Genomic DNA, 57,671 nt, shown 5'->3' with positions numbered 1-57,671 from the left:
TGCTTTAGGTATTCTGCTCCCGACAAGGCATCTTCAAAAACCTGTACCAACTGCAGGCCCGGAAACCTCGATACATAGGTTTTAATCAGTTCAAGCGCTAATGGCTCATCATCAATAGCTACACATTTTAAGGCCATACTTAGCAATTTACACAAAGATTAACAGTAAACATTTCGCCGGTATTTTTCATTGTTAAATTATGCTGATGCGGATAGAGGTGCGTTAACCTTTGGCGGGTATTGGCAATTCCTATCCCCGAGCGTTCTAAATTAGATTTATGTGCATAAATTTTATTCTGACAAGAAAAATCGATTTTTTCGGCATTGATGCTCAAATTAATATTAATTACGGTTTTTTCTTTCTTCGTTACCCCATATTTAAACGCATTTTCGATAAATGTCATAAAAATTAAGGGTGCAATTTTTCTTCCCTCGGGTTTGCCCTGCACGTTAAAGTTGATTTCAGCATCGGCCCCCAGCCTTAACCGCTGCAGTTCGATATAATCGCGTACGCAATCTATCTCATCTTTCAGCATCACAAAATCCTGCGTTACATCGTCGGTTACGTAACGCATAATGTTGGATAATTTCATGATACTCTCTGAGGTATGCTCGCTGTTAATTACCGATTGGGTATAAATGTTATTAAGGGTATTGAATAAAAAATGAGGGTTAATCTGCGCCTTAAGGAACGAAAGTTCGGCAGTAGCTTTTTCGGCTTCGGCCTTTACCACCTTCGATTCGGCCGTTTGCCAGCGCTGAACGGTACTGGTGGCAATGCTCAGCCCCATAATCATAAAGAAAATAAACAGACTGATTACATCAATGTTCATCGGCTGGTGCAGATCTAAAAGGCCATTGGGTTTCTTTAAATTTGGGTCCTGCATCCGTAAATCTTCGTTGGGCAGCGGGCCAAATGGCATTTCAACTTTTGGTCCCATTGCACTGTCTCTACCTGGCTGCAGCGATTGGTTTAACCCTTTGGGCTGCGAATCTGCCGGTGCTTTTAAGTCGGCCAGCACGCTTTTATTGTGCCCCAATAAATTATCATAAGGTTGAGCATAATAAACAAAGCTGAACAGCCCCAAAACAACGGCCACATACAGCAGATACCGTTTTTTGAACATCAGTTTGGGTACCAGAACCAGAGCATTGAAATAAAACATCAACATATAGGTAAGGCAGAACAGCCAATAATAGGGCGATGCCAGCAACAAAAAACTACTTTGCCCCGACTGTTCGTTATTGATGAACAATAGCGGAAAGGTTAGAAATAAAAGCCAACCTGCTATGTGGATAATAAAAGTTGGCGCTTTAAATTGTTGCATATTACAAATTATGATATTTTTTTCGGGCTACGGAGAAAGAAATGCAGGATAAAGTTTAGCTGTAAACCAAACTACCGTGCTGTTCATAATTTACCTCCAAGCTATCGGTAATTTTAACCATGAGGGTTTCGCCATTACTGAGACGCCCTTCGTAACTTAAAATCAGCAGATCGCCAATAATTTCGTGCAGTACCAATTTTGGGCTGGTATAGGTAAGCGAAACCACGTGTGCTGCTTTGTTTAAAAGATCGGAAGAATGGATGCGGAGTTCTGCCCAATCGAATGCAAGGGCTTTGCCATCCAGATCAGCTAAAACAGGCATTTGGTGCGATAAGCTTTCAATGCTGTTCATTACCGCGTACTGAAGCTTTTGGTGTAAGGACCCAGCTTTTTCATTGGCCTGTTGCATTTGCGAAAAGGTATGAAACTGCTGATCTAAACTATATATTTTTGATTTTTTTTGAAACTCCCTGTAGCTGTCATGAAATATCCGTCGTTCAAAATCGGTTCTGCACATGAAATTAAAATACTGTTTTACACTGAGGTTGATGTGAGCTAAAGCCATAATATTCGGTTTTTGTTGCTTATTCAAATATGGAACAATAAAAAAAATTAATTTAAAGTGTATCGGTAAACACTGATTATCAATCGGTAAACAGCGAAGCTAAATCTTGATTATGAAAAACGGATGAATATTGCTTTGCGTATAAAAAACAGCACGGACGAATAGAGATTTAAGGTATTTTAACAATTCGACTTTGTTGGTTATTCATGTAAACAATACCGCTGGACAGCGTCAAAGAGCAATCTGACTAGGTGACAAATTGGGGAAAGAATAGCTAAAAGATAGCTTAATGGTCTGTGAGGACACAGACCATGGGTTCTGGGATTGTACTCGGTTGACAATATGAAGGAAAAGGTGATCTGTGTTCATCCGTGTATTCCATGGCAAAGATAATTTAATGGTCTGTGAGGACACAGACCATGGGTTCTGGGGTTGTACTAGGTTGAAAATATTAAGGAAAAGTGGTCTGTGTCCATCCGTGTATTCCGTGGCAAAGATAATTTAATGGTCTGTGAGGACACAGACCATGGGTTCTGGGGTTGTACTAGGTTGAAAATATTAAGGAAAAGTGGTCTGTGTCCATCCGTGTATTCCGTGGCAAGGATAATTTAATGGTCTGTGAGGACACAGACCATGGGTTCTGGGGTTGTACTAGGTTGAAAATATTAAGGAAAAGTGGTCTGTGTCCATCCGTGTATTCCGTGGCAAAGATAATTTAATGGTCTGTGAGGACACAGACCATGGATTAGGGACACAGACCATGTATTCCGTGGCAAACAATCCCTCATTTCATTTTTTAAAAACAGTTTAATTTCCCGTAGGTTATTAATATACAGAACATTTATAACCAAATTATTTTACCCTATGGAAACCCGAAATAACCACGCCTTAATTCAGGCATTATTAGATTGTGCTTTGGCCTGCGAGCATTGCGCATCCTCGTGTTTAAAGGAGGAAGATATTAACATGATGATTGATTGCATTAAACTCGACAGGGATTGTGCCGATATCTGTACCCAAGCAGCCCGCCTGCTTCAAAGAGAATCAATTATAGCGCACCAGTATTTATTGTTATGCGAAGAAATCTGCAGGCTTTGTGCAGCAGAATGCGGTAAACATGACCATGAGCACTGCAGACAATGTGCTGTAGCGTGCGAGGAATGTGCAGATGCCTGCCACGCCAATCACGAACCTATTCAACAGGATTAAAAAAAAGCGTCCCGATTTAAAAACCGGGACGCTTTCCTAAACTATTTTTTACTTAAATTAATTATTGTGCAGGGAAACTATAATTATAAGATCCTTGCTCGCCAACACCAGAGATGCTTACCATGTTATTTCTTCCTAAAGGCAATGCTTTTTGAACATCGGCAACAGAATTTACCGGTTGTCCATTTACTTTAGTGATAATTAAGCCTTTTTCTACACCAATGTTATCAAAAGCTTTTCCGGTAGTAACGGATGTTACAACCACGCCGCCATTAATGCCATATTTAGCTTTCTGTGCCTGACTTGCCGGTGCAAATGTTGCACCCAATTTGGCCACTTCAGCACCTTTGCTTGCTGTATTATTTGCAGTTAAACCTACACTGGCTTCGCCTTTAAGCGTTACAGTATAATCTTTTAAAGCCCCGTCGCGAAATACCGTTAATTTAACTTTATCGCCTGGGTTTAAGCGGCCAACTCTTTCCTGTAGATCGGGTGAATCGTTAATTACTACACCATCAACTTTTTTGATTACATCACCAGATTTAATACCAGCTGCTGCAGCACCGCCACCCGCAACTACATCATTCACATATAAACCACTGATTTCGTTGGTTTTGATACCTTCTGGTTTCTCTTCGCCACTTAGTGGAACAAAGTTAACACCGATATATCCACGTTTAACCGAACCATATTTCATAAAATCATCCACAATTTTACGGGCAAGGTTAACCGGAATTGCAAAACCATAACCTTGGTTATATCCACTTTGTGAAGCAATTGCTGAGTTGATACCAACAAGTTCGCCATTTGCATTTACCAATGCACCACCGCTGTTACCAGGGTTAATGGCCGCATCTGTCTGGATAAAAGATTCGATGCTGGTATTTGCCGGACGGTCTGGTCTTTTACCTGTACGTTGATATTCGCGGTATTCTTCTTCAGTAATTTCGTTGCCCTGCTGCTCACGGCCAATAATACCGATACTGCGGTTTTTAGCACTTACAATACCGGCGGTTACTGTTGTGTTTAAATCTAACGGGAAACCAACTGCCAAAACCCACTCGCCAACCTGAACATTGTCTGAGTTACCCATTTTTACCACTGGTAAACCTGTAGCGTTTACTTTAATTAGCGCTAAATCGGTATTTGGATCACGGCCAATTACCTTTGCTTCAACTTTACGTCTGTCGGTTAACACCACCTCAACCTTTTCCGCATTTTCTACCACGTGGTTATTGGTAACAATATAACCATCCTGACTGATGATTACCCCAGAACCCGACGCTGCCCTTGGCTGACGTTGTGCCTGACGGCCACCACCACCAAAGAAATCTTCCATCATATCGAATGGCGATGAACTTCTACCGCCTCCGCTCTGCGCAGCATAGGTAGTTTTAATGTGAACCACACCCGGCGCTACAGCGGCTGCAGCCTGCGTAAAATCGGTAGTTCCTGCAGATGATACCTTGAGTGGATTATTTGCGAAATATAAATTCTGTTTTTCAGAAATTGTACTGCCTGTTTGGTTACGCTCAAATAGCTTGTAACCTCCTATTGCTGCCGCCCCACCTATAAAAGCAGCCAACACGGTAATTCCTAAGATTTTTTTCATGTGTCTGTATATTGTTTTTTAAAGCCCCGATCTAAGATAAGCTTATTTGCTAGCTAATTGTTTTAGCTCATCATATTTCGGTTAAAATTATAGTTTGCGAGAGCATTTTTCACTTTGATTTAAGCAGAATGCTCCGGCAGTTTTTATCTGCTCAAATTTTCTTTCGTAAGTTTATTCAAATTTAATACCATATAAACGATATTTGCATCATTCAAGCACCCGGTTTTGTGTTAAAAAATGTTAAATCAAAAAAACACCAGGCGCTTATTACTTTTTGCAACTCAAATATTGCATTAAAAAATGAAGATTAAATGAAAATTAATTTCTTTAAATATCAAGGCGCAGGCAACGATTTTATTTTAATAGACCACACCCAAAGTCCTTTAAAAGACATTGACAATCAATTGGTTGAACAATTATGCCACAGAAGATTTGGCATAGGGGCCGATGGATTAATGTTCCTTACCAAGCACGAAAACTACGATTTCGAAATGCACTATTTTAATGCTGATGGCAATTTGGGCAGTATGTGTGGCAATGGCGGCCGTTGTATAGTTGCTTTTGCCAAACAGCTTGGTATTATAGATAAAGAAACAAACTTTTTGGCAGTAGATGGACCTCATTATGCCAGAATTTCAGAAAATGGCGAGTGGGTTGATTTACAGATGATTGATGTAGATACCATAAGCAAAGATGGCGAAGCTTATGTTTTAAATACAGGTTCGCCGCATTATGTTGCCCTTCAGGATAACCTGAAAGACCTTGATGTTTTCCATGCCGGAAAAAGCATCCGCTATAACCATACTTATAAAGCCAAAGGTATAAATGTAAATTTTGTAGAAGATAAAGGTGATCATTTATTTGTGCGTACCTACGAGAGAGGGGTTGAAGATGAAACTTATGCCTGTGGTACGGGTGTAACAGCGGTAGCGATGGCCATGGCCAAACATAAAAATCAAACAGGCCATATTGAAACAGCTATCAAAGTTTTGGGCGGCGATATTAAAATTGAATTTGATTATGATGGCACTGCCTTTACCAATGTGTTTTTGTGCGGACCAGCCAAACTGGTTTTTGAGGGAGAAGTAGATTAATCAAACTCATTTTACTACCTTATAATAAAGGGTATCAACATCAGCCAGGTTTTGATGGTACCTTTTCACAACAACTGATTTTACTTTTCCCATTTTTTTTAAATTCCACCGCTCACTTTTATAAAAAGAGTAATAAGCTTTCGGATAGAAGCTGGCATTCTCCTTCAACGTCATCTTTTGATAAACCAGGTGTATTGGATCTAAAACCAAAACGCTGTCCCATTTATTCTTTATAAAGCGGTATTGGTAATCGAGCCGCGAGGGATAAGAAATTACCACAATCGAATCGGCATCTGCGTGGCTTGATTGGTAATTATAATAATGTGGGGCGCCAAGCATTAAGCAGCCCGAGCCTAATATCATAACCATGAACAGCAAAAGATATTTCATATACCTAAAGCTAAGAAAAAATCCGGGTGCCAGCCCTTGCCGCTACTGTAAAGTGCCTACCTTTTGTACACACATCTGCTTAAAATAACCAACAATATAGTGCGGTAAATCCAACACGGAATCATCGATTTTAACAGCTTTTAACATCTGTCGCAAGATATTTACAAGCCTTTTTCCGAACAATACTAGCCAAACAACGTACTAATAAACAAGAATTTAACTATATTTAAATAGGTTTTCGATCCCAAAATAAATCAATCGATTGATTAAATGACAGAATTCGGACAGATTTATTTTTTTTTAGGCTCTATTTTTGGGCAATTATCGGCAGGTATAAATTCCTTTATTTAACAGCGCCCTTAACCCCGGAAATTTAAATTTAAACACACAGAATAGTCCATGAGAAAAGTAACAACTCTCTTTTTTAGCATGAGCATTGGTATGCTTTTAGCATCCTGCGGAAATGACGATGCCGCTAAAAAAGCCGCAGCTGCAGCAGCTGCTGGCCCACAAGCCTACCCAGTTTTTACAGTTAGCACACAAAACACCACTTTAGATTCTGATTATCCAGCCACTATTGAAGGTATCCAAAATATCGATATCCGCCCTAAAGTTGATGGCTTTATCGAAAAAATATTTGTTGATGAAGGTGCAGTGGTAAAAAAAGGCCAGTTACTTTTCACCATTAACGCCCCTCAATACGAACAGCAGGTAAGAACCGCAAGGGCTGCCATTAGCAGTGCAGAGGCTGATGTAAATGCAGCACAGTTAACCGTTAACAAAACGAAACCACTGGTAGAAAAAGATATTATCAGCAAGTACGATCTGGATGCGGCGCAGCTTACCCTTCAGAGCAGAAAGGCCTCACTGGCCCAGGCCAAAGCAGAACTGGCCAATGCACTGGTAAACTTAGGTTATACTTCGGTTAAAAGCCCCGTTGATGGTGTGGTGGGCAGCATTCCTTTCAGAAATGGAAGTTTGGTAAGCAGCTCGAGTGAACAGCCATTAACAACAGTTTCCAATACTTCGAAGGTTTATGCCTATTTCTCTTTGAATGAGAAACAGCTTTTAGATTTTTCTAAAACCTATAAAGGCAACACGCTTGCACAGCAGATGAAAAATATACCTGCGGTTAGCCTGGTTTTGGCCGATGGAAGCACTTATGCACAAAATGGTAAAATAGAGTCGATTAACGGTCAGATCAACACCAGTACAGGTTCGGCAAGCTTAAGGGCTACTTTTCCCAATCCAATTTTCCTGTTAAAAAACGGAGCAAGTGCATCGGTAAGGATTCCCCAACATGTTGAAAATGCAATCTTAATCCCTCAAAAATCAACAATCGATTTACAGGGCAAGAAATTCGTGTACATTTTGGGCGATTCGGCCAAGGTGATCAATACCCAGATTGAGATTATGGAATTACCAAAGGATAACTTTTATGTAGTTACCAAAGGACTTAAAGCAGGCGATAAAGTTATTTTAGAAGGTTTCCAATCTCTAAAAGACGGTACCAAAATCAAACCTGAAGAAAAGAATGCCGATTCAGTATATGCTGAGATAAAAAAATAACAATATAATCAGTGCCATCCCACTGTAATCAATATTATTTATGTTTAAGAAATTTATAGACAGGCCCGTTTTATCAACAGTTATATCCATTATAATTGTAATATTAGGCGTACTTGGCCTCGTAACGTTACCCATCTCCCAATATCCCGAAATTGCGCCGCCAACCGTTCAGGTATCGGCCTCTTACCAAGGAGCCAATGCCGATGTGGTAATGAGTAGCGTTGTTGTTCCGCTGGAAGAACAGATAAACGGTGTGGAAGACATGACCTACATGACTTCTACCGCAAGTAACGATGGAACAGCCTCCATTACCGTAAATTTTAAATTGGGTACAAATGCCGATTTAGCTGCGGTAAACGTTCAAAACAGGGTTGCACGCGCCACTAGCTTATTACCTGCAGAGGTAACCAGATCCGGTGTAATTACAGCAAAAAGACAGGCGAGTAACCTGCTTATCTTTGCCATTTACAGTGATGACCCTTCTTACGATCAGAAGTTTTTACAGAATTATGCCAACATTAACATCATTCCTGAAATTAAAAGGATTAGTGGTGTGGGCGATGCCAGTGCATTTGGTACATTAGATTATACCATGCGGATATGGCTTAAGCCAGAAGTAATGGCGGTTTACGGTTTGGTTCCAAATGATGTAAACGTTGCCCTTGCCGAGCAGAATATTGAAGCTGCCCCCGGCCAGTTTGGCGAGCAGGGAAACCAGGCTTTCCAATATACCTTAAAATATAGCGGACGTTTAAAAACCGAAACAGAGTTTAGCAACATCATTATCAAAGCTAATGCAAACGGAGAGATTCTGCGCCTAAAAGATGTGGCCAGGATAGAACTTGGTGCACAGAGTTATGCCAGTTATGTGAAATTTAACGGTAAACCGGCTTTAGGTATTGCCATTAGCCAAACCGCAGGTTCGAACGCTAAAGAGGTAATTGAAAATTCGATTAAAACTTTAGATAAGGCCGCACTTTCTTTCCCTAAGGGTGTGCATTACGAAACCGTTGTAAACGTAAATAATTTCCTTGATGCCTCTATCGAAAAGGTAATCCACACCTTGATCGAAGCCTTTATATTGGTGTTCTTGGTTGTGTTTATTTTCCTACAGGATTTCCGTTCAACCTTGATTCCGGCAATCAGTGTTCCGGTGGCTATTATTGGTACATTCTTCTTTCTAAGTTTATTTGGCTTTACCATTAACTTGTTAACCTTGTTTGCACTTGTGCTCGCCATTGGTATTGTGGTAGATGATGCCATTGTAGTGGTAGAGGCGGTACACGCCAAGCTCGATGCGGGTTATACCGATCCAAAAAAAGCAACTAAAGATGCCATGGACGATATCAGCGGTGCGATTATTTCGATCACACTTGTAATGGCAGCCGTATTTATCCCGGTAAGTTTTATCCAGGGTTCTTCTGGTGTATTCTATAAGCAGTTTGGTTTAACACTCGCGATATCCATTATACTATCGGCCATTAATGCCTTAACCTTAAGTCCGGCATTGTGTGCCATGTTTTTAAAACCGCACCCAGCCGACCACGAAAAAAGCAAAAACTTTTTGCAGCGTTTTTATACTGCCTTTAATACTTCTTTTGATGCCGTAACCCAGAAATACAAACGTTCTGTAGGCTTTTTGGGCAGAAAAAGATGGCTGGCCGGTTTAGGTATTGCGGTATTTGCAGTGGTATTGGTTTGGATCATGAACACTACGCCTAAAGGTTTCGTACCGAACGAAGATTTAGGAACGGTATTCTCGGATATCTCTTTACCCCCTTCTACTTCGCAAGAGGAAACCGATAAAATTATTGTGAAGATAAATGATATCGTAAGTAAAGTACCTGAGGTAGAAGCAACTTTCAGGGTGGTTGGCCGAAGCTTAATCAGCGGTTCGGGCAGTTCGTACGGTATGGTTATCGCCAGGTTAAAACCTTGGGATCAGCGTAAAAGAGATGTTAAAGCCATTATCGGCGAACTTTTTGCAAAAGCATCAGGCATTAAAGGTGCAAAAGTGATCTTCTTTGCCCCTCCTACCATTCAGGGTTTTGGTACCGGTGGTGGTTTCGAGTTCCAATTACAGGATAAAACCGGTGGCGACATTAAAAAGTTCAACGAAATTGGTAATGGATTTTTAGCAGCGTTAAGTAAACGTCCTGAAATTCAATATGCTTCAACTTCGTTCAACCCTAATTTCCCACAATACCAGATAGATGTAAATGTGGCAAAAGTTAAACAGGCAGGCTTAACCGTGAGTGATGTATTGGGTGTTTTACAGGGTTATTATGGTGGTGTTTATGCTTCAAACTTTAATAAATTTGGTAAGCAGTACCGCGTAATGTTCCAGGCTGATGCCAAGTACCGCGCCAATCAGCAAAGTTTAACCAGTATTTATGTGCGTAACTCAAGCGGAACCATGGCCCCTATTTCTGAGTTTATCACGTTAGAAAAGGTTTATGGTCCGCAGGCTATTTCCCGTTTCAACCTGTATACTTCTATCGCTGTAACGGGTAACCCCAATGCAGGCTTTAGTTCGGGTGATGCCATTAAAGCCATTCAGGAAGAAGCCGCTATCCATCTTCCGGCAGGTTATGGCTACGAATTCTCGGGGCTATCGCGTGAGGAAGTGAGCAGTGGCAGTCAAACTATTTTTATCTTCCTGCTTTGCGTAATCTTTGTATACTTCCTGCTTTCGGCACAGTATGAAAGTTACATATTGCCATTGGCGGTTTTATTTTCACTGCCGATAGGTTTAGCCGGTGTATTCATTTTTGATAAGATTTTCGGTATAGACAACAATATTTATACGCAGATTACGCTGATTATGCTCGTGGGTTTACTGGCGAAAAATGCCATTCTGATTGTGGAGTACGCGGTAGACAGGAGGCGGAAAGGCATGAGTATTGTTAATTCGGCCATTGATGGTGCAACCGCCCGTTTACGCCCGATTTTAATGACCTCTTTTGCCTTTATACTCGGCTTATTGCCATTAATGTTATCATCGGGTGTAGGTGCGGCCGGTAATACTTCAATTGGTACCGGTGCTGTAGGTGGGATGTTAATTGGTACCATATTCGGTGTGTTTGTAATCCCTGCATTGTTTATTGTTTTCCAAACATTGCAAGAAAAAATAAGCAACAAATCTCCTTTCGAAGAAGGAATTGATCGCGAACAGACTGAAGAAGAATATGAGATGGCCGTTAGCCGCCCACATTAATTTTTAAAAACATGAAATTTAGATATAAGCATTCCATTTTAATCGGTTTAGCCACGCTAACGCTCAGTGCCTGTGTAACTCAAAAATACGAGCGCCCACAGCTTAAAAGCGAAGGTTTATACCGGGATAACAATACCACAGATACCACTTCCATTGCAGACCTGCAGTGGAAGACCCTGTTTTCTGATACCACTTTACAATCGCTGATCCAACAGGGCATAAATGAAAATTTAGACCTGAAACAAGCCATTGAGCGCATCAAAATTGCTGAAGCTACACTAATTCAAAGCCGTGGCGCACTGTTGCCAAGCTTACAGGCCGATGTAAACGTTACGGATAACAAAGCTTCTGCAGCGGCGCAGAACTTTCCGGCAGGGATTAACATTAACCTCGAAACCCAAACTTATAAAGCACAGCTGAGTACTGCTTGGGAAGCCGATATCTGGGGGAAATTAAGCAGTGCAAAACGTGCGGCTTACGCTACTTTACTGCAGAGCGATGCCGCTAAAAGGGCTGTTCAAACCCAGTTAATTGCTACCATTGCCAATAATTATTACACCTTACTGGCACTTGATAAGCAATTGGCCATTACCGAGCAGACCATCCAGATCAGAACTAAAGATGTAGAAACCATAAAAGCCCTTAAAGAGGGTGCGGTGGTAAATGGTGCAGCTGTGGTACAGAGCGAGGCCAACTTATATGCTGCACAAGTAACACTTCCTGATTTAAAAAGAAGCATAAAGGAAGCCGAAAACGCGCTTAGTGTTTTACTGGCCAAAGCCCCAAATGCAATTAATCGCGGCACTTTAGAACAGCAAACCCCTTATGCCAATTTACAGACCGGTGTTTCGGCCCAGTTGCTGCGTAACCGTCCGGATGTTATTGCAGCCGAGTTCGGTTTCAGGTCGGCTTTTGAAAATACCAATGTGGCCAAGGCTTATTTTTATCCCGCTTTAACCATTACAGCTGCCGGCGGTTTATCTAGCCTTCAACTTCAGGATTTCTTTAGCAAATCTATCTTCTACAACCTGGTAGGTGGATTAACGCAGCCTATCTTTGCCAAAGGTGCAAATAAGGCCCGCTTAAAAACAGCGCAGGCCAACCAGCAGATTGCATTTTATGCTTTCCAACAAACGCTTTTAACTGGTGGCCAAGAGGTCTCAAATGCTTTATTTGCTTACCAAACCGCAGCTGAGAAAGAAGCTACCCGTGCTAAACAGATTGCTTCGCTTACCAAAGCAGTAGATTTTACGAAAGAATTATTGCGTTACAGTTCAGCAACCAATTACACAGATGTGTTAACATCAGAACAAAGTTTACTAAGTGCCCAATTAAGTGGCATTAACGATAAATTACAGAAACTGCAATCTGTTGTAAACCTATACCGCGCTTTAGGCGGTGGATGGAAATAGGTTACATCTGACAGGCATATTTAAGGCATTCTGGTTTTCAGGATGCCTTTTTTGTTCTGGCGCACGCGTGCCGCGTATGCCAAAACTCTTAGTTTGCCGTGTGTACCAAAATATCTTGCCACGGAAACACGGATTAACACGGAATTTTAAGGATGGAAAATGGAAGTTGGAAGATGGAACTTAGACTACGACCAATAATAAAACCCTAAATTTTGAAGAGAATAACCATTTGATTGGGCAGCGTGGATCTGCGTTTTTTATCCTTTCTAAACTGCGGGAAATCTAAATGCGCAGCTTCTTCCTGTAAATAATTCAGATTTACTTTGAAAGCTTCCCACCGTGGGTGGCACCAAATCAAAGTAACTTAGAAACCTTCCTCCCATGGGGGGCATCAAATCAAAGTAACTTAGAAACCTTCCTCCCATAGGGGGCATCAAATCAAAGCAACTTTGAAACCTTCCCACCGTGGGTGGCACCAAATCAAAGTTCTCCAAACAACAATACTGTTTGCGCTACTGCCACATGTGTGCAAAAAATACACAACCTGCCACGGCAGCCCAGATTGGCGATATCCCAGCACAATTATTTTCAGAAAAATAATGTAGGTTTGTTAACTAAAACACTAGCCACTAAACAGTTTATTTGTATTTTGGCAGTATCAAACAAACTTATGCGTCTCTCAAAACTATTGGCACTTTTTGTTGGCCTATTTTTCTTCAATAATATTTACGCTCAAACATTTGTGGTAACCAGTAATGCCGATAGTGGCCCTGGTACGCTTAGAGAAGCTTTAACACAGGCCGCTGTAGCCAACAGGATTACCACTTTTACCATCAATTTCAATTTACCGGGCAACCCCAGCGATAATGCCAACCGCACCATCAGACTGCGTACGGCGCTTCCTGTTGTATCATCCAATGTGGTAATAGATGGTACTTCGCAAACAGCTTGGCCTGCACTTGGGGTTTCGGGGGCAAAAGTAATTTTGGAACCCGAATATACGAATACCACTTTCTCGGGTTTGGTTATCGGACAATCATCCGGCACGCAACAGGTCCAAACCACTGGGGTTGAAATATATGGTTTATATATCCGCAACTTTGCCAACATTAGCAACCTGCAAAATGTAAATATGGGTCAGGGATCGGGTATTGTGCTCGATTACCGTGCAAACAACATTACCATTGGGGCACCGGGAAAAGGAAACGTAATTGGCGGCAATATTTACGGGGTTGTGGTTTATAATAACTATATCTACAGCAATATAGCCGCCACTAAGATTAAAATCCAATCGAATTTAATTGGGGTAATTTATGATGGGATAACCCCAAATACAAACGTTTTTGGTATTTCTGCCAATTTATACGATACTGCATTGGATATAGGGGGCGACAACGCAGGCGAGGGAAACGTAATTGCGGCAAACCGTGTTAATGTTGATATTGTGCGCTCATCTTATTCTACCAATGCCCGCTTCGATATCAATATCATCAACAATAAAATCGGTGTCGATTATACAGGCAAGAAAGATTTCAGTCAGTTACCTATATTTCTTTCTTCATCCTCCTTAGAAATTGCCGGCTTAAAGGTGAATGCAATCAACACCGCGCTTTATGTCCGCAACAATGTTATCGGTGGAAACAGAACCACAGGCGTTTCAATTACCAATTCGGATTTTATCTTAACAGGCAATGCCATCGGCACCGATGCTGCCGGAACGATGGTAATGGGCAACGGAATAGGTGTAAAAGTAGAATCGGGTGCAGGTGGAACCATAGGCGGTGCAACCCCTGCCGAAGCTAACTTAATTGCCAACAACAATTTCGGGGTAGAAACCGTATCATCAAAACCGGTAAAAATTACGAGAAACAGCTTCTTTTGCAATAAAACATTCGGCATCGGAAAAACGCTGTCTATTCTTCAGCCTTATATTCAAATACTCAAAAAACGAAACGACTATGTTTCGGGCAGGGCTACGCCAAATTCGGAAGTAGAATTATTTTACACCGTAAACTGCCAGGGCATTTGCGAAGGTAAAAGCTACATTGCCACTGTACAGGCCGGTAGCGATGGCCGTTGGGAATACAACGGTAACTTAACCGGCATGGTTACGGCCACTGCCAGTTTATTGAATGCTACCACCTCTCCTTTTTCTACTGCAGAATTGTTGCCAAACGAGGCCATTGTTGAGCCTGTAACCTGCAACGCCAATGGATCGATCACTATCCCCGAAGTACGCGAAGGATTTACCTTTAGCTGGGTAAAAATAGAAACCGACGGTTCTCAGGTACCCAGAGGCAATACACAAAGTATCTCCAATTTAGAAGTGGGCACTTATCAGGTAACGGTTGATGACGGCTGCAAGGCATTTCCAACTGTTTTTATCATCAAAGATCAAAAGTTAACAACACCTACCATTCAACCGGTATTTCCTATATGCGGGCAAACTTCTTTTACCTTTACTGCTGAGGTTTTAAGGGGAAAAGGCGTATTGAAATACGAGTGGATCAATACGGCAACAAATGCTGTGGTTAGCCGGAGCAATCCAGCTCTTTTACCCGAAGGTACTTATAAGGTAAAGGTATCAGACGAAGCCAGCTGTACATTGGATTCTGATCCGATTACCGTAAAAAGAAAACCTAAAATTATCATCACAAGCACCTTAGCACCAAAACACGCTACCTGTGGCAGTCAAAACGGGGCAATTAAAGGCTTAAAAATTACCGATTTTACCGGCACCTTAACCTATAAATGGTACAAACCCGATCCGATTACCAACGCCCTGGGCGATGTTATTGCCCAAACACTCGATTTAGAAAATGTAGAAGGTGGCAATTATACCATTGTGGTATCCGATGAGGGCGAATGTCCAGCTACTACAGCGTCCTTTTTTATCATAACCGATAACACCATCCAGATCAGCGATGCCTCAATCAAAAGAAATGTAACCTGTAACAGCGATAACGGCGCACTGGATGGAATTAACCTAACAGATGCAGATGGTTACGAGTGGATAGGTCCGGATGGAGTTACGATTAAGAAAGGCACCTACTCTGCCGGAACATCTTTGTTGATTCAAAACCTAAAGCCCGGCTCTTATAGGCTATGGGCCAGCAATAGCAGATCTAGCTGTCCGCGGGTGTCACGGGATTTCGTTGTAACGGCTATTGCACCGCCGGTGTATAACTTTTCGCACCGCGAATCGGCAACCACCTGCGGCCTGATTAATGGAACCATCGACCTGGCCTTTAGCTCCGCGCTTCCATTTAGATACGAATGGAAAGACGAATCGGGGAACATTATTCCAAGTACAAAAACAGCGAATTCCATTTCCCTCAAAAATTTACCAGGCGGAACATACACCATGTATGCCTACGATATTAATAATTGTGCTCCCTTTGTTATCGGCCCGTATACAATAGAGGTAACACCCCTGCTTACCATTGTGCCTAAAACCGGAACATCAGTTAAAGATGGCTGTACCTTACAAAGAGGCTCCGTTACTGGCGTTCAGGTAATTGGCGGCGTACCGGGTTACGATTTTAAATGGATTAATGAAGCTGGTGAAGCTGTTCAGTTTACACAAGATTTAACTAAAATCGGCGCTGGAACGTACCGCCTGGAAGTTAAGGATAAAACAGCTTGCGGTTACGCCATTAGTGAACCTTTTACCATTGTAGACGAACCTTTTAAAATCCTGGCCCCAATTATAAACGACCTTCGGGTTTGTTACGTATCGGATATTACTTTGCCTGTAATCGCCCCTGAAGAAGGAACTTATCAGCTGTTTGAAAAAATTGATGATACCAAGCCGTTTTTAGAAAGCACCAAAGGAATTTTCAATTTTAAGGTAGCCAAAACAGCTGATTATTTTGTAAGGAGAAAACTGGGTTCTTGTACCAGCGAGTTTACCAAGGTGCACGTAGAGGTAACGCACGATAACTTGGAAATAACCAACACCATGACGCCTAATGGCGATGGCATGAACGATGTTTGGCAGGTACGTGGCCTACCCGATTTTAAAGGCACTAACATTAAGGTGTATACCCGCGGAGGCCAATTGGTTTACGAATCGATAGGCAATTATACCAAACCCTTTGATGGGCGTTTTAGAGATAAGGAGTTGCCCGCAGGTGTATATTATTATGTTATCGATTTAAGGGCCGAATGTAAACCATTAGGGGGTAGTATAACACTTTTACGTTAAAACTGCCTGCTTGGGCATGCTACCTGGTAACGGTTATTTAACAAAATACCCAGTACAATTTCGTGCGTACCGTTATTTACCGAGCGCAAGCCCGAAGTATTTACATCGTAAGAATAACTTAGGTTAACCAGCGAAGCAATGTTAAGCCCAGCCAAAAGAGAAAAAGAATCGTTATTTCTAAAACTGGTTCCAACCCAAAATTTATCCTGGTAAGCAAACTTGAGATTGGCATCAAACGTAGCGGGCGAGTTTGCCCAATAACTGATCAGGGCCGAAGGGATCATGGCAATATCTTCATCCAAAAAGATTTTATAACCTGCCGTACCGTAAAAGGTGGCTGCTTGGTAAGGACTCGTTTTAACCTGGTTATTTTCGATACTGCTTTTATTTCCGATGAGCTGCTTGGCCGAAACACCTGCAAAAAACCTCGGACTGTACAGCCAGATACCAGCTCCAATATCAGGTCTGATTTTATTGTTGTAATCTGCAGAAAACAAAGGATCGCCAGATTCATCAGCAATAATTCCCCTAACATCCACGCTGATGGATTTAAACCCGCCAGATAAACCAAGCGATAAATTTACCTCGTTGGTAATACCCAGGTGATAGGCATAAGTTACGTTTACATTGGTTTGCCTCACTAAGCCCGCTTTATCAGTCATGGCAACCAGGCCAATACCATGATGGGGCTCGGCTGCTGTGTAGTTATTTACAAAACTCCTGCTCAATGGGTTTTCGCCATTGCCCGCAAACGAGTTTACGTTGCTGCGTACAAAGTCTTCGCCAATTGCGGTACTTAAAGAAAGATATTGCGTGCTTGGCGAACCTTCTAAACCACTCCACTGCTTCCTTAAACCGATTTTTAAATCCGTGTAATTATCAATGCCCGCCAAAGCCGGATTAAGTAAGATATTATTAAAAATATATTGTGTACTTCTTGGAATTTCCTGTGCATAGCCGAAAAAGCATAAGCAGGCAAATAGAGAGAGTGCGTAAAAAAATTTCATTTAAATAGCGATGATGCGTTAACCGTACCGGCCTTCAACAACAGACCTATACGAGTGCTAAGATAATAAGTTGTAGTCAATTATAAAGTATTTTAATATAATCTGTACCCGCCAAGTGTGAACGGTGTAATGGTCAACCGCTACGATTAAATTGCTGCATTTCAGTCTGTCGGTAAAAAAACGTTATTTTTTTATCCCAAAAAGGGCTGGTTCTTTTGATGTAACCCCAAAATATTGTAAGTTTAAAGTTTTTTAAGCGGCTAGCTTACCAAAAATTTTATACCCATCAATGTTACGTGTCGATAGTTCTAAACCCTGTAAAATTGTGTACTCCTTGTGCAAACATGAGTACCTGGGCTATTTAATTGAACCTCACGTAGTTCAGCTTAATCCACAGGGCGATTTCTCTTTTACCTATCAGCGTATTTTTACCCATACGGCAGAAGAATTTCATGCCTGTTTAGGAGATATTGATTACAAGCTGATTAAGATTTTAGACGATATTGAGCAGGATTCGCTGATCAAAAAATATTATAAAAAACTAATCCGCCCAACTGAGTTTTTTACCAAAATTTTCGACGATAAATTTTACGAAAATGTACGTCCTAAAATTGAGAAGAAACTTGCCGAAGCCTTAGAGCTTTTAAAGATCAAGAACGAACTTTATGTTATGGATAAAGATGGCTGGCCGGTAGAGCGCAAAATCGAACTCGCCGCCGAACCCGCATCCATCCTGTTCCACTTTCGCCGCAACGAAACCGAAACACGTTACTTTCCAACCATTAAGTACCAGAACCTGCGCATCGAATTTATGTTTAAGGAAGCGCAGATTATCAGCAACAAACCTGCCTGGTTATTGCTGAATGATATTTTATACTTTTTTGATCAGGATATTGAAGGCAAAAAATTACAGCCCTTTTTAAACAAGCGCTTTATTGCCATACCCAAAACTACCGAAGCTACCTATTTTGAAAAATTTGTGGCTCCTTTAATAGAGAAGCACCATGTTTATGCAGAAGGTTTCGAAATCAGGACCGAGCAATTTGAAGCCGCACCCATAATTAAGGTGCTGTATGTAGATGGCGGCCTTTCTCAGATTCAACTGTATTTTAAATATGGCGAATATACGTTCCCTGTTGAAAATGCGCATAAAGTAACGGTACGTCTGGAAAAAACAGCTGATAATTATATCTTCCACCGGATAAAACGTTCGGCCGAATGGGAGAAAAAACAGTTTAACCTGCTTTTATCTTTGGGACTAAAAAAAACCAGTTCGTTGTTCAGCAACCTCGAAGTAGCATCAGCAGATGAAAATCCGAGTTACGCGGCCATCAACTGGGTTAACGAACACATCGAAATTCTGCAGGCATCTGGCTTCGAAATTGAACAGGCCACCGGGCAGAAAAAGTTTGTATTCGGGGCCAGTAAAATCGATCTTGAAGTTAAAGAAGGGAACGATTGGTTCGATATCAATGCCGTTGTTTGGTTTGGAAAGTATCAAATCCCTTTCCTTTCGTTAAAGCAGCATATTTTACATAAAAAACGCGAATTTTTATTGCCCGATGGCGAAGTGGCCATTATACCCGATAAATGGTTTACGCAGTATGGCAGTTTATTTAGCCTGGCAGAAGCCGGAAAAACCTTAAAATTAAAGAAACACCACATCGGCCTGATCAATGATCTGGCAGAGGATAGTTTAGCCAACATTACGCTCGAGCGCAAGCTTCAACGTTTATCAGATTTTGAGGATATAGCTGATACGCAAATGCCTGTTCATTTTAAGGGCAGCTTGCGCGATTACCAAAAAGCAGGCTACAATTGGTTCAGCTTTTTACGCGAATATAATTTTGGTGGCTGCTTGGCAGATGATATGGGTTTGGGTAAAACCATCCAAACATTGGCTATGCTGCAAAAAGTGAAAGAAGACGATCAGTTATTGGGTGTACCCAGTACCTCGCTGATTATTATGCCCACTTCACTAATTTATAACTGGTTAACAGAGGCTAAAAAATTTACCCCAAAACTTAAAATACTGGCCCACACAGGTACGAACAGGAATAAAGATGTAGCCAATTTTGCCAACTTTGATATCGTGATTACCACTTATGGTGTAACCAGGGTAGATGTTGATGAACTGAAAAACTTCTATTTCAACTACGTTATATTGGATGAGAGCCAGAACATCAAAAACCCGGCATCAAAATCATTCAAGGCCGTTAGAAGCCTAAAATCAAAGCACAGATTGATTTTGAGCGGTACACCTGTAGAAAACTCGGTGAGTGATCTTTGGTCGCAGTTAACCTTTTTAAACCCTGGATTATTAGGCACACAGGCCTTTTTCTTCGAAGAGTACGTGCAGGCCATCGAGAAGAAAAAAGACGAAGAAAAAGCGCGGAAACTACAATCGATCATTAAGCCTTTCGTACTCCGCAGAACCAAAGAACAGGTAGCTGCCGAATTGCCGCCGAAAACAGAGCAGGTTATTTACTGCGATATGAGCGAAGATCAGGCTGCGTATTACGAAAAAACAAAATCTGCCTACCGCAACGATCTGCTGCAAAGTATGGATGATGGCACTTTTGCGCAAAAACAGGTTCAGCTTTTACAGGGCTTAACCGCACTGCGCCAATTGGCCAACCATCCGGTAATGATTGATGGAACTTACATATCAGACTCTGGAAAATTCGAAAATGTGATCCATACCCTCGATAACGTGCTTAAAGGCGGACATAAGGTTTTGGTCTTTTCGCAGTTTGTAAAACATCTCGATATTTTTAAAAAGCATTTCGAAGCCGAAAACATACCTTTCGCCTATTTAGATGGGGCAACGCGCAACCGCGGCGAAATTGTTTCCGAATTTCAACAAAATACCGATTTAAAGGTATTCTTAATCTCGATAAAAGCTGGAGGTGTAGGTTTAAACTTAACGCAGGCCGATTATGTGTTTATCCTTGATCCCTGGTGGAACCCAGCCGTAGAGCAACAGGCCATTGACAGGACGCACCGCATTGGTCAGGATAAAAAGGTTTTTATCTATAAATTTATTGCAAAAGATACCGTAGAAGAAAAAATATTGGCCTTACAAAACCGCAAAAAATCTTTGGCCAACTCGCTAATTACCACAGAAGAGAGTTTCTTTAAATCGCTTAGCAAAGAAGATATTAGGGATATATTGAATTAGAGGATAAAATCGTTATACCGAGGACCTGTTCCGGTTCATCGGAAAGGCTTTTTCAGCCGACCAAGCACTCTCATCAGGAAGATCGTTAGCGTAAAAGATTTCTTCCCCAAAAATCGGGTCGGGCTGTCGTTCCTCCTCGCATCAATGACGAGCATTCTATTTGGATTCTGCATATGGTATCGTAGTAGAAGTCTCTTATTCACTTAATGATATAAATACTCCGTGTAAATCTGCGAATCTGTGTCCAAAACTTTCGACAACATGTACGTCCTTGGCCTATTCCGAACACAATTAATGTTCTTTTCAAAACTCATTCCCACATAACTTGTTATATAGTAGAACATAATTGCTAACCATCATGACAAATCAAGATTTTAATACCGCAGTAAATAACGTAAAAGAAGCCTGGAAATATCCAGAACTATTCGAAAATGTTTCCAAATCAGAGCGCTGGCTATCTGGTGCAGCCGGAACCTACTTGCTCTTTAAAGGCATTACCAGCATTTTTTCGCATCCGGTTATCGGTTTAACGGGAGCAGCAATTGGTGCCGGCCTGTTGTACCGTGGCATTACAGGTTATTGCCCAATGCGCGATTTAGCCGAGCAGCGAAAAGAAGATCTGGCCCCCGATGAACTAATTATCAGAGAAACCTATATTGTTGATGATTTGGGGTAAAATTTTAAATACTAAACTTCCATTTGTTAATAAACTGGTTAACTTTAAAAAGTTAAACCACAATTATGAACAAGTACACACTATTATTTATTCCTGTTTTTTTTGCAGGGCAAGCTATGGCACAAGATAAAAAACCAGATCCTGCCAAAGACCCTAAAACCACTGAAGTTTGGGAACCCGTTCCTAAGGTGGTAAGCCCGGGCAAGCTCCCTCAAGATGCGCCTTCTGATGCAATAATTTTATTCAATGGCCGCAATTTAGACGCTTGGCATTCTGTTAAAGATCCATCAAAACCTGCTGCTTGGACCATTGATGATGGCTTTTTTACCGTAAAAAAAGGAACCGGAAATATAGAAACCAATAAAAAATTTACCGATTACCAATTGCATATGGAATGGAAAATTCCGGCAAATATTTCTGGCGAAGGCCAGGCACGTGGAAACAGTGGCGTATTTTTAGCTTCAACAGGTGGTGGGGATGATGGTTATGAAATCCAGATTATGGATGCTTACAACAACAAAACCTATGTTAACGGACAAACAGGAAGCGTTTATAAACAAGCTGTTCCGTTGGCCAATGCCAACAAAAAACCTGGCGAATGGCAATACTACGATATCATCTGGAATGCACCACGCTTTAATGAAGATGGAACTGTGCAAAAACCGGCCAGCGTAACTGTATTTTTAAATGGAGTACTGCTTCAAAACGGATTTATTTTAAAAGGCGAAACCCGTTACATCGGCGCTCCCGAATATAAAAAACACGGCCCAGCTTCAATAAAACTACAAGATCACGGTGATCCAAGCCCAGCTATAAGCTTTAGAAATATCTGGGTAAGAGAATTATAATTTCAACAAAACAACAATGGCAAGCCTGCAAATCAACATTTGCGGGCTTTGTTATTTAATGGTTCACCATAATCCTCGTTTGTAATGAGGATTAATGGGAACAGCGATTTTATCGCTGCCAACAGCAGCAGCTTTTGTTTTTGTGATTAATTTGATTGATACTTGTATCACGGTTAAAGGTACATTTGTTATGAACAAAGGCAGATTAGAAGCATTTAGCGATGGTGTAATTGCCATCATCATTACCATAATGGTTTTAGAGATGAAGGTGCCCGAGCATGGCGAAACTTTGGCCAGTTTAAAACCACTGCTCCCTAAATTTATCAGCTACATTTTGAGTTTTATCTATGTAGGTATTTACTGGAACAACCACCACCATTTAATGCATGCCGTAAAAAAAGTTAGCGGGCCAATGTTATGGGCAAATCTTAACTTTCTTTTTTGGCTATCATTATTTCCGGTAGCTGCCGGTTGGATGGGCGAACATCATTTCGCCCTCTGGCCTGTAATTATTTACGGCGCTGTGCTTTTCCTGGCTGCTGTGGCCTACACACTATTGGTAATTGTAATCAAAAAAACAGAAGGGCAACATTCTTTGGTGGTACATGCCATAGGCAACGATGCCAAAGGCAAATATTCGTTACTTTTCTATCTGGCCGGGGTTGGATTAAGTTTTATAAACCCTTGGTTTGGCGTTGCGCTTTATTTCGCTGTGGCCTGCATCTGGTTTATCCCCGATAAAAGAATAGAAAATGCCATACGCGATCAGGATTTACTTGATACCGGTAAGCATTAAGGTTCGTTAGGCTGAAGCATTTCCATATACAGATCGCGGTTAATCATTTCGGCGCCCAAGCTAATTAAATGATCATTTGGCAACTGGCAATCTATCAAATCGATGTTCATTTTACTCAAAAAAATCAGTGCCGCTTTAGAAGCATTGCTTACATGGCTAAACATGCTTTCGCCGCAAAAAACGCGGTTAACTTTTATCCCGTACAAACCACCAACCAGTTTATTTTCCTGCCAAACCTCTACACTGTGTGCGTAGCCATGTTCATGCAGGTTGATATAGGCGCTTTGCATTTCGTTGGTAATCCAAGTACCGTCTTGTCCTGCCCTTTCGGTGTTCGCACAGTTAAAAATCACCTCCTTAAAAGCCTGGTTAAAAGTTACGTTAAAAATCTCCTGTCGTAGAATTTTCCGCATGCTTTTACTGATTTTAATCTTATCAGGATAAATTACACAGCGTTGGTGCGGCGAATACCACAATATAGGTTCACCCTCACTAAACCACGGAAATATGCCGTTTGCGTAGGCGATTAACAATCTTTCCATACCCAGATCGCCGCCAATGGCCAATAAACCGTCATCTTCTGCCAAAGCTGGATCAGGGAAACCGGGATCATCTTGTAGTAACTGAAAAAACATAGGCGAAAATAAGAAAGAAAACAAAGATTAAACCCTTGCGTTTTAAATAAGTCATACTGTTAAATTGTCCATTATGAGCGCAAAAGATAATTTCTTAAAAGTAAAACATCTTTACAACCGGGCGGGCTTCGGTATTTCTTACGCAGACCTGCAAAAACTCAGCAAAAAAAATCTTGATAAAGTGGTTGATAACCTGATCAAAGATTCGCGGAAAGAAGATCCCATAAATTTAGTGAACGATTTTGAATCGAAACGGCAGCTTTTGATACAGGCCGGCTTATACGCTAAAAAAGACCTGAACGATGAAGAAAAGAAAATGCGCCAACAGATTGTACGCGAGCAAAACGAAGTAAGCCGCGACCTCAACATTGCCTTCATTAATAAAATGATCAATACCGATGCCTCGTTAAGGGAAAAGATGACCCTCTTTTGGCACGGCCATTTTGCCTGCCGCAGCAACAATCCGTTTTTTGCCCAACAGCTTAATAATATTCAACGGAAAAATGCGCTGGGCAGCTTTAAAACCTTACTGGTTGAAGTTTCGAAATCGCCTGCAATGCTGCAGTACTTAAACAACCAGCAAAACAGAAAAGGAAAGCCGAACGAAAATTTTGCCCGGGAACTGATGGAGCTTTTTACCCTGGGCAGAGGGAATTACAGCGAACAGGACATTAAAGAATCTGCCCGATCATTTACCGGATGGATGTACGATAAAGACGGTACTTTTATTTTCAGGGAAAACCTTCACGATAACGGTACCAAAACATTTTTCGGGAAAATAGGGAACTTTGAAGGCGAAAACATTATCGATATTATTCTCGAAAAACCGGAAACGGCACAGTTTATCGCCCGTAAGGTATATAAGTTCTTTGTTAACGATAGCCCGAACGAAGGCCATGTTAAAGAACTGGCCGATCATTTTTATAATTCGAAGTACAATATCGCTTCGCTGATGAAAAAAATGTTCACTTCTGATTGGTTTTACAGCCCCGAAAATGTAGGCACAAAAATTAAATCGCCAGCTGAATTTTTAGTAGGCCTAAGCCGCGAATTTTATGTTACCTACAATAAGCCACAGGTTTTAATTCAGTTGCAGAGCAGCTTAGGGCAATATTTGTTCAACCCACCAAACGTGGCAGGCTGGCCAGGTGGGCAAAGCTGGATTGACAGCTCATCACTGATGTTAAGAATGCGGATTCCATCACTCGTTTTAAACGATGGGGAAATAGATTTTAGCGGAAAAGCCGATCCGGAAGATGAGGCTGTAATTGCCCTGAGCAGAACGGCTACCAGCAACGCAAATGCGAATGCTAAGCCTAAATCGTACGTAAATGCAAATGCCGATTGGCCTAAGTTTTTAGATACCTTACCTAAAGGTTTAACACCGCTTGAACTGACCGAATTTTTATTACAACCGAAACTGAACTCAAAAATTACCACAATGGTAAGCGATAATAAAGGCTTGCGGAGTACCGCAGTCGAAATTACCAGCATGCCAGAGTACCAACTGTGCTAAACTGAGGGTCAATAGTCCATGGTCGATAGCCAATTCGCTAAGCGCCCAAACCATTGACCATAAAACCATTAACGATGAACCACCAGTTCAAAAACTAACAAGATGAACAGAAGAAATTTTTTAAGAAACACCGGATTTGTTGCTGCAGGCTCGCTATTTGTGCCTGCCTTTATGAAACCGCTTGAGGCCATGGCGCTTGATGAGCTGAGCCTGTATAAAAATCTGGTTGTGGTACAGCTTTCGGGCGGAAATGATGGGCTAAACACGGTTATTCCCTACGGAAACGACATATATTATCAAAAAAGAAAAAGCATAGCCATTAAACCCCAAGAGGTAATTAAGCTAACCGACATGCAGGGATTAAACCCGAACATGGCGGCTCTGCAGGAAATACACGATCAGGGCTGGATGACCGTTATCAACGACGTGGGCTACCCCAACCCCGACCGCTCACATTTCCGTTCGATGGATATATGGCAAACAGGGAGCGATAGCAACCAATTCCTTTCAACAGGATGGATTGGCCGCTATTTAGACAGCAATTGCCAAACCTGTAAATTCCCTTATACGGCTATAGAAGTAGACGACTCGCTTTCGCTGGCCATGAAAGGCCAAACCAAAAAAGGTATTGCTTTAAAAGATCCTGCTGCACTGTTCCGCAACACCAACGATCCGTTTTTTAAATCCATGCTACAGAATGATAAAGAACATTTAGACGAAGACAATTTGGGTTATTTGTACAAAACCATGATCGAAACATCATCATCTGCAAGTTATATCCAAAACACCTCAAAAATTTATCAATCTAAATCTACTTATCCGAATTCGGGTTTTGCCAACCAGTTAAAAACAGTTTCTAAATTTATTTCTTCAGGTTTAAAAACAAGGGTTTACTATGTTTCGTTAAGTGGTTTCGATACGCATGTAAATCAAATCGGCCAACAGGGAAATCTGCTTAAACAGTACAGCGAAGGTATGGCTGCTTTTTTGAAAGATTTAAAATCGAACAATAAGCTGGACGATACGCTGGTAATTACTTTCTCAGAATTTGGACGCAGGGTAGAACAGAATGCAAGTAACGGCACCGATCATGGTACGGCCAATAATATGTTTGTTTTTGGGGGAAAACTTAAAAAACAGGGCATTTTTAATGCTGCTCCAAACCTCAGCGACCTGGATACAGGCGATTTAAAATATCAATTGGATTTTAGGCAAGTTTACGGCACTATTTTAGATAAATGGCTGGATGTAAACAATGTTGATATTTTGAACAAGAAATTTAATACACTGGATTTTATATAGAATTTAACAAAGAAGTCAAGTTTTTATATCGACAAAATTTTGCCATTCAAACTTGACTTCTTTTACAGCTTACCTTATCTACCCGTTAACACAAGTTCATCCAATGTCCCCTTGGTATCTTGAACTTCCTTTAATTCCGCTTTCTTCTTTTGAATTTCGGCATCAATATCTTCAACACTAAAGTTAGGTAGGGCTGTGGTTTTACCGTTTATGGTAATGCTTGATGCAAACAATTTCAGTTCCAGATCATAATCGGCGAGTTTAGGTTTGGCAACGGGATATTTCACCGCATTCCATTTGGTAGGATTATTTTCTTTTGCCTGCCTTAAAATCACATTTCCATTCATGCTGTCGCCAGGGTTTAAGCTGTTGGTCCCATCACCATCGCTCCAAATCTGGGAGGCAATAACCTTTTTGGTCGATATTTCCCTGATTTCCAAAGTAACCTCTACATTGCCCATTAAGGCCTGCTTACCCACGTAGGTATATTCTATCTCGAGCTTAGGTACTTTTACATCAAAAAAATCATCTTCCGATAAATAAAGGCTTGTTATTTTAAAAATGTTCAGTTTGCTTTTATCCTTAAGGAGCGCTTTTTTTTGGATTTCCAGCGTATCTATCGCGGCTGAGGCCTTTTCTATTTCTTTTTTATGCTGTTGCTGTAAAAGATTTTCGGCCAGGCTAATTACCGAAGCGTAACTTAACCCATCAATCATTTCTAACGAAATTTTATCAAAAGATTTTCCTTTATATTTATCCGGCTCGTTCCATTTTAAACGCATCGAAGTTAGGGCAATAACCCTTAGCGCCTTTTCTAGGTTTGTGCGCTCATCCTGGTCGAGTGTTTTTACGATTTTTGCTTTAGAAACCTCAAATTCCTTTTCGGATTTGGCCTGAAACTTTTCTCTGCAACCGGTTAGGCCCATTACCGTACAGAGTAAAATGGCAATGTATATTTTGTTCATAGGTTAAATTAGATGAAAGCTGTAACAGCAGTATAAATGTTTTGTTTTTTGGTTTTATTTCCGTTTGAGCACATAAACCGGGCGGTTCGAATCTTTATTAAGCTGCTCGGTATAAACACTAAACAGTTCGTAGCCATAACCCTTCAGCTTATTTAAGCAATCTACCGCCGAATTAAATTCCATTTTCTTACCGTTTTCATCCCTAATGTACAATTCGCTATATTCGCTTGTTTTTTGTCCATACTCCAACGCAATCCATTGTTTATCTTCAAAAAAGCTTTCTATTGCACGTATCTGGATATAATCGGAGTGGATATCGGTAAGTTTTGTACCGTTTACATTTTGAGCCCTGGCATTGGGCAGCCAAAAGCATGCGGCTAGTGCCGCTGCGAGGATTAATTTTTTCATGTTGTGTTTCTTTTGTGTGTAATCCTAAATTACAAAGAATAGCTTAACTATACATCACCCTAACTGTAACAAAATATCGATTACTAAATCTTAACCTAAAAAAACACAATGAACTTTTTAGGCAATATCATCTGGATTATTTTTGGCGGCATCTTTATTTTCTTCGAATACATTATCGGGGGATTAATTCTCTGCCTTACCATAGTGGGCATCCCTTTTGGTATCCAGTGTTTTAAGTTTGCTATAGTTGGCTTGGCTCCTTTTGGCGTTAAAATAACCGATACTTCATCAAACACGGGCTGCCTTTCTACCATTATGAACCTGATATGGATTTTCTGCGGTGGTTTTTGGATCGCTTTAACCCATTTATGCTTTGGTATCCTGCTTTGTATTACCATTATCGGCATTCCGTTCGGCCGCCAGCATTTTAAATTAATGAACCTAGCCTTCACCCCTTTTGGTAAATCAATTTCTTAAATGCAAGCGTTTAAAAAGGCAGAAAACTAAGTTAAATAGCCGCAGATTTTATCGTGGCAGGAAGGAAAGCGGGATTATTGTAACCGGTCAGTACCCTAAAAATTCACCGGATCAAACCTATCAATCTGGAATGTTCAATGGCCTGCATACTGTTGTTAAATAAACAGATTTTTACATTTTTAGCTTCAACCCTTTTAAGCAGTTGTAAAGTAGCGAGTTCCTTTTCAGGGCGGATGTTCCGGATATAAACTGCTTCAATATTTTGTGGGTATTTATCTACTATTGCAGTATAAATTTCAGGGTCCTGCTGCGAGTTATCTCCAAAAAAGATAAATTTCTGATTGGGAAAGGCATCCAAAATGCGCATTACCCTCAATAATTTCCCCTCATGCCCTGTTTTGCCCGTTCTGATTAAATCTTTCCAACGTTTTAAAGTATTCAACAGAAAAGCACCATCAGGTAATTTGTTAAACTTAAAAGTCTCAATCAAATAATCGTACAGGTTCCATTCACTGCTGCTCACATAAAAAAAAGGATTGGGCTGGTTCTTTTCCGTGTAGGATAGGGCAAGTTGCTGATAGTGGCTGGCCGCATCGGGAAAGGTTTTACGGGTATGCGGATTTTTGATAAAAAGTTCCCGCAATCTCCGGCCTATGGTAGCCGAATGCGAAATCATTACCGTATCATCTACATCCGAAATAAATGCATATTGCGTAATATGGGGCACATACACATTTCCTTCGCCTATATTTAACACTTTTCCGTTTTTATCAACTGCGGCTACAATTACCTGGTGCCAGCCTGCAGGAATATCATGCTCAGCCTTCCATTCGAACTTAAAAAAACCATCGCCTTCGGTTTTGTTGTAAATGGTCTGTTCAAAAAACTGTAACCTTACTTCAACAAAAGCATATGGTTTTAAAATAAAAAGCTTTAAAAGATGGGCAATATTAACAAATATATTGTTGCTGTAAATCTGCTGTGTTTTTGCTTTGCGTTTAAAAACATGGCCATATACAACCAAATTATGGGCATGCCCGTAACCATGATATACTTTTACACTAACAGATTTATTCATTGATATTAAAACAGAGTTTGTTAAAAGTTGTTTGTGATGTAAACATAAGCAACCGCATGAAATTACTGTTCATCATCAATCCAGGCTCAGGCAGCCACGATATTAATTTAAAAGAAGTAATTAATGCACATTTTAAGGCAAAAGATACAACAATTGATCTTTTCGAACTGCCAGAAGATTGCTCTCTGGATAAGATAAAAGAGAAAATTGCAAAAGCAAAGGCCGACCGTGTGGTAGCCGTTGGTGGCGATGGAACCCTTAAGCTGGTAGCCGAATGCCTGTTAAACACCAAAACACCCATCGGTATTGTGCCTGCCGGTTCTGCCAACGGGATGGCAAAAGAACTGGGCATACCAACAGCTATTGAAGAGGCTTTGGCCATTTTGGAAGAAGGAAGCCTACAGAAAATACATGTGGTTAAGTTAAACAACGAAATCTGCATCCATTTATCCGACCTCGGTTTTAACGCCTATCTGGTAAAAAAATTCGATACGCTACCGCAGCGCGGGATGTGGGGATATGCAAAAGCCACCTGGCATGCGTTATGGAACCACAAAAGAATGGAGGTACAGCTGAAGTTGCAGAATGAAACCGTTACTTCGAAAGCGGCCATGGTAGCCATTGCCAATGCAACCATGTACGGTTCTGGGTTAAAGATAAATCCGAATGGAAAATTAGACGATGAGCTTTTTGAAGTGGTTTTGGTAAAAGATTATTCTTACCTGGAAATTTTGAAGATATGGATAACCAAACTTCCATTTAACCCCAAAAAAATTGAGGTATTCCAAACCGCTGAGGTAAAAGTTTCATCAAAGCACAAGGCACACTTCCAGGTAGATGGAGAATATATTGGCAGGGTAAATACCGTAACAGCCAGCATTATACCTGCCGCAATTACTGTGGTTCTGCCGAAAGCTTAATTTAAGTTTTGCCTCTGTATTTTGATGGTAAAATACAGCCTAAAGAATTCGGCGATAAAACAGATACGGAACAAGATATCAAACCACCTTTCGCCCAGATGTAAAAGTTCGGGCAGATAGGTGATAAAACCGATAGAAAACACCCATACCACCAAACGGAAAGGAAACTGGATATAATAAGTGATAAAGCCAAATTTTTTAAATAAGATTAAACCTGCCGCCGAAATAAATAACGATACAAATAAAGGCAGCAGCAGTATCACTTTGGCCTGAGACAGTACCTGATCGGGTATTTCATTTAAGTGTGTTAAAATCTGCCAGAACTGTTTGGCCAGTAAAACGATACTGATGATATCCAATAAGGCGAAAAATTTTGCGGTGTTCTTCATTAATAATTACTTACAGTATTTGGCCAAATATTCATCAGCCTTTTTACTCCCCATATATTTAACAAAGTTAAAATCTTCGCAGGCACCTTGCTTATCACCTTGCTTTATTTTTTTCAGTCCCATTTTAATCCTATCGTCCAGGTAATCATCGTCTATGCCCAGCTGGTTTTTAATGGCCATGATCTGAACTTCCTGTCCAGGTTTTGCCTGGTCTATATTTTTATAAAAATTGATGACAGAATTGGTTAAGCCTTCTTCTGCCAGGTAAGTACGGATTGCTTCCTGAATATCATTGTTCGATTTACCTTCGCAGTTATAACCATCAAGCTTAAAGTTAACCGGTGCAACGATAGAAACCGTGGTATCGTAACCCGCCGGAACCTGCCATTTACCGCTACTTAAACGAACCAAGCGCAGTGCTTCTTCATCTAAATCGGTTAAAATACCTTTGCTCACTTTCGAAAAATATACCCTGCCCTGTTCATCGAGCTTAAAACTTACATTTACCGTTCCCTGAATGCAGTTATCTTTCGAAAACTGTGGATAGATGGTATTCTCCCTTAAAAAATTGGTAAAACCACTCTTACCTGATTTAAACTGTACCTGGGCCAAAGCCAACGAACAGCAAAAAAGTAAACAGATGGTTAATAGCTTTTTCATTATACTAATTTACTAAAAAAAGCTGAAAGGCCTATCTATTTTGCCGCATGCGTAATCGTCATGCTGAATTTATTTCAGCATCTCTCCTATTATAAAAATCTCTTGTGCTCAGCTCCTTTCTTTGTGGTCTCTGTGGTTAAAAATGTATGTTTGAACATTTTTTTGCCACGGAGATACAGAAAACACAGAAGTATAAGCACCCATGAAAATAAGAGCAGCCTGCTTGCAAGACGTAAGATCAATAATCCGTGCCTTCAGTGAATCCGTGGCCAAACATATGGATTTCTCGGCTACGCTCGAAATGACGATCCCGGAAAAGGAGATCTGTGTACTCAGTGCCTTTCTCCTTGCTTCTGTGGTTAAAAATTTTTGCCCTAAGAAAAAGTAGATCTCAAAACAAGCTCCGGATCGGGGCAATTGGCCAGATATTTTTCTCTTTCGTATAAGCACCCATGAAAATAAGAGCAGCCTGCCGGCAAGACGTAAGATCAATAATCCGTGCCTTCAGTGAATCCGTGGCCAAACATATAGATTTCTCGGCTACGCTCGAAATGACGATCTCGGAAAAGGCGATCTGTGTGCTCAGTGCCTTTCTCCTTGCTTCTGTGGTTAAAGATTTTTGCCCTAAGAAAAAGTAGATCTCAAAACAAGCTCCGGATCGGGGCAATTGGCCAGATATTTTTCTCTTTCGCTAAATCTACAAACGCCTGGATAATCGCTTTTTAATCCCTGCATATCTTCAATTAGTTGAAAATGCAGATGTGGCGGCCAACAGCCATTCTCGTCTTTTGTACCCAGTTCGGCAAATGGAGTTCCTGCCGGGATAAATTTACCTTCTGCCAAGCCATTTAACGATGCTAAACTTAAGTGCCCGTAAAGCGCATTAAATTCAAATCCAGCTATATTGTAAGCTAAAATAATGGTGGCCCCGTAATCGCCATGGTTATTGTTATCAGCAAAGCTGTGCACGGTTGCATCATAAAAATTGTAAATCGGCGTTCCTGCCGGTCCCCAAATATCTACGCCCAAATGTAACCTGCGTGGCTCTTCTCCAGTATCAAAATGTGCACTCCGCGAATAGATTGTCCGATGCTCATTATAACCGCCAATTCCGTATCGGGCATTGTTTTTGGCCAGCTTTTCGTTAACCCAATCCGAAAACAGATCGATATCAGTTAAAATTCCATCTGTTAATTCGGTGTTTGCTGCCGTAAAATCCAAAGGCAATAACTGATCCTTTTCCACATCGAAATCGACAACCTTCCCCATCAACGAAATAGCAGACTGAATAACCTGACTGAAATGCTGCATTTATAAAGCTATTTAAAAATATAAACGAAGTTATAAATATAGTGAGATAAGGCACCACCGATTACGAATAGGTGCCAAAGTTCGTGGCTGTGCATCCACCTATAGAGCTGTTTGTCCTTTGCATAGTAATAAGTGCCGCCGATGTAGAAAACACCACCAAAAAGCAACCAAAAAATAGCGCCCAAGGGTAAAGTACCGAGCATTTTCTGCAACAAAGGCACAATTAAACAGCCCATTAAAATGTAGATGGTTAAAGATATTGCAGTACTTTTTAAGCGGTTAAAGATTTTGAGCAGGCAACCTACCAGTGCAATAATCCATACAATGGCAAACAAGCTCCAACGCAGCCAACCATCAAAAACCAATAGAGCTGTTGGCGTGTAAGAGCCCGCAATCATCAAATAAATACAACAATGATCAAATTTTTGCCAAAAACGCACGCCGTATTCAGTAGCCGGATAGCCGTGGTACATGGCGCTTACACCAAAGAGAATAAAGGTACCGATACTGTAAATCCAAGCGGCCGTATATTCAATGGGTATATTGCATTTTTGGAGCAAAACATATCCTGCCGGTATAGCGATTAATGCCGGTATAAAGTGTGTGAAGAAATTTACGGGTTCCCTAAGCTTCCTCACCTATATTATTCGCTGTCTTCGTCCTTTTGCCTAGGCTCTTTTGCAATCTTATCAAAAAGATGGTCCATGCGCTCTACATACTCGTTGGTATCATCTACAAAGAATGTAAGTTCGGGCACTACCCTTACCTGATGGCGGATCCTGCTGCCGAGTTTATATCTGATTTCGCCTGCATGCGCATTTACCGTATTGATAGAAAGCGTTGTGTTGTTGGTGTTAAAAAAACTCAGGTAAACCTTCGCCACTGCCAAATCTGGCGATACCCGGACGCGGGTAATGGTTACCAATGTATTGGGCAGAAATGCAGCACCTTCTCGCTGAAAAACCTGTGCTAACTCCTCTTGTAATACTCCTGCAAATTTCTGCTGACGTTTACTTTCCATAATGTTATAATTATCAATTACCAATAATCAATTATCAGACCATACACGATCCATAAAATTAAATTGATAAGGTTTAAAATTACCAATATTCAATTATCAAACCGCCACTAATCTGGTAATATTCTATCGCTATTTGTTTGAAAATTGATTATTGCAATTTGGTTATTAATATAAAAGGTTACTATCATACGGGTACCGCGCTACGTGAGCAGCTTTAACCTTCTCGTATAGTAGTGTTTTAAACTCCTCGAGGTTTTCTTTCTGTGTGGCCGAAATAAATAGTACAGGCACCTTATCATGGCTCATCCAGCTCTTTTTAAACTCTTCGAGGGTTAATTTACCATCATCTTCTTCATCATCAACCTCTGGCGAAACATAGGCATCGATCTTATTAAAAACCAGGATCATGTCTTTATCAATTGCACCTATATCCTTCAACGTTTCGTTAACGGTATTAATCTGATCTTCAAAATTAGGATGTGAAACATCAACCACGTGGATCAGCAGATCAGCTTCACGCACTTCATCCAAAGTAGATTTAAAGCATTCTACCAAATGATGGGGCAGCTTGCGGATAAATCCAACCGTATCTGATAACAAGAAAGGCAAATTTTCAATCACCACCTTACGTACAGTAGTATCTAATGTGGCAAATAACTTGTTCTCTGCAAACACTTCCGATTTAGAAAGCATGTTCATAATGGTAGATTTACCTACGTTGGTGTAACCCACCAAAGCTACCCTAATTAATTGACCACGGTTTTTACGCTGCGTTTCGTTCTGCCTGTCTATATTTCTTAAACGCTCTTTTAACAAAGAGATCTTGTTCAAGATTATACGTCTATCACTTTCAATCTGGGTTTCACCCGGACCACGCATCCCGATACCGCCCTTTTGGCGTTCCAAGTGGGTCCACATACCGGTTAGGCGGGGCAAAACATATTGTAACTGTGCTAATTCTACCTGTGTTTTTGCCTGTGCAGTTTGGGCCCTGCCGGCAAAAATATCTAGGATCAAATTACTTCTATCCAAAACCTTAACACCAAGTTCACGGTCGATGTTGCGCAGTTGCGATGGCGATAATTCGTCATCAAAAACCACTACATCAATTTCTTCCGATTTTACATAGGCCTTAATTTCTTCCAGTTTACCTGTACCAACGAAAGTAGCACGCTCTGGCTTGAGCATTTTCTGTGTAAAAACCTTTTCCACCTTCCCACCAGCTGTATCTACCAAAAAGGCCAGCTCATCTAAATATTCTTTTGTTTGGGCTTCTTTTTCGCCTGGGGTAACTACCCCCACTAAAATTACCCGTTCCTGCACTATGGCAGTATCATAAAATTTCTGTTTTCCCATGTAATTGAAGCAAAGATACAAAATTTGCGAACGTAAATTTTAGCCGTAAAGACTTCCGAAGTTTAGAAGGCCAAGGTGCCTGCAAACTTCGGAAGTTAATGGTACTAACATACGTATAGGTTTTTTATATAATCCCCGTTTGTAACGGGGATTGCCGAGAGGTGCATTTATAATGCACATAAAGAGAAATACAAACAGCGATAAAATCGCCTTACACATACGTCATCGTTACAAACAAGGACGACGATCCAGGTTTTTATAAAAGCTAAATCTGCGCTACAAATTCTTTTATGGAAGCTCCCGGATTATCGGTTTTCATAAAGTTTTCGCCGATCAAAAATCCGTTAAAGCCGGCGGCTTTTAATTCCTTTATGGTTTGCGGATTGCTGATGGCGCTTTCCGAAATTTTCAGAAACTCGTCGGGAATTCTGTTTACCAGATCAAATGAGGTTTGAATATCCACGGTAAAATCAGCAAGGTTTCTGTTATTTACGCCAATTGCATCGAGGTTCGGACTAATGCTCCGCTCCAGCTCTTCCAGGTTGTGAACCTCTAAAAGTACATTCAAGCCTAAATCCTGCGCAAATTTTCCAAAATCGTTAATCTGTTTCGGGCTTAAGATAGATGCGATCAACAAAATGATATCAGCTCCCCAGGCTTTTGCCTCCAGAATCTGGTATTCATCGATCATAAAGTCTTTTCTTAAAACCGGAATATCATTTGCAGCCCTGGCCGCAAGTATATCGTCGGTTTTACCACCAAAGAAATCAACATCAGTTAAAACGGAAAGTGCAGATGCTCCGGCCGCGTTGTAAGCCTGCGTTACTTCTGCAACATCGGCAATACCATTAATTAATCCCTTTGAAGGCGAACGGCGTTTAAACTCCGCAATAATTCCGGTACGGTCTGTCGCCAATAAAAACTCTTTAAAAGAATGCGGTGTTCTTTTAAAATGCACCGCATTTTCCAAATCCTGTATCGAAACAAGTGCTTTGGCCGCAGCAACTTCTTCTTTTTTACGTAGTACGATTTTATCTAGTATGTTCATCTATCAATCTGTTAAGAAGGCATCATAAATATATAATTGTCATCCTGAGCTTGTCGAAGGACCTTTATTAACTTCTTGCGAGGCGTTTCGACAGGCTCAACGTGACAAAATTTAAGAAAAAAGCTTATAATATAGCCTCATCTAAAATTTAACTAATTCAGTAAACTGAGATCCTGAAACAAGTTCAGGATGACGACCGGCAGGACAATTCTTAATTTGTTAACCAGTTCTCCATCATTTGTTTTCCATACTCTGTGAGCACACTTTCGGGGTGGAACTGTACACCACGCACATCAAGCGTTTCGTGCCTTAAAGCCATAATTTCGTTCTTGTGGTCGCGGGCTGTAATTTTTAAGCACGACGGGAAATTATCTTTGCTTACCACCCAGCTGTGATAACGCCCAACATTTATCGTTTGCGGGCATTCCCAGAATAAGGGTTCATCGCCATCTACTACCGTTACAGGGGTTGCAATTCCATGCATTGGCCTACCGAGGTTAAGTAAGGTACCGCCAAAAACTTCGGCAATTGCCTGCTGCCCTAAACATACCCCAAAAATACTTTTGGTTTGCGCGTAGGTTTTAATTACATCCAGCAATAAACCTGCTTCCTCCGGAATACCCGGACCAGGAGAAAGTAAGATTTTACTGTATTTATCTACATCTGCCAATTCGAATTTATCATTTCTCCAAACTTCGGCTTCATAACCAACTTCGTTAATTAAGTGAACCAAATTATAGGTAAAACTGTCGTAATTATCGATTACCAGAACTTTATTATTTGTTTCCATTTTCAATATTCCAATTTTTTATTTCCTCACTGATAAAATAGTTTACCAGATCACTGTATACTTTTTCAATAATGTCAGGGTTCAAACCTGCTACTTCCGCCCAATCCCGCCTTTGTAAAAGCATATTTTTAAATCTTTCGGGAGCTTTAACCGCCTCTTCGTTTACCTTAAATCTGGAGGCTGCCTTTACATATTTAAATCTTTCCCCAATCAATTGAATAACCTGTTGGTCGATAGTATCAATAGCTAAGCGGATCTCATTTATATTCTTACAGCTTTCTGGTGAACCTATCATTTTTACCCTGGTTAAATGTTTTCTGCCATTTGCACTGCTTTACGCAAAGCAGCAATTTTATTGTTTACTTCCTGCATTTCGGTTTCAGGAACAGAATCGGCTACAATGCCTGCTCCCGCACGGTAATGCAGCTCGTTGTTTTTGCTCATAAACGTCCTGATCATAATTGCGTGGTTAAAATCTTCGTTAAAGCCCATAAAACCGATGGCTCCTGCATAGAAATTCCTTCCCAGCTTTTCGTTTTCATCAATCAGCTGCATGGCTTTGTATTTTGGCGCACCGCTTAAAGTACCTGCAGGGTAAGTATCGGCAACTACCTTGAAGGCACTCACGTTTTCCTGCAAATGACCGCTTACTTTACTTACCAAGTGTATCAAGTGCGAATAGTATTGCACTTCTTTAAATGATTTTACTTCTACCCGGTTACAATGCCTGCTCAAATCGTTTCGGGCCAAATCTACCAGCATTACGTGTTCGGCACTTTCTTTAGGATCCTGCTCTAATTTTCTGGCCTGTTCGGCGTCTTCCACATCGTTTCCACTGCGTTTAAAGGTACCAGCGATAGGAAAAATATTGGCCGAATTATTTTTAATGGTAATCTGCGCTTCTGGCGAGGAGCCGAAAAGTTTGAAATTGCCGTAATCAAAGTAAAACAGGTATGGAGAGGGGTTAATGGAGCGCAAGCAGCGGTAAACATTAAATTCATCACCCGAAAAAGCCTGCTTAAATGCGCGCGAAGGTACAATCTGAAAAACATCACCCCGGTAAATGTGCTTTTGCAGTTTTTCTACCAGCTGCATAAAGCCTTCATCGGTTAAGTTGGATGATTCTTCACCTCTGATCTGAAACTTATACTCGGGATAGTTTTTGTTCTGGATCAGGTATTCCATTTTCTCCAGTCCACCTTCTTCCTCACCCTCGAAAGTATTTTTGAAAAGCGTGATTTCATTTTTAAAATGATCAATAGCTATGATGTAACGGTAAAGGTGGTATTGCATTTCCGGGATTTCCTCTCCTTCGGGGGTTTCGGAGGTAAATTTGATGTCTTCGAAGTGCTGAACCGCATTCCAGGTAAAATAACCGAATAAACCGCTCGAAATAAATTTGATTTCAGGCAGTTCGGTTTCTTTAAACTTATCCTTAAAATCGGCAATTTCATCAATCAGGTTTTTACTTTCCTTAATTTCTACTGTTCCATCCGGGAAATAGGTTTCCAGGCGCTGGCCTTTTAAAATAATACCGGCCACGGGATCAGCACACACAAAACTCATGGAGTTTTCCCTGCTGTGGTAGTCGGAACTTTCGAGCAGGATACTGTTCGGATATACATCGCGCAGGCGCAGGTAAATGCTTACTGGCGTGGTGGTATCGGCAAGTAGTTTTTTGTAAGTGGTATTAATCTTATGCATCATTTTAATGTGTTTCCGCGATTGTTTTAATGGTTTTCAATCGCGAGTTAAATTATTTTTTAAACAATAAAAAACCCGGCGTGTGGTTCTACGCCGGGCTTTAATGGTTCTTTTATAAGGTTTAGGTTGATAAACTATATTTTTTTCATACGCAGCCAGCGCAATCCGTTTTCGAATTACTTTGCCAAAGCCATGTATGTATATTGTTGATCATGAGCCACAAAAATATAAAGAATTTTGAAAAACGGAAATATTTATGAAAATAATTGAGTGAACGGTAAGTTTTCTTGATAAAATGATAGTATTAGGTGTTGGTTTGGTTAGCCGCTAAGGGAGAAACTGACCAGGCAAAGGTTTTTTACAAATTGTCGTCCTTTCAAGCGGACCCGATAGCTATCGGGTGCAACGAAATCGAGAAATCTATGCTGCAGATCTCTCCATTCCACTGCGTTTCATCCGATAGCTATCGGATCGAGATGACGGTAAAAGGGAGCTATATCTCTTACACGTTTTATCTTCCCACTAAGACTTTTTTTGTTGCATTCTGTTGCCACAGAGGTAATGAAACCCTCTGCGTAAATCAGCGCAATCTGCGGGAACACTTAATAATAAAGCCCGCTGATTAAAGAAGATCTCCGCAGAAAATACTAGTTAGCACATCCTACTCAGCGGCATCTGCGCCTGCCCTCTGCGTTGTTTGCGGTTAAATTCCAAAAAAAAATCCCGCCCTTTAACCGGGCAGGATGTATAAATAAAGAACCACAAATGGTAATCAGCCTAATTTAAGAAACCCCAAAAAACGATCTTCCTGGTACTTCCTTAACCATTAATAAAATGGTTACGATAATTAAAATCAATGCCAAACCAAAGAAAACCGAAATGGTACGGTGCTTCGCCACCGCTTCAGTAACTTTTTTCGACTTTGCATTGCCCACAGTAATTAAAATAATGGCCACAATCATCATGCTGATGTGCTCCATTTTAAAATAACGCACCGCTGGCGCGCCTGCACTGCTCAGTTTGTACCAGCCCTCGCTAAAATATAGCACTAAACCAATCAACAATTGGATGTGTGCGCTGATTAAAGCGAAAACATTTAGCTTCCTATCCCCTTCTGTATAAGCTTTATTGCCGAACCAGCCAGATAAAGCTTTAACAACAGCGATAATTAACAAAAGAAAAACTACATAGCGCCACCCGGAGTGGGCACTTTTTAAAATATCGTTCATATCAATAAATTTCTATGAGTCAAAAATAGACATTAATTGTAAAAAATAGGATATTCGGCAATATGAACACTAATTTATATTAGTTTTAAACAAATTAAACCCTAAACTTATTATGAAGAAAATTTTACTCGCCATTGGGCTGGTATTTTCTACTACATTTCTGTTCGCCCAGCAAACCTCCTTCCCTGTTAACGGCTCTTTTGATACCAGGCCTGGAATGTTTGCCTTTACCAATGCAACAATTGTAGTTAATGCCAACCAAACCCTAACAAATGCTACACTTTTAATCAAAGGACAAACCATTCAGGCTGTTGGAGCAGGTTTAGCTGTACCCAAAGGTTATGTGGTGGTAGATTTGAAAGGCAAATTTATCTACCCTTCTTTGGTTGATGCTTTTACCAGCTATGGCCTTGCCGAAGCAGCTGCACAACAACGCGGCTTTGGTGGTCAGCGTCAATCTATTTTTGTATCGACCAAGAAAGGTGCTTACGGATGGAACGAAGCCATCAGACCTGAGACTTATGTAAAAAGCATCTTTTCTACCGATAGTAAAAAAGCAGACGAACTGCGCAAGGTAGGTTTTGGAAGTGTTAACGTAATCAGCCGTGATGGCATTGCCCGTGGCGTTTCTGCGGCAGTAACCTTAAATGAAGATGCGGATAACAATGTGATTTTAAAAGATCAGACCGCAGCAAACTATTCGTTTAACAAAGGTACTTCATCTAACGATTATCCAACCTCATTAATGGGTTCAATAGCCTTGTTGCGCCAAACCTATTACGATGCACAATGGTATGGTAAACAGAAAGACGAATACAACATCTCGCTTGATGAATTTGGCAAGCAGCAAACCATTCCACAGATTTTTGAAGTAGATGGCTGGCAGAATATTCTCCGTGCCGATAAAATCGGGAAAGAATTTGGCAAGAAATACATCATCAAATCTACAGGAGATGAATATCAGCGCATAAACGAAGTTAAAGCTACGGGCGCGAGTTTAATTATCCCTTTAACTTTCCCTAAAGCTTACGATGTTGAAGACCCGGCAGAAGCCAGAAACGTAAGTTTATCGCAGATGAAAGGCTGGGAACTGGCACCAACCAATCCGGCTGCATTAGAAAAAGCAGGGATCAGGTTTGCCTTAACCGCTTTTGGTTTAGAAAACAGCCGCGATTTTTGGACCAACATCCGCACTGCAATAGAAAACGGCTTAACCGAAAAGCAGGCTTTACAATCGGTTACCGAGATACCAGCGGCACTTTTAGGCATTAATAATAAAGTAGGTTCGCTGGAAAAAGGAAAAGTAGCCAACTTTTTAATCTCTTCGGATAACCTGTTTAAAAATGGCAACATCATTTTCGAAAACTGGGTGCAGGGCAAACGCTTCATCGTAAATAAAATGGATGTTAGCGATGTGCGCGGTACTTACAATTTAAATGTTGATGGTGTTGGCGCGCTGACCCTAAAAATTACCGGTACTAGCGGTGGTTCTACCGCTGCTATTGAAAGGATCGGTGCAGACAGCGTAAAAACAACCGCTACCTTTACCAGAAATGGCGATTGGGTCAGCATAAATTTCAACTTAAAGAAAAACCCTAAAGGCGATATCCGTTTAAGCGGTTACATTACTTCGGCAAACCCGCTTACCATTAAAGGCGAATCGGCATTGGCTGATGGTACTACCGGAAAGTTTACCGCAACGTATAAAGAAGCAGCAAAAGAAACACCTAAAAAGGACGAACCAAAGGCTACTTTGGCTTTAGGTACTGTAATTTATCCATTTACCGCATTTGGTGCTGCAGAACTACCAAAGGCAGAAACGGTGTTGATTAAAAATGGTACCGTTTGGACCAATGAGAAAGATGGTGTACTCCAAAATGCTGATGTACTTTTAGAAAACGGCAAGATTAAAGCTGTGGGTAAAAACCTATCGGCCAGTGGCGCCAAAGTGATTGATGCTACAGGCAAACACATTACTGCCGGCATTATTGATGAACACTCGCACATTGCTGGCGCTGGTGGTATTAACGAAGGTGCACAATCGGTTTCTGCCGAAGTACGCATTGCCGATATCATCAACTCAGAAGATGTGAACATTTACCGCCAGTTGGCCGGTGGTGTTACTACCTCTCATATTTTACATGGATCGGCCAACCCGGTTGGCGGCCAGTCGCAATTGATTAAGCTGCGTTGGGGAAAATCGCCCGAGGAATTAAAATTTGCCGGAGCTGATGGCTTTATCAAATTTGCCCTGGGCGAAAACGTAAAACAGAGCAATTTCGGTACCGGTGCACGTTTCCCGGTTACCCGTATGGGGGTTGAGCAAACTTTTGTTGATGAGTTTACCCGCGCAAAAGAATATGCCAAAGCCTTATCGGTTAAGGGCAATAATGTACGCAAAGACCTGGAGCTGGATGCCATTGTTGAAATACTGAACAACAAACGCTTTATTACCTGCCACTCTTATGTACAGAGCGAAATTAACATGCTTATCCACGTGGCCGATAGTTTAGGCTTCAAGATCAACACCTTTACACACATTTTGGAAGGTTATAAAGTAGCCGATAAAATGAAGGCGCACGGAATTGCAGGTTCAACATTTTCTGATTGGTGGGCTTATAAAAACGAGGTGGCCGAAGCCATTCCTTATAACGGAAAGATTATGCACAATGTAGGTGTTACCACTGCCTTTAATTCTGATGACGCCGAAATGGCCCGTCACTTAAACCAGGAGGCTGGAAAATCGGTATTATACGGTAACGTTCCTGAAGAGGATGCTTTAAAATTTGTAACCTTGAACCCTGCCCGAATGCTTCACATTGATGATAAAGTGGGCAGTTTAAAGGCAGGCAAAGATGCCGATGTGGTAATCTGGACAGCTAATCCGCTTTCTATTTATGCCAAAGCAGAAAAAACTTTCGTAGATGGTGTAGCTTACTGGGACCTTGAAAAAGATGCGCAGGTAATTAAAGCACAACAAACAGAAAAGGCACGCCTGATCCAAAAAATGTTAGAAAGCAAAAGCAAAGGCGGCCGTACACAACGCCCTATGGGCGATGCCCCACGCCTTTACAATTGCGAAACTTTAGAAAACTATTCAGCAGAATTAACCGAGAAAGAACATGCACACTAAACAATATTTATTCAGTCTGGCTTTATCGGCAACAAGCCTGATGTGTTTTGCGCAGGCAAACATTTCGCCGGCCAAGAAACAGAGCAAAACCATCGCCATTACAGGTGCAACCGTACACGTGGGCAATGGTAGCGTAATCGAAAACGGTACCATCCTTTTTGGCAACGGAAAAATTATTTCGGTTACCGCCAACGGTCAGGTACCACAGGATGATGTGGTACGCATTGTGGCTACAGGCAAGCACATTTACCCTGGTTTTATTGCCGCAACAACCAATTTAGGCTTAACAGAAATTGAGGCGGTAAAGGCAACATTGGATTTTCAGGAAATTGGCGATTACAACTCGCACATCCGCTCTATTGTAGCCTACAATACTGATTCGAAAGTGCCGGCAACCTTGCGCAGCAACGGCATTTTAATGGCGCAGCCAACGCCTCAGGGCGGTACGGTTTCGGGCAGTTCATCAGTGGTTCAGCTCGATGCCTGGAACTGGGAAGACGCTGCACTTAAAACGGATGATGCCATGCACATGACCTGGCCGGTTACCCCCCGTTTTAGAGGTGGCTTTGGCGGCTTCGGCCGTTCACCGCAATCGCCAGAGGCCTTGTCTGAAAGAACACAGGCAGCCGTTGCCCAGTTAACTTCGTTCTTTGCCGAAGCCAAAGCCTATTCGGAAATCAGTAAACCCGAAGTGATCAACACCCGTTTCGAAGCCATGAAAAAAGTATTTTCTGGCAGCGAAAAACTATTTATCGCAGCAGATAGTCAGAAGGATATTGTTGCGGCGGTGAATTTCGCCAAGAAATTCGGTATCACTCCGGTAATTACTGGTGCTGATGAAGCTTACCTCATTATCGATTTCTTAAAAGAAAACAACATTACCTTGGTGGTTAAACAACCTCATGCTTTACCCAACAACAACGATGATGATGTAAACATGCCTTATAAAAATGCGGCCGTATTGGCCAATGCCGGTTTAAATGTGGTATTGAGTATTGATGGTTACTGGCAACAGCGCAACCTACCTTTTATGGCCGGTACTGTTACCGCCTGGGGATTGGATAAAGAAAAAGCTTTATCTACCATTACCTTAAACGCAGCTAAAGCCATGGGGGTTGATAAAACCACAGGCAGCATAGAAACGGGTAAAGATGCTACGTTCTTTATCTCTGCCGGCGATGCTTTGGATATGCGCACCAACAAAGTTGAGCAGGCCTTTATTCAAGGTAGGGACATTAACCTCGATAACCTGCACAAACAATTGGATAAAAAGTTCAGCGATAAATATACCGCTGAGAAGAAATAGCTTTTTTGATGGTTAACTGGTTAATTGTTAGAACTGGTTAACTGTTAATTGCAAACCGTTCAATTGCCTAATTGTTGCATTGTTAAATTGCTAATTGAAAATTGTCAACTGAAAACTGTACACATGGTTAATTGTTAGAACTGTTAAATTGATGGATTGTTGGATTGCTGCTTTGCAAACTGACAATCGCTAAATGCTTAACTTAAATCAGAAGCGGCCGATATGCTTATCGGCCGTTTTTTTATGCGTTTTATTCACTTGATGACAGTCCCTCTGAGATCGTCATTTCGAGCGGAGTGCAACGCAGTCGAGAAATCTTTCCTAATAGATCTCTCCATTCCGCTGCACTTCAGTAGAGATGACGATTAGTTCTATAGGTGTCTTTCAATGGTAGCGCAGAAGACCGTTTACATCAATTTCCTTCATTGCTTTATTCAATTGCACACGCGGGAGGCGTGCACCAGCACCTGCTATTGACAGAGTTTAATAAAAATTCCGTCATTGCGAGGCACGAAGCAATCTTACAACAATCGCTACTAGTGCACGCATTAGGATTGCTTCGTGCCTCGCAATGACGCTCTGGCCAGAACTCCGCTATCATTGAAAGATTCCCAACCCCTCATCCCGACTAAAGCAGCAGAGTTAATATTCAAATTTAATGCTCTTTTTAACCAACATTAAGCTTACATTTGGCTATCCCAAAAATGCGTTGCATTTAGTTTAACGTATTACATACCGAGCTATAATTAAAACCATTAGGCTCAACACAATCATCCCACTTTTTATTTAACTGGGGCTTAGCCTTAAAAGATATAGTTATGGCTGTAACTACTATAGCTTTTTTTTATAGGCTGCGCAACTGCTTTCATGGTAGAGGGACTTCAATTACTTTGATAAGCAGCCACAGCCTGAAGGATGAAATAATAAGATATAGAAAGTCCCGTCCCCGGCGGATGGCAACATAAATAGTATTAGAAAGCCTGCTCCCCTAGGGAGGGAGCTTTCTACATTTCGAATATAACATGTTAAAAATTACGTGATATGATCACTAACCTCACACTTCTTCTGCTGCGTAACAGCGAGTACATACAATTCTTAACCGACACTTTGGATATCGTATTAAAGAACAATCCCGAAGCCCTCAAAGTAAATGCACAGTACCATGCCCTGTTTCAGGTAAAGGATAAAATAGAAAAGTTGTTCCAAAATCCTAAAGGGAGTGTGGTTACGGACGAAATAGAAACACTCGATCGGCGCAGGGATAATGCAATAAACGGAATCGTGTTTCAGGTAAAGGCATTTACCTACAGTGCCAACCCCGAAATGGCGAAACATGCAAAAACCCTAACAACCTACCTAAATTTATTTGGCCCGCGGATAGCAAAAGGAAGTTATCAGGGTGAAACCACCGTTCTCCGAAACATTATAAACGATTTGAACAACAAGCCCGAACTGCAACAGGCGGTAAACCAGTTAAACCTAGCTGGCTGGTTAACAGAACTCGAACAGGCCAACAATAGTTTTACCATTGCCTTTGCTAACCGCAACGAAGCCTTAGCCGCGGCCCCAACCGACAATATAAAAGCATTACGCAAAACAGCCAATGCGCTTTATCAAAAATTATGTACGGGGTTAAACGCTAATTTTGATGTGAGCGATGGTGCACAACCATGGGCAAGTACCATTAATATGCTTAATCAAAACATCGATAATTATAAGGCCTTGCTTAACCACCGTGGTACTTAATTAAGCAATGGTTGTAATGCACCTCCGTTGATTTCTTAACATTGAGCGAATTTCTAAACCATTATATAATATTAAATCGAATTCAGCTTAACACAGCATTAACATCTTTGTCATCATAAAAAATCAGAAACTAATCATGATGAAAAATTTACTAATGGCCGTGTTGCTACTGCTGTGTTATACCCATAACGCAGCCTTGGCCCAAACTACACAGGCATCAATTTCAGGTGTAATTACCGATCAGCAAAAGAAACCCATCCCTGGGGTTTCGGTACAGATCAGGAATAACTCTACTGGTTTTACCACCAGAACCTCAACCAATGCGCAGGGGGAGTATACTTTTAAAGAGCTTCCATTGGGTGGCCCTTATACGGTAAAAGCTGCTTATATCGGTTATGCAGAGCAGAACAGAACTGGTTATATGTTAAACCAGGGCGATGCAGTTAAGATTGTCATTAACATGCAGGAAACTGCTCAAACCCTTGATGGCGTAGAGGTTAATGCATCTTCGTTAAAAAATAAAGCGCAACAGTTTGGCGCCTCTACCGAGATTTCATCAAAAACGATGAACTTGTTGCCAGTAAACGGCCGTAATTTCTCGAGCTTAACCGATTTGTCTCCTTTGGCTGGTCCAGGTGGTATATCTGGTCAGCTAGGTTCTTCTACCAACTTCACCATTGATGGTATGACCGCCAAAAACCCAACTTCGGCAGGTAGTACAACCAGTCGTAGTGGTGCACCTTATTCTATCTCTATTGAAAGTGTGAGAGAGTTTAAAGTAGTAACCAATCAATACGATGTGAGTTTGGGCCGTTCAGGTGGTGGTACCATCAGCGCTGTAACCAAATCTGGTACAAACGAGATTACCGGTAGTGCTTTTGCTTATAACCGGGCTGATTTCCTTGCGAGTAAGTATGACATCAGAGGAAACAGAAGAATGAACGATTTTTCAACTTATCAGTATGGTTTTAGTTTAGGCGGCCCTATTATCAAGGACAAATTGCATTATTTTGCCGCTTGGGATCACCAAAGAGACTCGCGCCCATTAATTATTGCTGATATTAACTCGGATGCGGATGTTGCCCGTTTCAACATTACAAATGCCACATTAAATAATTTCTTAGCGGTTGCCAGAAATAAATATGGTGTTGCCAGCACGCCGCAATTTGGTTCTTTCGATAAAAAGCGGGGAACGGATGCCGGTTTCTTACGTTTAGATTGGCAGATTGATGAAAAGAATTTATTAACGGTTAGGGATAACTATACCAACGATAGAAATCCGCTAGGATTGGCCGATAATACGGCTATCAACTTTTACGAAAGTTACGGTAATGACAAAAACGTTGATAATAGTTTATTGGCCACCTTACGTTCAACCATTAGCAGCAAAGTTACCAATGAATTAAAATTGCAGCATTTGTACACCTACCAAGCCAGTACGCAAAATGATGAATTAGGTTTTGCTATACCAAGAGCGGTAGTTTCTAACTTACAATCTACTACTCCAGCTGGCAATTTATTTACAGCTGTTCAAATTGGCGGTCACCGTTTTGGCCAGGAAGGTTTTACCAATAACGTGTTGCAATTGGTAGATAACTTATATTATAATACAGACAAAATTAAATACACATTTGGTGTAGATATCATGTATACCCATGCAAAATCATTGTATGGTAGTGAAGTAAATGGTCGTTTTACATTTAACAGATCAGGCACCGGAGCAACCGATCCAACGGCTCTACAAAACTTCGATAATTTAATACCAATCAGTTATTACCGAGAAGTTCCGTTAGTTGCTGATCCAACTGTTGTAGGCAAGTTATGGAATACTGCAATTTACGGCCAGATGCAAACCAAACTAGGCAAAGGTTTAGATTTTATAGGTGGTTTACGTTTAGATTATAGCAAGTACCCAACATCACCATTAAATCAACAATTATTTGATGCTATCGGTGTAAGAACAGACCATGAGTTAAAACAATTTTTAATTCAGCCCCGTATCCAGTTTAACTGGGATGTGAACGAAAACCATACCGACTACCTTCGCTTAGGCGCAGGTATTTTCGGATCGGATGTTAACAACTATGTAACCATTAACAACTTAACATTTGATGGTAAACACCTGGCAACAGTTGATGTTACGGGAACAGGTGTACCCACCCCAGACTTTATCGGCTACAGAAACGGAACCGCTACAGCACCAACTTTACCTGCATTACAAATCCCTACCATAAACACTTATGCTGATGATGCTAAAGTACCAGTGGTTTATAAAGCCAACCTATCATATAACAAATTAATAAATGATAAAATAAGGATAGGTATCACCGGTTATGCAACTTTAGCACGCAACAACTACATGTATGTTGACCGGAATATGGTTGCTAACCCTTTCTTCACCTTATCAAATGAGGGAAACAGGGGTGTTTATGTACCTGCAAACAGTATCATTCCCGGTAATGGAACTACAGATTGGAAAAGAGGCCGTTTAACCAATCAATTTGGCCGTGTGCTGGAATTGAACAGCCAAGGTAAAGTAAATCAATTTGCTGTTGTTATAGATGGTACCTGGAAGTACTTTAAAGACGGGGAAATTTCAGCAAGTTATACCTGGAATGATACCAAAGACAACACCTCTTACAACGGTAATGTGGCCAACTCAGCTACACTATCATTACCTGTTATAGACGATCCAAGAAACTTAAGCAAAATGACCTATTCAAATGGTCAGTTCAGAAACAAAGTGGTAGTTTACGGAACCTTACCATCATTTTATGGTATTAAAGCCGGTATTCGTTATTCGGGTATTGGTGGTACTAGATATAGTTTATTATCTGGTGGTAATACCAATGGCGATTTTGTTGCAACAAACGATTTAGCCTATATCTTCGACAGATCAAATACCAATGTACCAGCAGCACTTAGAACTGGTTTACAAACTTTATTGGATAATGGCGCTGCAAGCCAGAGTTTGAAAGATTATATCACTAAGTATGAGGGTACCTTTGCCGAGCGTAATGGCGGTATCAATGGTTTTTATGGTACAATTGATTTAAGACTGGCCTACCAGATTAAATTCGGGCGCGGTAAAAAACAAAGTATCGAAATTTCTGGTGATTTGTTTAATGTAGCCAACTTGTTTAAGAAAACCTGGGGTACATCAGAAACTTTAGGTACGCAGGCATTATATGCAGTTACAGGTTTTGATGCGGCTGCTTCTAATTACAACTACCGTGTAAACAATACCGGTATCGTTATACCAACGGGTACCCCTTGGCAGGCACAGATCGGTTTACGTTACGGATTTTAAACAAAAATTGGCTAATTATCTTAGCTTAAAGTCATAAAAAGAGGGAATGGATTTTTATCCGTTCCCTTTTTTTATGTTTGCATTCACAAACAACAAAACTTTCATGGGATTATTACTTAACTACCTGAAACACCACAAGTGGATTGTGGCTTTGGCACTATTGCTTGCAGGTATAAATATTGGCTTTTCACTTTTAGATCCATACATTACAGGGCGTATTTTAGACCGCTTTATCAATAAAAAAGATTCGTTAACCTATAACCAGTACCTTTGGGGTTCGCTTGGTTTAATCGGTCTGGCTATTGGAGCAGCGATGGTTTCGCGTATTGCCAAAAACTTTCAGGATTATTTTACCAGCGTAATTGTTCAGAAAGTAGGCGCCAAAATGTACGCCGATGGTTTACAGCACTCTTTAAAATTGCCTTATCAGGTTTTCGAAGATCAGCGCAGTGGCGAAACCCTGGGTATTTTGCAAAAGGTACGTTTAGATTCGGAGAAGTTTATTACCGCATTTATCAGTATCCTTTTTGTAAGCTTAATCGGAATGATTTTCGTTATCGTATACTCGGTTTCGGTAAGCTATAAAGTTACGCTCGTTTATTTCTCCGCCATTCCGATCATCAGTTTTGTGAGCTGGTTTTTAAGCCGTAAAATTAAAACCATCCAACGCTCTATTGTTGGCGAAACCACCGCTTTGGCGGGTTCTACAACCGAATCTTTGCGCAACATCGAACTGGTAAAAAGTTTGGGATTGGCCGATCAGGAAATTGAAAGACTGAACAAAACTACTTATAAAATATTGGGGCTCGAGCTTAAAAAAGTGAAGTACGTACGCAGTATGAGTTTTGTTCAGGGCACTACGGTAAACCTGGTGCGCAGTACAATGGTACTGGTTTTACTGTTGTTAATTTTCGATAATACCATTTCTGCCGGTCAGTATTTTTCTTTCCTTTTTTATTCGTTCTTCCTTTTTGGCCCACTACAAGAGCTTGGTAATGTAATCCTAACCTGGCGTGAGGCCGAAGTATCGTTGGGCAACTTTAAAAAGATCTTAAATACACCGATTGACAAGAAACCGGAAAACCCAACTTCTATACAGAAGATTAAAGATTTAACTTTTAACGAAGTTGGTTTTAAACACCAAACGGCCAACAGAAATGCCTTGGAAAACATTTCTTTTAAAACCCACAACGGACAAACCATTGCTTTCGTTGGGCCATCGGGCTCGGGTAAAACCACCCTGGTTAAATTGTTGGTGGGTTTATATCCGCCAAAAGCCGGTGAAATATTATACAACGGTATACCAAGCCACGACATCGATTTAGATGCCCTGCGCGAAAAAATCGGTTTCGTAACACAGGATACACAATTGTTTTCGGGTACGATAAGGGAAAACCTATTGTTTGTAAACCCGAACGCAACAGATGAAGAATGTTATAAAGTATTGAAGCAGGCTGCCTGCCAAACGCTACTGGCCAGGGCCGATAAAGGTTTAGATTCGTTAATTGGCGAAGGTGGCGTTAAGGTTTCGGGTGGTGAGAAACAACGTTTATCTATCGCGAGGGCATTGCTCCGCCAACCGGATATTTTAGTATTTGATGAGGCCACCTCTTCACTGGATTCGATTACAGAAGAAGAGATTACCAAAACCATCCGTTCGGTATCTGATTTAACGGATCACATTACCATTTTAATTGCGCACCGCTTATCAACCATTAAGCATGCTGATAGGATTTATGTGCTGGAGAAAGGCCATATTATTGAGCAGGGTAAACACGAAGAGTTAATTGCCCAAAATGGTTTATATCAGGCCATGTGGCGTCAACAAATTGGCGAAAGAATTGTTGAAGTGTAGTACATAAAACAATTAGTATGTTATTAGCACAGATAGAAAGCAATCAGATCGCCATTATCATCATTGTTGCAGCCATACTCTGGCTGGCCCTGATATTAACAGCGGTATATCACATCTCTAGAAACAGCAGCATGGGTTTCTCGGTGAAGGTACTTTGGTTTATCATTATATTGCTTGCCCCCTTTCTAGGATCGATTATTTATTTGATCTGGGGAAAGAATAAGAAGTTTTAAATTTACCATGGTCCGTGTTTTCACGGGCCATTTTTGTTTGATTTCTAGCATTGTCAACTTTCTAGCAAACGGGCTATTAAAGTTGACAACTCTAATAGTAACTAAGCCGCTTTAGTGGTCTGTTCGTTAATATCCTGCAGGCTTAACTTGGTTAGAGATTTTGTTTTTAACCAGGTAATACCAGCGATGGCTATCGTCATACTTCCACCAAAAACTACGGCAGGTACCAGTGTTAACAATTTAGCCGATAAACCTGATTCAAACTCACCAATTTCATTCGAAGAACCGATAAACATGCTATTTACAGCCGAAACGCGCCCACGCATATCATCAGGCGTAAGCAATTGCATAATTGTTTGGCGGATAATTACACTCACACTATCAAACGATCCTTCGAGGAACAAGAAAAATAACGTAAGGTAAAAGTTTTTAGAAAGGCCGTAACAAATTATACTTAAACCGAAACCAGTTACAGCGATTAACAGATTGCGCCAAGGTTTACCCATTGGCGAAAAACGGGTCATGGCCAGCATTGTAATTACCGCTCCCAAAGATGCCGCTCCCCTCATCATGCCTAAACCGTAAGATCCCAAATGGAAAACGTCTTTTGCAAACATAGGTAACAAAGCTACGGCGCCACCAAAAAACACAGAAAAGAGATCTAAACTCATGGCCCAAACCATCATCTTGGTTTTAAAAACAAATTGAATCCCTTCTTTTAAACTATGGAATATATTTTCTTTTGGCACATAGGTAGATGGATGTTTTTTGAAGTTAAAGATACAGATCAATGAAATCGATATCAGCACAACAATAAAACTGTAAGCGGCCGTTATGCCCCATAACCAGTTTACAAAACCACCAGCCACAGGACCGATAATGGTAGCCAATTGCCAACTGCTGCTATTCCATGTGCTCGAATTTGGATATAGTTCTTTAGGTACAATTTTAGCCATTAAGGAGAATGTTGCAGGACCAAAAAACCCGCGGGCAATACCGATACAGAACACCAAGCCGTACATAATCAGTACAATCAGGTCTTCTTTAAGGTGGAGGTATTTACTGGTAATAATCAGCATCAAAACTGAAGCAAGCCAAACGCCTGCGAAAATCTTGATCAACAATCCGCGCTTTTCGCTTTTATCGGCAATGTAACCACCGTATAACGCAATGCCAATAGCGGGTATCGCCTCACACAAACCAACCAAACCCAGTTTTAGGGGATCGTGTGTTAAATCGTAAATGTGGTAACCTATAACAACAGCCTGCATTTGGTAGGCCAGTGTAAAAAAGAATCGCATACCCAGGAACGATCTAAATTCTTTATACCGCAGGGCGGCGAATGGATCGGGTTTTACGATAGCGGAATTGGGATCTGAATCTGTCACAGAAAAAAGTTTATCTGCAAAACTACGTCATGAGCAATAAGATAATGGTATATTTTTTAATTAATTACCACTATTTAACATTTTAGTTATATTTCTAAAAAAGCGCTCTAGCAATGAACTCTTTTCCGTAATGATTTCCACATCAGCTTGCATACCGTTCTTCAGGATAATTTTCCGGTTAGGATCTTTATTTTCAAAAGCTTCAAAACTTACTTTTGCTATAAAGACGCTGTCTTTGTAAGCCACATCTGATATATAAGAGAGTCGCCCCCTAATCATGCCATATTGTTCAAAGGGATAGCTCCTTAATTTCACTAAAGCGAGTTCACCTTCATGTATTTTCCCCATATTATATTGGGGAATTTGTATCTCCCCAAAAAAGCTGGCATTCCCTGGGTTTATGATGAAAATTTCTTGACCAACTACAACATTTTGGTTTTGTTGTACAATACCTGCAAAACTTAATTTACCCGCGAAAGGTGCCTTTAAAATATGCTGCAATATCCAATTATCACTTTCAGTTATACATTGGTTTAAGGCTTGCCCAAATTTTGCCTGCTCTTCTGCTATAGTGTGCTTAATATCCAACAATTCCTTCTCTTTTGAGGCATAGTTACTGGAATTATTCAACATAGCCATTTCAGTTTGTTGAAGCGGATACTTAGCCGATAAAAATTTGTTTTCTTGTTGGGTAAACTCACTTCTCGAAATCACCTTATTTTTGAACAGTTTCTGATAGGCCTTATATTCTGTTTCCTGGTTTGCATATTCAAGCATTTGAATCTTTTGCTGTTTTTTAATTTGACTTTTTAAGGCATTAATATCATTTAAATCACGTGACAAAAAATCTAGTCTATTCATATAGTAACCATTTTTTTGTGTTGACTGATATTGAAGGTATTGCTGATAAAAGCTTTGATAACTAGCTTGAAGCTCTCCTAAATTTAAATTAGTAGGTAGGTGAGTTATTTCACAGGTAATTTTAAGATTTCGCTGAAAACTTTTTAACTGGCTATTTAACTGAAGGATCTGCTCGTGATTCGCCGTACTTTCAAGATAAGCCAGTAATTGGTTTTCTTTAACCATTTGCCCATCTTCTACCAATAATCTAATAAGTTTTCCACCCTGTTTTGCTAAAACAGTTTTAGGAGCATTTAAGGAATTAACTTTTAAACCAGTTCTTATAACATCAGGGTAATCGATTAATGCAGAAAGTAGAATAATTCCAGAAAGTACAGCAAAAATTAAGGCAATACCCCAACGTAAAATCCAAGCTGGAACTGCAGTAATGATTTCGTTCACTTCTTCACTATTCAGATAGATTGTTTCTGATTCTATTGGCATCTTTGATCGTTTTAATTAATTACCGAGTTCCAACTGGTTTTTAACCAAATTATAGTATTCACCTCTAGTACTGGTAAGTTCGGCATGCGAACCTTGCTCTACAATAATACCTTTATCGAGCACTACAATATTATCTGCATTTTTAACGGTACTCAAACGATGGGCCACCACGACCACTGTTCTCCCCCTAAAAAAATCTTCTAAATTTTCCATTATTACCTTTTCATTATTAGCATCGAGGGAATTGGTTGCTTCATCAAAAAAGATATACTCTGGGTTTTTATAAACTGCTCTTGCAATTAAAATCCGTTGCTTTTGCCCCTGACTAATGCCATTACCTTCGGCACCGATCTTGGTATGAAAACCTAATGGAAGGCTTTCTATCAAATCACTGATGTTGGCCATTTTGATAGCATGCTGAAGCTTGTCAGAATCGGGGTGTTCATCTCCAACAGCTATATTTTTTGCAATACTATCTGAGAATATGAATCCGTCCTGCATTACAACTCCACATTTTCCACGCCAATATCTATAACCAATCTGATCAATGTGGGTTGTGCCAACTTTTATTTCACCTTTTTGCGGAATATAAAAACGTAAAAGCAGCTTCAAAATAGTAGTTTTACCGCTTCCACTCATCCCAACAATGGCCGTAATTTTACCTTCTGGAATGGCTAAATCAATGCCTTTCAAAACAGGCTCATTTCCTGCACCTGGATAATTAAAACTTAAATTATTAATGGTAATACTTTTATTTAAGGGTAATTCTTTTAAAAAAGTTTTATCCAGCGGCTCTTCGTCATCCATCCTTTGTATTTCGTTAAGGCGTTCTAAACTTATTTTAGCATCCTGAAGCGACTGGATAAATCCTAACAATTGCTCTATCGGACTATTCACTTGACCAACAATGTACTGCACAGCCATCATCCCCCCTAAAGTTAAATTGCCATCAATTACCGATTTAGCAACTAAAAATGTAATAAGGATATTCTTACCTTCATTGATAAAAAAAGCTCCGGTCTGTTGTATTTGCCCCAATGACAAACTTTTAATGCTAAACCTGAACAAACCTGCCTGCAGTCGTTCCCACTCCCACCGTTTTTGCTGCTCACAGTTGTTCAGCTTAATTTCTTGCATACCACTTATGAGCTGTACAATAGCACTCTGGTTTTTGGAAGATAGGTCAAATCTTTTAAAATCAAGATCTCTTCTTCTTTTGAGAAAAGCAATTACCCAAGCAGAATAAAGTGCACTGCTCATCAAAAAAATAAGGAAAATGTTTAAATTATAATAAGCTAATACTACTGCAAAAACAACTAGATTAAACATCGAGAAAATAATGCTTAAAGTAGAACCTGTTAAAAAATTTTGAATCCTTCCCTGATCATTCATACGTTGCATAATATCACCAGTCATTTTTGTATCGAAGAAACTCATAGGTAATTTCATCAGCTTAATCAAAAAATCTGTTAAGATTGAAATGTTAATTCTTGTGCTGATATGCAATAAAATCCACGAACCGATAAAATCCACACTCATTCTACCCAAAAACAACATGGTTTGTGCAATTAAAATAATGTAGATAAAATTTAAGTTTCGAGTGTTAATTCCGATATCAACAATGGACTGGGTAAGAAAGGGTACAATTAATTGCAATAAACTACCTACTCCCAAACCCGCAAATAACTGGATTATCAGTTGCTTATACCGATATAGATAGCGCAATAAATAACTCCAGTTTAAGCCATTATTTTTATCCCCTTCTTGCGCATATAAATCAGGAGTTGGCAAAAGTGCGAGAGCTATACCCTGACTTTCTCCATTATTATGAGTACTTAACCAACCTTTTACAAATTCTGTATGATTATATTTTATTAAACCTTTAGCCGGATCGGCAATGTAATATAGATAGTCGCTTTTATTCCCTGCCCTTTGCCTTTCCGATTTAATCTTATAAAGCACTACGAAGTGATTTTGATTCCAATGTATAATTATCGGAAACTCCGTATCAGCTAATTGGCTTAAGGTAAGTTTGCTACCAATGGTTCTGAAACCAATTTTTTCCGCAGCTTCGCTAATGCCCAATAAAGATACCCCCTCTTTATTAATCCCCGAAACCTCTCTTAACCGCTGTAAGCTAAAATTTTTACCATAATGCTTGGCCACCATACGTAAACAGGTGGGCCCACAGTCCATTTGGTCGGGTTGTTTGTAAAAAGGGAAAGCTCTAACCATTAATTTAATAACCAAATTTCAGCAATTTCATTCTTAAATAATGAAGATGTTAAAGCACTTTCAAGTCTAGAAAGCCCAATAGTTTTTTTAAACTTATAATCAACTTTGAATATTAAACTTAAATAATTATTAATATAATTTGTTTGAGCATTTAAATTTTCCAAATGTTCTGCATTTAAATATCTGTAATATGTTTCTCTTGCCAAATTCAACCATTGTTTTTCATTCAGTTTTATTGCAACATTTACATAAGCATGAACTAAATAAATGCAATTAACTTGTGAATACACTTCATTATCTTCAAAAGCTCGTTTTAAAAACGATGAAATAATATAGATTCCTCGTTCTGCAGATCTGGTATTCAATCGACTGGAAAATAATTTCTCAAAAAAAATTAAAGATTGAGCAGTTGTTATAATTTCTTGGCTTGAAAAATCTAAGATTTTCTTATTTAACAATCCTACTTCTAAATTGGTAAACCAATTTAATAGTTCGTCGGATAAAAGAACTAAACATTCGTTAAGACATATAATCCTATACCGATTTTGATTAGGGTTTTTTGCCTGGAGTCGTTTATAAAAAAATAAACCTTTGCCTAATAAGCCATCACCGAGCATGATCGATGATTTTTTTTCAAATACAACATCTTTATATAAGTAGTCATCAATATCTTCTAATATTTCATCAGTATTAATATTGATAAAGTTATTTTGAGCTAACCATTCTATAGCAAATCCCAAACCAGCCAGCCCATCTTCAAAATTACATGAACTAATTTGATTAACGTTATCTGCTATATGCTCCAATAAAATTTCTGCCCGTTGTTTTAGCTTATCATTATCCAGCGATTCGATAAATAATGATAAACAGTCTCCAACATCACCATTGAACAATCCCGTTGATTTATCGCGTCTAGGAGTTTTTCTTTTTTCGTATTCTGTAATTAACATATTTTCTTACTGTCTATTCTGTATCCAATCATTAATTATTATAGACGGCTCAAGATATTATCGATTTTACGGGATTAGGTAGTCTCCACTTCTGCTTTTCATGATAAAGATGAAATAAAGGGCCGTCAATCCGTTTCGTTTTATGCCCAAGCATCCTCAATCGTTTAACACGCTCAGCATTTTCAGATCCAAAGAATTTAAGATTTTCGTTGTCACAGCCAACCTTAATGTAAGTACTCCTATTCAAAAAAA

46 protein-coding genes (2 of these 46 only partly in view) are annotated in these 57,671 nt (G+C 40.4%); 20 read left to right on the top strand and 26 right to left on the bottom strand.

The features are described 5' to 3' along the window. The 3 genes in view from ACS5PU_RS10690 to ACS5PU_RS10680 are tightly spaced (at most 55 nt apart) and all read right to left on the bottom strand, a layout consistent with a single transcriptional unit that may run on beyond the window. Positions 1-137 carry the beginning of a LytR/AlgR family response regulator transcription factor gene (locus tag ACS5PU_RS10690; protein ID WP_439459275.1) on the bottom strand. It extends 565 nt beyond the left edge of the window, so 137 of the gene's 702 nt are visible here — the first part of the coding sequence; the start codon lies at positions 135-137; the stop codon falls past the left edge of the window. Between the two features lie 2 nt (positions 138-139). Then, positions 140-1,327: a sensor histidine kinase gene (locus ACS5PU_RS10685; protein WP_439459274.1), complete on the bottom strand. Its 1,188-nt coding sequence runs from the start codon at positions 1,325-1,327 to the stop codon at positions 140-142. Positions 1,328-1,382: 55 nt separating this feature from the next. Beyond that, complete coding sequence (locus ACS5PU_RS10680) at positions 1,383-1,892, bottom strand: hypothetical protein (protein WP_439459273.1); 510 nt, start codon at positions 1,890-1,892, stop codon at positions 1,383-1,385. A gap of 864 nt (positions 1,893-2,756) precedes the next feature. Here ACS5PU_RS10680 and ACS5PU_RS10675 point away from each other — a divergent pair. Further along, positions 2,757-3,101, top strand: coding sequence for a four-helix bundle copper-binding protein (locus ACS5PU_RS10675; RefSeq protein ID WP_439459272.1), 345 nt, complete (start codon positions 2,757-2,759; stop codon positions 3,099-3,101). A 61-nt stretch (positions 3,102-3,162) separates the two neighbouring features. Here the strand turns inward: ACS5PU_RS10675 and ACS5PU_RS10670 are convergent, their stop codons facing one another. Further along, positions 3,163-4,713 (bottom strand): trypsin-like peptidase domain-containing protein, encoded by a 1,551-nt coding sequence (locus tag ACS5PU_RS10670; RefSeq protein WP_439459271.1) that lies wholly within the window; start codon positions 4,711-4,713, stop codon positions 3,163-3,165. 311 nt (positions 4,714-5,024) lie between these two features. Here ACS5PU_RS10670 and dapF point away from each other — a divergent pair, with 311 nt between their 5' ends. Further along, positions 5,025-5,807: a diaminopimelate epimerase gene (dapF, locus tag ACS5PU_RS10665; protein ID WP_439459270.1), complete on the top strand. Its 783-nt coding sequence runs from the start codon at positions 5,025-5,027 to the stop codon at positions 5,805-5,807. Between the two features lie 6 nt (positions 5,808-5,813). Here the strand turns inward: dapF and ACS5PU_RS10660 are convergent, their stop codons facing one another. Next, positions 5,814-6,197: a hypothetical protein gene (locus ACS5PU_RS10660; protein WP_439459269.1), complete on the bottom strand. Its 384-nt coding sequence runs from the start codon at positions 6,195-6,197 to the stop codon at positions 5,814-5,816. 399 nt (positions 6,198-6,596) lie between these two features. Between ACS5PU_RS10660 and ACS5PU_RS10655 the strand changes: the two genes are divergently transcribed. From ACS5PU_RS10655 to ACS5PU_RS10640, 4 genes are all read left to right on the top strand, one after another. Beyond that, on the top strand, positions 6,597-7,766 hold the full coding sequence (locus tag ACS5PU_RS10655; RefSeq protein WP_439459268.1) for an efflux RND transporter periplasmic adaptor subunit: 1,170 nt from the start codon (positions 6,597-6,599) through the stop codon (positions 7,764-7,766). A gap of 40 nt (positions 7,767-7,806) precedes the next feature. After that, a complete protein-coding gene (locus tag ACS5PU_RS10650; RefSeq protein ID WP_439459267.1) occupies positions 7,807-10,983 on the top strand; it encodes an efflux RND transporter permease subunit in 3,177 nt (1,058 codons plus the stop codon). An 11-nt stretch (positions 10,984-10,994) separates the two neighbouring features. Next, positions 10,995-12,395: an efflux transporter outer membrane subunit gene (locus ACS5PU_RS10645; RefSeq protein WP_439459266.1), complete on the top strand. Its 1,401-nt coding sequence runs from the start codon at positions 10,995-10,997 to the stop codon at positions 12,393-12,395. A 670-nt stretch (positions 12,396-13,065) separates the two neighbouring features. Beyond that, positions 13,066-16,602 carry a gliding motility-associated C-terminal domain-containing protein gene (locus tag ACS5PU_RS10640; RefSeq protein WP_439459265.1) on the top strand — a complete coding sequence of 1,179 codons (3,537 nt, stop codon included), beginning with the start codon at positions 13,066-13,068 and terminating at the stop codon, positions 16,600-16,602. Here ACS5PU_RS10640 and ACS5PU_RS10635 read toward each other — a convergent pair. Continuing rightward, the gene (locus tag ACS5PU_RS10635; protein ID WP_439459264.1) at positions 16,599-17,609 is read right to left on the bottom strand and encodes a PorP/SprF family type IX secretion system membrane protein; all 1,011 of its coding nucleotides are present in this window, start codon (positions 17,607-17,609) and stop codon (positions 16,599-16,601) included. The genes ACS5PU_RS10640 and ACS5PU_RS10635 overlap by 4 nt on opposite strands. Positions 17,610-17,898: 289 nt before the next feature. On the opposite strand from ACS5PU_RS10635, the gene ACS5PU_RS10630 reads away from it, so the two are divergent. From ACS5PU_RS10630 to ACS5PU_RS10615, 4 genes are all read left to right on the top strand, one after another. Continuing rightward, positions 17,899-20,790 carry a DEAD/DEAH box helicase gene (locus tag ACS5PU_RS10630; RefSeq protein ID WP_439459263.1) on the top strand — a complete coding sequence of 964 codons (2,892 nt, stop codon included), beginning with the start codon at positions 17,899-17,901 and terminating at the stop codon, positions 20,788-20,790. A gap of 358 nt (positions 20,791-21,148) precedes the next feature. Next, entirely contained in the window at positions 21,149-21,466 is a 318-nt protein-coding gene (locus ACS5PU_RS10625) for a YgaP family membrane protein (protein ID WP_439459262.1), read from the top strand. Between the two features lie 65 nt (positions 21,467-21,531). After that, entirely contained in the window at positions 21,532-22,314 is a 783-nt protein-coding gene (locus ACS5PU_RS10620; RefSeq protein ID WP_439459261.1) for a 3-keto-disaccharide hydrolase, read from the top strand. Positions 22,315-22,408: 94 nt separating this feature from the next. Then, positions 22,409-23,110 (top strand): TMEM175 family protein, encoded by a 702-nt coding sequence (locus ACS5PU_RS10615; RefSeq protein ID WP_439459260.1) that lies wholly within the window; start codon positions 22,409-22,411, stop codon positions 23,108-23,110. Here ACS5PU_RS10615 and aat read toward each other — a convergent pair. Then, positions 23,107-23,745 (bottom strand): leucyl/phenylalanyl-tRNA--protein transferase, encoded by a 639-nt coding sequence (aat, locus tag ACS5PU_RS10610; RefSeq protein ID WP_439459259.1) that lies wholly within the window; start codon positions 23,743-23,745, stop codon positions 23,107-23,109. The two genes, ACS5PU_RS10615 and aat, sit on opposite strands and share 4 nt — an antisense overlap. A 73-nt stretch (positions 23,746-23,818) precedes the next feature. Between aat and ACS5PU_RS10605 the strand changes: the two genes are divergently transcribed. Together ACS5PU_RS10605 and ACS5PU_RS10600 are read left to right on the top strand one after the other, a co-directional pair. After that, positions 23,819-25,261 (top strand): DUF1800 domain-containing protein, encoded by a 1,443-nt coding sequence (locus ACS5PU_RS10605; protein WP_439459258.1) that lies wholly within the window; start codon positions 23,819-23,821, stop codon positions 25,259-25,261. A 102-nt stretch (positions 25,262-25,363) separates the two neighbouring features. After that, the gene (locus ACS5PU_RS10600; protein ID WP_439459257.1) at positions 25,364-26,563 is read left to right on the top strand and encodes a DUF1501 domain-containing protein; all 1,200 of its coding nucleotides are present in this window, start codon (positions 25,364-25,366) and stop codon (positions 26,561-26,563) included. Between the two features lie 74 nt (positions 26,564-26,637). On the opposite strand, the gene ACS5PU_RS10595 is transcribed toward ACS5PU_RS10600, so the two are convergent. Both ACS5PU_RS10595 and ACS5PU_RS10590 read right to left on the bottom strand, forming a co-directional pair. Then, positions 26,638-27,528: a DUF6694 family lipoprotein gene (locus ACS5PU_RS10595; RefSeq protein ID WP_439459256.1), complete on the bottom strand. Its 891-nt coding sequence runs from the start codon at positions 27,526-27,528 to the stop codon at positions 26,638-26,640. Between the two features lie 54 nt (positions 27,529-27,582). Further along, positions 27,583-27,936 (bottom strand): hypothetical protein, encoded by a 354-nt coding sequence (locus ACS5PU_RS10590; protein ID WP_439459255.1) that lies wholly within the window; start codon positions 27,934-27,936, stop codon positions 27,583-27,585. Between the two features lie 108 nt (positions 27,937-28,044). Here ACS5PU_RS10590 and ACS5PU_RS10585 point away from each other — a divergent pair, with 108 nt between their 5' ends. Beyond that, positions 28,045-28,413 (top strand): YccF domain-containing protein, encoded by a 369-nt coding sequence (locus ACS5PU_RS10585; RefSeq protein WP_439459254.1) that lies wholly within the window; start codon positions 28,045-28,047, stop codon positions 28,411-28,413. Positions 28,414-28,516: 103 nt separating this feature from the next. On the opposite strand, the gene ACS5PU_RS10580 is transcribed toward ACS5PU_RS10585, so the two are convergent. After that, on the bottom strand, positions 28,517-29,491 hold the full coding sequence (locus ACS5PU_RS10580; protein ID WP_439459253.1) for an App1 family protein: 975 nt from the start codon (positions 29,489-29,491) through the stop codon (positions 28,517-28,519). 56 nt (positions 29,492-29,547) lie between these two features. Here ACS5PU_RS10580 and ACS5PU_RS10575 point away from each other — a divergent pair, with 56 nt between their 5' ends. Beyond that, positions 29,548-30,411, top strand: a complete 864-nt coding sequence (locus ACS5PU_RS10575) for a diacylglycerol/lipid kinase family protein (protein WP_439459252.1) — start codon at positions 29,548-29,550, stop codon at positions 30,409-30,411. Here the strand turns inward: ACS5PU_RS10575 and ACS5PU_RS10570 are convergent. The 11 genes from ACS5PU_RS10570 to ACS5PU_RS10520 form a co-directional block, all read right to left on the bottom strand. Continuing rightward, positions 30,408-30,800: a hypothetical protein gene (locus ACS5PU_RS10570; RefSeq protein WP_439459251.1), complete on the bottom strand. Its 393-nt coding sequence runs from the start codon at positions 30,798-30,800 to the stop codon at positions 30,408-30,410. The genes ACS5PU_RS10575 and ACS5PU_RS10570 overlap by 4 nt on opposite strands. Before the next feature lie 6 nt (positions 30,801-30,806). Beyond that, entirely contained in the window at positions 30,807-31,460 is a 654-nt protein-coding gene (locus ACS5PU_RS10565; RefSeq protein ID WP_439459250.1) for a TonB family protein, read from the bottom strand. A 624-nt stretch (positions 31,461-32,084) separates the two neighbouring features. After that, complete coding sequence (locus ACS5PU_RS10560; protein ID WP_439459249.1) at positions 32,085-32,771, bottom strand: peptidoglycan DD-metalloendopeptidase family protein; 687 nt, start codon at positions 32,769-32,771, stop codon at positions 32,085-32,087. Between the two features lie 8 nt (positions 32,772-32,779). Beyond that, positions 32,780-33,409: a PAQR family membrane homeostasis protein TrhA gene (gene trhA, locus ACS5PU_RS10555; RefSeq protein ID WP_439459248.1), complete on the bottom strand. Its 630-nt coding sequence runs from the start codon at positions 33,407-33,409 to the stop codon at positions 32,780-32,782. A gap of 5 nt (positions 33,410-33,414) precedes the next feature. Further along, on the bottom strand, positions 33,415-33,792 hold the full coding sequence (gene rbfA, locus ACS5PU_RS10550; protein ID WP_025143353.1) for a 30S ribosome-binding factor RbfA: 378 nt from the start codon (positions 33,790-33,792) through the stop codon (positions 33,415-33,417). A 165-nt stretch (positions 33,793-33,957) separates the two neighbouring features. After that, positions 33,958-35,148, bottom strand: a complete 1,191-nt coding sequence (hflX, locus tag ACS5PU_RS10545) for a GTPase HflX (protein WP_439459247.1) — start codon at positions 35,146-35,148, stop codon at positions 33,958-33,960. 265 nt (positions 35,149-35,413) lie between these two features. Beyond that, positions 35,414-36,196, bottom strand: coding sequence for an indole-3-glycerol phosphate synthase TrpC (trpC, locus tag ACS5PU_RS10540; RefSeq protein ID WP_439459246.1), 783 nt, complete (start codon positions 36,194-36,196; stop codon positions 35,414-35,416). Positions 36,197-36,407: 211 nt separating this feature from the next. Next, positions 36,408-36,986 (bottom strand): anthranilate synthase component II, encoded by a 579-nt coding sequence (locus tag ACS5PU_RS10535; RefSeq protein WP_439459245.1) that lies wholly within the window; start codon positions 36,984-36,986, stop codon positions 36,408-36,410. Then, entirely contained in the window at positions 36,973-37,281 is a 309-nt protein-coding gene (locus ACS5PU_RS10530) for an isochorismate lyase (protein WP_439459244.1), read from the bottom strand. Before ACS5PU_RS10530 ends, ACS5PU_RS10535 begins: the two co-directional genes overlap by 14 nt. A gap of 11 nt (positions 37,282-37,292) precedes the next feature. After that, a complete protein-coding gene (locus ACS5PU_RS10525; RefSeq protein ID WP_439459243.1) occupies positions 37,293-38,693 on the bottom strand; it encodes an anthranilate synthase component I family protein in 1,401 nt (466 codons plus the stop codon). 779 nt (positions 38,694-39,472) lie between these two features. Continuing rightward, positions 39,473-39,919 carry a cytochrome B gene (locus ACS5PU_RS10520; RefSeq protein ID WP_439459242.1) on the bottom strand — a complete coding sequence of 149 codons (447 nt, stop codon included), beginning with the start codon at positions 39,917-39,919 and terminating at the stop codon, positions 39,473-39,475. 112 nt (positions 39,920-40,031) lie between these two features. On the opposite strand from ACS5PU_RS10520, the gene ACS5PU_RS10515 reads away from it, so the two are divergent. The 6 genes from ACS5PU_RS10515 (at position 40,032) to ACS5PU_RS10490 (ending at position 51,502) form a co-directional block, all read left to right on the top strand. Beyond that, complete coding sequence (locus tag ACS5PU_RS10515) at positions 40,032-43,052, top strand: amidohydrolase family protein (RefSeq protein WP_439459241.1); 3,021 nt, start codon at positions 40,032-40,034, stop codon at positions 43,050-43,052. Further along, positions 43,042-44,358 carry an amidohydrolase family protein gene (locus ACS5PU_RS10510; RefSeq protein ID WP_439459240.1) on the top strand — a complete coding sequence of 439 codons (1,317 nt, stop codon included), beginning with the start codon at positions 43,042-43,044 and terminating at the stop codon, positions 44,356-44,358. Before ACS5PU_RS10515 ends, ACS5PU_RS10510 begins: the two co-directional genes overlap by 11 nt. Before the next feature lie 1,041 nt (positions 44,359-45,399). Then, complete coding sequence (locus ACS5PU_RS10505; protein ID WP_439459239.1) at positions 45,400-46,104, top strand: DUF6261 family protein; 705 nt, start codon at positions 45,400-45,402, stop codon at positions 46,102-46,104. Positions 46,105-46,240: 136 nt separating this feature from the next. Next, on the top strand, positions 46,241-49,414 hold the full coding sequence (locus tag ACS5PU_RS10500; protein ID WP_439459238.1) for a carboxypeptidase regulatory-like domain-containing protein: 3,174 nt from the start codon (positions 46,241-46,243) through the stop codon (positions 49,412-49,414). A gap of 103 nt (positions 49,415-49,517) precedes the next feature. Further along, positions 49,518-51,269: an ABC transporter ATP-binding protein gene (locus tag ACS5PU_RS10495; protein ID WP_439459237.1), complete on the top strand. Its 1,752-nt coding sequence runs from the start codon at positions 49,518-49,520 to the stop codon at positions 51,267-51,269. Positions 51,270-51,286: 17 nt separating this feature from the next. Beyond that, the gene (locus tag ACS5PU_RS10490) at positions 51,287-51,502 is read left to right on the top strand and encodes a PLDc N-terminal domain-containing protein (RefSeq protein WP_439459236.1); all 216 of its coding nucleotides are present in this window, start codon (positions 51,287-51,289) and stop codon (positions 51,500-51,502) included. A gap of 101 nt (positions 51,503-51,603) precedes the next feature. Here the strand turns inward: ACS5PU_RS10490 and ACS5PU_RS10485 are convergent, their stop codons facing one another. The 5 genes in view from ACS5PU_RS10485 to ACS5PU_RS10465 are tightly spaced (at most 60 nt apart) and all read right to left on the bottom strand, a layout consistent with a single transcriptional unit that may run on beyond the window. After that, positions 51,604-52,890, bottom strand: coding sequence for an MFS transporter (locus ACS5PU_RS10485; protein ID WP_439459235.1), 1,287 nt, complete (start codon positions 52,888-52,890; stop codon positions 51,604-51,606). A 60-nt stretch (positions 52,891-52,950) separates the two neighbouring features. After that, positions 52,951-54,234 carry an HlyD family secretion protein gene (locus tag ACS5PU_RS10480; RefSeq protein WP_439459234.1) on the bottom strand — a complete coding sequence of 428 codons (1,284 nt, stop codon included), beginning with the start codon at positions 54,232-54,234 and terminating at the stop codon, positions 52,951-52,953. A gap of 15 nt (positions 54,235-54,249) precedes the next feature. Further along, complete coding sequence (locus ACS5PU_RS10475) at positions 54,250-56,469, bottom strand: peptidase domain-containing ABC transporter (RefSeq protein WP_439459233.1); 2,220 nt, start codon at positions 56,467-56,469, stop codon at positions 54,250-54,252. Next, positions 56,469-57,419 carry a hypothetical protein gene (locus tag ACS5PU_RS10470; RefSeq protein WP_439459232.1) on the bottom strand — a complete coding sequence of 317 codons (951 nt, stop codon included), beginning with the start codon at positions 57,417-57,419 and terminating at the stop codon, positions 56,469-56,471. The genes ACS5PU_RS10475 and ACS5PU_RS10470 overlap by 1 nt, the downstream gene beginning before the upstream one ends. A gap of 49 nt (positions 57,420-57,468) precedes the next feature. After that, positions 57,469-57,671 carry the end of a hypothetical protein gene (locus ACS5PU_RS10465; protein ID WP_439459231.1) on the bottom strand. It continues 1,435 nt past the right edge of the window, so only the last 203 of its 1,638 coding nucleotides appear in the window; the start codon falls outside the window, past its right edge; its stop codon occupies positions 57,469-57,471.

The organism is Pedobacter sp. GSP4 (assembly GCF_051857575.1).
Lineage (GTDB): Bacteria > Bacteroidota > Bacteroidia > Sphingobacteriales > Sphingobacteriaceae > Pedobacter.
This window is presented reverse-complemented; position numbering and strand designations above follow the sequence as displayed.

What these genes read in the sequence shown, in the direction of transcription:
- ACS5PU_RS10685 (WP_439459274.1), bottom strand. Translation starts at nt 1,327, where the DNA reads ATGCAACAATTTAAAGCGCCAACTTTTATTATCCACATAGCAGGTTGG.
- ACS5PU_RS10680 (WP_439459273.1), bottom strand. Translation starts at nt 1,892, where the DNA reads ATGGCTTTAGCTCACATCAACCTCAGTGTAAAACAGTATTTTAATTTC.
- ACS5PU_RS10675 (WP_439459272.1), top strand. Translation starts at nt 2,757, where the DNA reads ATGGAAACCCGAAATAACCACGCCTTAATTCAGGCATTATTAGATTGT.
- ACS5PU_RS10670 (WP_439459271.1), bottom strand. Translation starts at nt 4,713, where the DNA reads ATGAAAAAAATCTTAGGAATTACCGTGTTGGCTGCTTTTATAGGTGGG.
- dapF (WP_439459270.1), top strand. Translation starts at nt 5,025, where the DNA reads ATGAAAATTAATTTCTTTAAATATCAAGGCGCAGGCAACGATTTTATT.
- ACS5PU_RS10660 (WP_439459269.1), bottom strand. Translation starts at nt 6,197, where the DNA reads ATGAAATATCTTTTGCTGTTCATGGTTATGATATTAGGCTCGGGCTGC.
- ACS5PU_RS10655 (WP_439459268.1), top strand. Translation starts at nt 6,597, where the DNA reads ATGAGAAAAGTAACAACTCTCTTTTTTAGCATGAGCATTGGTATGCTT.
- ACS5PU_RS10650 (WP_439459267.1), top strand. Translation starts at nt 7,807, where the DNA reads ATGTTTAAGAAATTTATAGACAGGCCCGTTTTATCAACAGTTATATCC.
- ACS5PU_RS10645 (WP_439459266.1), top strand. Translation starts at nt 10,995, where the DNA reads ATGAAATTTAGATATAAGCATTCCATTTTAATCGGTTTAGCCACGCTA.
- ACS5PU_RS10640 (WP_439459265.1), top strand. Translation starts at nt 13,066, where the DNA reads ATGCGTCTCTCAAAACTATTGGCACTTTTTGTTGGCCTATTTTTCTTC.
- ACS5PU_RS10635 (WP_439459264.1), bottom strand. Translation starts at nt 17,609, where the DNA reads ATGAAATTTTTTTACGCACTCTCTCTATTTGCCTGCTTATGCTTTTTC.
- ACS5PU_RS10630 (WP_439459263.1), top strand. Translation starts at nt 17,899, where the DNA reads ATGTTACGTGTCGATAGTTCTAAACCCTGTAAAATTGTGTACTCCTTG.
- ACS5PU_RS10625 (WP_439459262.1), top strand. Translation starts at nt 21,149, where the DNA reads ATGACAAATCAAGATTTTAATACCGCAGTAAATAACGTAAAAGAAGCC.
- ACS5PU_RS10620 (WP_439459261.1), top strand. Translation starts at nt 21,532, where the DNA reads ATGAACAAGTACACACTATTATTTATTCCTGTTTTTTTTGCAGGGCAA.
- ACS5PU_RS10615 (WP_439459260.1), top strand. Translation starts at nt 22,409, where the DNA reads ATGGGAACAGCGATTTTATCGCTGCCAACAGCAGCAGCTTTTGTTTTT.
- aat (WP_439459259.1), bottom strand. Translation starts at nt 23,745, where the DNA reads ATGTTTTTTCAGTTACTACAAGATGATCCCGGTTTCCCTGATCCAGCT.
- ACS5PU_RS10605 (WP_439459258.1), top strand. Translation starts at nt 23,819, where the DNA reads ATGAGCGCAAAAGATAATTTCTTAAAAGTAAAACATCTTTACAACCGG.
- ACS5PU_RS10600 (WP_439459257.1), top strand. Translation starts at nt 25,364, where the DNA reads ATGAACAGAAGAAATTTTTTAAGAAACACCGGATTTGTTGCTGCAGGC.
- ACS5PU_RS10595 (WP_439459256.1), bottom strand. Translation starts at nt 27,528, where the DNA reads ATGAACAAAATATACATTGCCATTTTACTCTGTACGGTAATGGGCCTA.
- ACS5PU_RS10590 (WP_439459255.1), bottom strand. Translation starts at nt 27,936, where the DNA reads ATGAAAAAATTAATCCTCGCAGCGGCACTAGCCGCATGCTTTTGGCTG.
- ACS5PU_RS10585 (WP_439459254.1), top strand. Translation starts at nt 28,045, where the DNA reads ATGAACTTTTTAGGCAATATCATCTGGATTATTTTTGGCGGCATCTTT.
- ACS5PU_RS10580 (WP_439459253.1), bottom strand. Translation starts at nt 29,491, where the DNA reads ATGAATAAATCTGTTAGTGTAAAAGTATATCATGGTTACGGGCATGCC.
- ACS5PU_RS10575 (WP_439459252.1), top strand. Translation starts at nt 29,548, where the DNA reads ATGAAATTACTGTTCATCATCAATCCAGGCTCAGGCAGCCACGATATT.
- ACS5PU_RS10570 (WP_439459251.1), bottom strand. Translation starts at nt 30,800, where the DNA reads ATGAAGAACACCGCAAAATTTTTCGCCTTATTGGATATCATCAGTATC.
- ACS5PU_RS10565 (WP_439459250.1), bottom strand. Translation starts at nt 31,460, where the DNA reads ATGAAAAAGCTATTAACCATCTGTTTACTTTTTTGCTGTTCGTTGGCT.
- ACS5PU_RS10560 (WP_439459249.1), bottom strand. Translation starts at nt 32,771, where the DNA reads ATGCAGCATTTCAGTCAGGTTATTCAGTCTGCTATTTCGTTGATGGGG.
- rbfA (WP_025143353.1), bottom strand. Translation starts at nt 33,792, where the DNA reads ATGGAAAGTAAACGTCAGCAGAAATTTGCAGGAGTATTACAAGAGGAG.
- hflX (WP_439459247.1), bottom strand. Translation starts at nt 35,148, where the DNA reads ATGGGAAAACAGAAATTTTATGATACTGCCATAGTGCAGGAACGGGTA.
- trpC (WP_439459246.1), bottom strand. Translation starts at nt 36,196, where the DNA reads ATGAACATACTAGATAAAATCGTACTACGTAAAAAAGAAGAAGTTGCT.
- ACS5PU_RS10535 (WP_439459245.1), bottom strand. Translation starts at nt 36,986, where the DNA reads ATGGAAACAAATAATAAAGTTCTGGTAATCGATAATTACGACAGTTTT.
- ACS5PU_RS10530 (WP_439459244.1), bottom strand. Translation starts at nt 37,281, where the DNA reads ATGATAGGTTCACCAGAAAGCTGTAAGAATATAAATGAGATCCGCTTA.
- ACS5PU_RS10525 (WP_439459243.1), bottom strand. Translation starts at nt 38,693, where the DNA reads ATGATGCATAAGATTAATACCACTTACAAAAAACTACTTGCCGATACC.
- ACS5PU_RS10520 (WP_439459242.1), bottom strand. Translation starts at nt 39,919, where the DNA reads ATGAACGATATTTTAAAAAGTGCCCACTCCGGGTGGCGCTATGTAGTT.
- ACS5PU_RS10515 (WP_439459241.1), top strand. Translation starts at nt 40,032, where the DNA reads ATGAAGAAAATTTTACTCGCCATTGGGCTGGTATTTTCTACTACATTT.
- ACS5PU_RS10510 (WP_439459240.1), top strand. Translation starts at nt 43,042, where the DNA reads ATGCACACTAAACAATATTTATTCAGTCTGGCTTTATCGGCAACAAGC.
- ACS5PU_RS10505 (WP_439459239.1), top strand. Translation starts at nt 45,400, where the DNA reads ATGATCACTAACCTCACACTTCTTCTGCTGCGTAACAGCGAGTACATA.
- ACS5PU_RS10500 (WP_439459238.1), top strand. Translation starts at nt 46,241, where the DNA reads ATGATGAAAAATTTACTAATGGCCGTGTTGCTACTGCTGTGTTATACC.
- ACS5PU_RS10495 (WP_439459237.1), top strand. Translation starts at nt 49,518, where the DNA reads ATGGGATTATTACTTAACTACCTGAAACACCACAAGTGGATTGTGGCT.
- ACS5PU_RS10490 (WP_439459236.1), top strand. Translation starts at nt 51,287, where the DNA reads ATGTTATTAGCACAGATAGAAAGCAATCAGATCGCCATTATCATCATT.
- ACS5PU_RS10480 (WP_439459234.1), bottom strand. Translation starts at nt 54,234, where the DNA reads ATGCCAATAGAATCAGAAACAATCTATCTGAATAGTGAAGAAGTGAAC.
- ACS5PU_RS10475 (WP_439459233.1), bottom strand. Translation starts at nt 56,469, where the DNA reads ATGGTTAGAGCTTTCCCTTTTTACAAACAACCCGACCAAATGGACTGT.
- ACS5PU_RS10470 (WP_439459232.1), bottom strand. Translation starts at nt 57,419, where the DNA reads ATGTTAATTACAGAATACGAAAAAAGAAAAACTCCTAGACGCGATAAA.